This window comes from Rhizobium croatiense (genome assembly GCF_019793465.1).
Classification (GTDB): Bacteria; Pseudomonadota; Alphaproteobacteria; order Rhizobiales; family Rhizobiaceae; genus Rhizobium; species Rhizobium croatiense.
In genome coordinates this window covers 113325-169547 of sequence record NZ_JAILYJ010000005.1, presented here as the reverse complement: position 1 = coordinate 169547, position 56223 = coordinate 113325, and the positions used below count along the sequence as shown (strand labels likewise).

The following is a 56223-nucleotide window of genomic DNA, read 5'->3' as shown; positions in this document are numbered from 1 at the left end:
GTCGCGAAGGTGCCGCTTGCCGGAAACAGCGAGGCAAGGATGACGGTGCAGACAAGCAGGCTGGTGAAGCTATCGGGCAGAAAGCGGCGCATGGCGGTCTCGCGGCAAACAAGATTGGTCGTTGTTCTGTCCTCCATTATGATCCACGATGCAAGAAATAACAGTTATCAAGAAACCGGATGTCATGCTGGACCTTTCGCAATTGCGCAGTTTCGTCGCTGTAGAACAGATGGGCAGTTTCACACTCGCCGCAGAAAGGCTGGGTCTCGGGCAATCGACGGTCAGTCAGCATATTCAGCGGCTGGAGGCGACGCTCGGTCGCAAGCTTCTGGCGCGCGACACGCACAAGGTCATGCTGACCGGCGATGGCGAAGCGCTGCTGACGCATGCGCGCGCCATGCTTTCGATCGAGGGGCAGGTGCAGTCGCTGTTTAAGAGCAACAGTCTGCGCGGCAGCCTGCGGCTCGGCGTCTCGGAGGATTTCGTCACCAGCCAGCTGCCGGCGGCGCTGGAGGATTTCGTTCGGTCGCATCCGTCCGTCGACCTGGAACTGACCGTGGCGCTCTCCGGCGTCCTCTACGAGATGCAGGACAATGGCGACATCGATCTGGTGCTTGGCAAGCGCCGGCTCGGTGACGCACGCGGGAAGCTCGTCTATCGCGAGCCGCTCGTCTGGCTGGCGCGCGATCCTGAGCGGCTGCTGGCCACCGGGCCACTGCCGCTGATTGCTTTCCCGCCACCGAGCGTGACACGGGCGATCGCCCTGGAAGCGCTCGGGCGCAACGGCGTGCCGTGGCGGATCGTCTGCACTTGCGGCAGTCTCAGCGGGCTGACGGCGGCGGCGCGGGCCGGGATGGGCGTGCTGGTGCAGCCGCGCAGCATGGCGCCCTCGGGGCTGAAAGAGATCGCTGCTGGAAGACTGCCGGCTCTGGAGGACGTGGAATTCGTCCTCGTGCCGCGCAAGGGCGCCGATCAGGCGCTGGTCGCCGCACTTTCGGACGATATTCTGCAAAAGGTGAGGGGGCTGAGGTCGGCGTGAGCCATCGTCGGCACCGCGAGCCTGCCCGGCAGATGGGTTCGGCCGATCAAGCGGCCAGGCACTTCAGGAAACCATCCACATCGGCTTGCGTGGTCGCAAAGCTGGTGACGAGGCGGATCAGGGTTTCGCCTTCGGAGACGAGTTCGGGCGTTGCCGCGGGCGCCGGCCACGCGTAAAATTTGGCGCCCTTTTCCTCGGCGGTTTTTGCCGCGCTCTTGCTGATGACGGCAAAGACTTCGTTTGACGCGGTCGGCCAAGCGAGCCGCGCGGCATTGCTGGCGCCGATGCCGGCGCGCAGCCGATCGGCCATGCCGTTGGAATGGCGGGCGAGATCGAGCCAGAGGCCGTTTTCGAAATAGGCATCGAACTGGGCGGCGATGAAACGCGATTTGGAAAAGAGCTGGGCGGCGCGCTTGCGGATGAAGGGCATTTCGCGCGCCCGTTCCGGATCGAAGAAGACGATCGCCTCGGCGCACCAGCAGCCGTTCTTGGTGCCGCCAAAGGAGAGCATGTCGACGCCGCGCTTCCAGGTCATTTCGGCCGGGGTAGCGCCGAGCGCAATCAACGCATTGGCGAAGCGGGCGCCGTCCATGTGGAGCGGCAGGTTGCGCTTTCTTGATAGGGCGGCGATCTCGCCGATCTCCGGCAGGGAATAGACGGTGCCGATCTCGGTCGCCTGGGTGATGGTGACGGCGCTGGCACGGCCGTGACGGAGGGCGTCCTCGGGAAAGTTGGCGATTTTTGCGGAGAGTTTGGCCGGATCGATCTTGCCGGCTTCGCCGTCGACGGCAACGAGGCGGGCGGAGCCGGAGAAGAATTCCGGCGCGCCGCATTCATCCTCGATCACATGCGCCTCTGAATGGCAGAAAGTGATGCCGCCGGGGCGCTGGACGCTTGCCAGCGACAGGGAATTGGCGGCAGTGCCGGTGGCGACGAAGAAGACGGAAACCTCACGTTCGAAGATCTCGCAGAAGCGGGCCTCGACTTGTTTGTCGAGATCGCCGGCGCCATAGGCAGGGGCAAAACCAGCCGATTCCGCCAGCAGGCGTTGGGCAATGGATCTGTGGGCGCCGGCCCAATTGTCGGATGCAAAGAACATAGCGAAGACCGTGGGAGTGAAACGGGTTGGGAGGGTCGCAGCGGACATTACGGCAATCCTTCACGGGATCAAGACCATTGCCGATAATCCATCACGAAAATTGAACGGCGCAATCAATAAATAAAATGTCTCGACTTAACGCAATTTTATTTCGTGATTGCGACCGATCTGGTAATCTTCCGTCGCAAAATGACGATTTTTGACCCGGCGCTCTTGCGAAGCCAAATGCTTTCTGGCATAGAACAGATGAATTAGGACAGTGTTGCTGTCCTATTTTGGCCTTTGCGGCCGAAGAGGCGCCGAAAGCCCTGGAACAGGCGGGCTTTCACGCTATAGTTCTTCCGAGCGCCAAGCCCCAGGACGGGTGGCGCGCGGAGGCGAATGGCAGGCGCGGAACGCGACGGTTTGCTTTCCCTAGAAGCAGATGTCTGCGGCGATCTTCACAATGCAACAGCGCTGTCATGCGCCGAACCTATCTTCGGGTTGCGGTGCGGGACGAAAAGCCGCCCGCGGCCCGCGGGTTTCGACAGGAGGAAAGACGATGACGAAGACGCCATCCATGGAATTTGACCGGTTTGCCGCTGCTGAGATGCGCGCGACGGCCAATATGTCCAAATCCGCCTCCGGCCTGCCGAAGAAACAGGGCCTCTACGATCCCCGCAACGAGCATGATGCCTGCGGCGTCGGCTTTGTCGCGCATATGAAGGGTGAGAAGTCGCACCAGATCGTCAAGGACGGCTTGTTCATTCTTGAGAACCTGACGCACCGCGGCGCCGTCGGCGCCGATCCTCTGATGGGCGACGGCGCCGGCATTCTGGTGCAGATTCCCGACCGCTTCTTCCGTGAGGAGATGGCCGGGCAGGGGATCACCCTGCCGCCGGCCGGCGAATATGGCGTCGGCCATATCTTCATGCCGCGCGATGAAAAGCAGATCGAGCACTTCAAGAAGGTGATCAAGGACGTCATTGAAGAGGAAGGCCAGATCCTGATCGGCTTTCGCGACGTGCCGGTTGATAATTCCTCTCTCTCCAAGGCGCCGGCGATTGCCGCCACTGAGCCGCATCACGTGCAGGTCTTCATTGGCGCCGGCGAGGATGCCAAGAACAATGACGAATTCGAGCGCCGGCTGTTCACGCTGCGCAAGGTGATCTCCAACCGCATCTATGACGAGTTCGACGGCGAGGAGAGCAATTTCTATCCGGTCTCGCTGTCGTCGGCGACCGTGGTCTACAAGGGCATGTTCCTGGCCTATCAGGTCGGCGCCTATTATAAGGACCTGTCGGACCCGCGTTTCGAAAGCGCGGTCGCCCTGGTGCACCAGCGCTTCTCGACCAACACCTTCCCGTCGTGGAAGCTTGCCCACCCCTATCGCATGGTCGCCCATAACGGCGAGATCAACACGCTGCGCGGCAACGTCAACTGGATGGCGGCGCGCCAGGCCTCGGTCTCCTCGCCGCTGTTCGGCGAGGACATCTCCAAGCTCTGGCCGATTTCCTATGAGGGACAGTCGGACACCGCCTGCTTCGACAACGCGCTCGAATTCCTGGTGCGCGGCGGTTATTCGATGGCGCATGCGGTGATGATGCTGATCCCGGAAGCCTGGGCCGGCAACCAGTCGATGGCGGCCGAACGCAAGGCCTTCTACGAATATCATGCGGCGCTGATGGAGCCCTGGGACGGGCCGGCTGCCGTTGCCTTCACCGACGGCAGGCAGATCGGCGCGACGCTAGACCGCAACGGCCTGCGGCCGGCGCGTTACCTCGTCACCGACGACGACCGCGTCATCATGGCGTCCGAAGCCGGCGTGCTGCCGGTGCCGGAGGAGAAGATCATCCAGAAGTGGCGCCTGCAGCCTGGCAAGATGCTGCTGATCGATATGGAAGAAGGCCGGATCATCTCCGACGACGAGGTGAAGTCGCAGCTGGCGACGGCGCATCCCTATCGCAGCTGGCTCAACCGCACTCAGCTCATCCTCGAAGACCTGAAGCCGGTGGAGCCGCGGGCGCTGCGCCGCGACGTGTCGCTGCTCGACCGCCAGCAGGCCTTCGGCTACACGCTCGAGGATACACGCATCCTGATGTCGCCGATGGCGACGACGGGGCAGGAGGCGATCGGCTCGATGGGCACGGATACGCCGATCTCGGCGATGTCGGAAAAGCCGAAGCTGCTCTACACCTATTTCAAGCAGAACTTCGCGCAGGTGACGAACCCGCCGATCGACCCGATCCGCGAAGAGCTCGTCATGAGCCTCGTCTCCTTCATCGGCCCGCGCCCGAACATTCTCGACCACGAAGGCATGGCGAACGCCAAGCGCCTCGAAGTGCGTCAGCCGATCCTGACCAATGGCGATCTCGAAAAGATCCGCTCGATCGGCCATACGGAAGACCGGTTCGACACCAAGACGCTCGATTTCACCTATGACATCGAGCGCGGCGCCGCCGGCATGCCCGACATGCTCGACCGGCTTTGCGAGCGCGCGGAAGCGGCCGTCAAGGGCGGCTACAACATCATTGTGCTCTCCGACCGTCAGATCGGTCCTGATCGAATCGCGATCCCGGCGCTGCTGGCGACGGCCGCCGTGCACCATCACCTGATCCGCAAGGGGCTTCGCACCTCCGTCGGTCTTGTCGTCGAGACCGGGGAGCCGCGCGAAGTGCATCATTTCTGCCTGCTCGCCGGCTACGGCGCCGAGGCGATCAATCCTTATCTCGCTTTCGACACGCTGCTCGACATGCATGCCAAGGGTGAGTTCCCCAAGGAAGTGGATGCCTCGGAAATCGTCTACCGCTACATCAAGGCGGTCGGCAAAGGCATCCTCAAGGTCATGTCGAAGATGGGCATCTCGACCTATCAGTCCTATTGCGGCGCGCAGATCTTCGATGCGATCGGTCTGTCGTCGGAACTGGTCGACAAGTATTTCTTCGGAACCGCAACGATGATCGAAGGCATCGGCCTCGAAGCAATCGCCGAAGAGACCGTCGCCCGCCACAACGCCGCCTTCGGCAAGGATCCGCTGCTTGCGACGACGCTCGATATCGGCGGCGAATATGCCTACCGCATGCGCGGCGAGAGCCATGCCTGGACGCCGGATGCGGTCGCCGCCCTTCAGCATGCCGTGCGCGGCAATGCCGAGGACCGCTACCGCGAATTCTCCGAGATGGTGAACAATTCGGCGCTGCGCATGAACACGATCCGCGGGCTCTTCAACATCAAGAGCGCCGAGGCGCTCGGCCGCAAGCCGGTGTCGATCGACGAGGTCGAGCCGGCGGCCGATATCGTCAAGCGGTTCTCGACAGGAGCGATGTCCTTCGGCTCGATCTCCCGCGAGGCGCATACGACGCTGGCGATCGCCATGAACCGGATCGGCGGCAAGTCGAACACCGGCGAGGGCGGCGAAGAATCCGACCGCTACATGCCGCTCTCCGACGGTTCGATGAACCCTGAACGTTCGGCGATCAAACAGATCGCTTCCGGCCGTTTCGGCGTCACGACCGAATATCTGGTCAATGCCGATGTGCTGCAGATCAAGGTGGCGCAGGGCGCCAAGCCCGGCGAAGGCGGCCAGCTGCCCGGTCACAAGGTCGATGCGACGGTCGCCAAGACCCGTCACTCGACGCCGGGTGTCGGCCTGATCTCGCCCCCGCCGCACCACGACATCTATTCGATCGAGGATCTGGCGCAGCTGATCTACGATCTGAAGAACGTCAACCCGACCTCTGACGTCTCGGTCAAGCTCGTCTCCGAAGTCGGCGTCGGCACGGTTGCCGCCGGCGTCGCCAAGGCGCGCGCCGACCATATCACGGTCGCCGGCTTCGACGGCGGCACGGGTGCGTCGCCGCTGACCTCGCTCAAGCATGCCGGCAGCCCCTGGGAAATCGGCCTTGCCGAAACCCAGCAGACGCTGGTGCTGAACGGGCTGCGTTCGCGTGTTGCGCTGCAGGTGGACGGTGGTCTGAAGACCGGCCGCGACGTCATCATCGGGGCGCTGCTCGGCGCCGACGAATTCGGCTTCGCCACCGCGCCGCTGATCGCGGCCGGCTGCATCATGATGCGCAAGTGCCATCTCAACACCTGTCCGGTCGGCGTGGCGACACAGGATCCGGTGCTGCGCAAGCGATTCAAGGGCACGCCGGAGCACGTCATCAACTACTTCTTCTTCGTCGCCAACGAAGTGCGCGAAATCCTCGCCTCGCTCGGCTTTACCCGGCTCGACGACATCATCGGCGCTTCGGAGCTTCTGGAGAAGGACGAGATGCTGGCGCATTGGAAGGCCAAGGGTCTCGACTTCAGCCGCATCTTCCACAAGGTAGATGCGGCCAAGGAGGAGACCTTCTGGACGAGCCGGCAGCAGCACCCGATCGATGACATTCTCGACCGCGTGCTGATCGAGCAGGCACAGCCGGCGCTGACCGACAAGACGCCCGTCGCCTTCGAGGTCGGCATCAAGAACGTCGACCGTTCGGCCGGCGCGATGCTGTCCGGCGAGGTCGCCAAGCGCTTCCGCCATCGCGGGCTGAAGGAAGACACGATCAACGTGACGCTTCGCGGCACGGCAGGCCAGAGCTTCGGCGCCTTCCTGGCGCGCGGCGTCACGTTCAACCTGATCGGCGACGGCAACGACTATGTCGGCAAGGGGCTTTCGGGCGGCAAGATCATCATCCGGCCGCCGGAGAATTCCAGGATCATCGCCGAAAACTCCATCATCGTCGGCAACACCGTGCTTTACGGCGCGACCGAGGGCGAATGCTATTTCCGCGGGGTGGCCGGCGAACGTTTCGCCGTCCGCAACTCGGGTGCGATCGCCATCGTCGAGGGTGTCGGCGATCATGGCTGCGAATACATGACCGGCGGTGTCGTCGTCGTGCTCGGCGCCACGGGCCGCAATTTCGCGGCCGGCATGTCCGGCGGTGTCGCCTATGTGCTCGACGAAACCGGCGATTTCGCCAGCCGCTGCAACATGGCGATGGTCGAGCTCGAGCCGGTGCCGGAGGAGGACGACATGCTGGAGAAGCTGCATCATCACGGCGGCGATCTCATGCACAAGGGACGCGTCGACGTCTCGGGCGACATGACGCGTCACGACGAGGAGCGCCTCTACCAGCTGATCTCCAACCATCTGCACTATACGGGCTCGGCCCGCGCCAAGCAGATCCTCGACAACTGGGCCGACTACCGTCCAAAGTTCCGCAAGGTCATGCCGGTCGAATACCGCCGTGCGCTCGAGGAAATGGAACGCAGCCGGATGGGCATCGCCGCGGAGTGATTTGCACTGGGATATTCGCCACGTGCTGATTGCGGGTGGCGGATATCGGAAACGTCTCGATGATCCGTGACGATCATGACGGCGAAAGGCCGTCCAGATCGCCCGGATGTTTCAGGGGATATGTTCCAATGACGGTCAAGAGAAGCAACCCGCCCGGAATGCCGGGACTGACGACAGACAATTGGCCGCGGATGAGGCGGTCATGAGGGTAAGGGACGAAGAGATGGGTAAGGTAACAGGGTTTCTGGAAATCGACCGGCAGGTGGCGAAGTACCAGCCGGCGTCGGATCGTATCCGCCATTTCCGCGAATTCACGATCCCGATGTCGGATCCGGAAGTGCAGAAACAGGCCGCGCGCTGCATGGACTGTGGCATCCCCTATTGCCACGGCCCCACCGGCTGCCCGGTGCACAACCAGATTCCTGACTGGAACGACCTCGTCTACAACAACAACTGGGAAGCGGCGATCCAGAACCTGCATTCGACCAACAACTTCCCGGAGTTCACCGGCCGCGTCTGCCCGGCGCCCTGCGAGGAAGCCTGCACTTTGAATCTCGAAGATGCGCCTGTTGCCATCAAGACGGTCGAACAGGCGATCGCCGACAAGGCCTATGAGCTCGGCTTCATCCGGCCGCAGCCGGCGACAGTTCATACCGGAAAGAAGGTCGCCGTTATCGGCTCCGGCCCCGCCGGCATGGCGGCTGCCCAGCAGCTCGGCCGCGCCGGCCACGAGGTGCATGTCTATGAGCGCGAGACCAAGCCGGGCGGCCTGCTGCGTTACGGTATTCCCGATTTCAAGATGGAGAAGAACTTCATCGACCGCCGCGTCGAGCAGATGAAGGGCGAGGGCGTCACCTTCCATTGCGGCGTCAATGTCGGCGTCGACGTCAAGGTCGAGCAACTGCTGGCCGATCATGACGCTGTGCTTTATTGCGGCGGCTCCGAGACCCCGCGCGAGGCGGGCATTCCGGGCATTGACCTTGCTGGCGTCCATGATGCCATGCCCTATCTGGTGCAGCAGAACCGCCGTGTCGGGCGCGAGAACATCGACAGCGTCGGCTGGCCGTCGGATCCGATCCTTGCCGGCGCCAAACATGTCGTCGTCGTCGGTGGTGGCGATACGGCGTCGGACTGTGTCGGCACGGCGTTCCGCCAGGGCGCCGTCAAGGTCACTCAGCTCGACATCCGGCCGCAGCCGCCGGAGAAGGAAGACAAGCTCGCCGTCTGGCCTTTCTGGGCGACGAAGATGCGCACCTCCTCTTCGCAGGCCGAGGGCGCCGTGCGTGAGTTCCAGGTGGCCACGCTCGAATTCATCGGCGAAGATGGTGTGCTGACAGGCGTCAAATGCTGTGAGGTCGATGAGCGCCGGCGGCCGGTTGCGGGCACGGAATTTGTCATCCGAGCCGATCTCGCCTTCATCGCCATCGGTTTCCGCGGCCCGTTCACGACAAGCGTGCTGAAGGAGCTCGAGGGCAAGCTGACGCTCAATACCGATAAGCGCGGTTCGACCAACGTCGTCGCCAACGACCGGGACTACAAAACCTCGATCGACAAGTTCTGGACGGCGGGCGACGTGCGCCGCGGCCAGTCGCTGGTGGTCTGGGCGATCCGCGAAGGCCGCCAGGCTGCCCGCGCCATCGACGAGGCCTTGATGGGCTCGAGCGTGCTGCCGAACTGACTGTCGGCTCACGCGGGCTCAGGACGAGACGAACTCCGCCTGTGAACTGACCCCCGAAGGTTGTTGTCCAACTTTCGGGGGGCAGTTTACAGGTGGATTTTTTTGATGTGGTCCGAAACCGCCGACACGTTTCGGCATCATGCTCGCGCGGCCTTTCTCATTTCACCGAGACTTCGGCCGGCGTCTTGGCCGCCGGCATGCGATAATCGTCGACGCGTCCGATTGGGGCCGGCGTCATCTCGCCCTGCTCGACAAGCAGATCGCGCGGCGATTTCGTCAGCGTCACAGGCGGCGGCCTTGCGCCGAGAAGCTCGGTGCCGCCGTCGAGATTGGGATCGGAGAGACTGATCGGCACGGTGTGTTCAACCGGATTGGTGGGAAGGCCGAGGCCGGGCAGGGCACTTTCGTCCAGCCGCACCAGATCCGGGCTTGCCTGGGTGCCGAGAATGCGGCGGGCCGGTTTTTCCACATAGAAGGCAAGTTTGCGGCGGCCGGCCTGCGTGAGATTGATGCCGTCGGAGGTGCGCAGGCGCACCTGCTGGCCGTTCACATCCGAACCGGTGACGATGAAGTTGCTGTTCTCGTCGACGAAGCCATCCCAGATATCGACGAATTCGCCGCCGATGCTTTCCACCTGGTTGCGATAGAGCTGGTTCATCTGGACGGCGTCAGCCGTCATCTGATCGGATTCGAAGGCGGGAAGTCCGACCCAAAGCAGCGGGATCTTGCGGTCGGTGACTTCTTTACCGAAGGAAAGAACGCGGCGACGGTATTCGGCAAACCAGCCGTCGGTGCGGAATTTTTCCTTGGCGGTGTCGGTCACCATCTGCTGGCGGTCGTTGGCGCCGATCATGACGACGACCATGGCCGGCTTCAACTCGTCGATCATCTTCGGCAGCTGTTCCGGCCAGTCATAATAATCGTCGCGGACAAGGCCTGAGGAGACGTTGCCGCGGGCTTCGACGACGACGCCGGGCGAAGTCTCGAAGGCGGCGGTGAGGCCGTCGCCGAGGCCGCTGGCGAGGAAATCGCCGACGATCAGGACCTTCTTGGCGTCGCCAAGCTTCTGCACGACCGGCTCTTCCGGCACCGGCGGCCGCACCGGCGGCGCGGTGCGGGTATTTATCACCGCCTTCTGCGCCGGTGGGCGCTTGCGCTGCTGGCGTCGCGGCTGCTGGGCATCAGGGGCCTGCGGACCGTCATCGAGATAGCGCCGGCCAAGGAAGAAATCGAGGATCGACCGGCGCTCGTAGCGCTGCTCCTGCGCCTCGGCGACATGCACTGGTGCAAGCGCGCCGACGCATAGCGAAGCCGCTGTCAAGGCGAGCACCAGCCAACGGATTCGGGGTCGATCAAATTTCTTCATCATGGGCAGTTCCGCATCTGCCGGCATCTTGCACGCAGGAAAGGTCAGCGTCCACTCCCGCCATTCATGTAGGTCACGGTTCTGCCGCTTCCAATCAGGGCTTACGTTTCGGCATGGTGCTAGCGGCGAAGTGCGTTCAGAAGCGGCAGCGAGGGCTCGCCGTCCGGCTGCATGCCGATGCGCTCCTGCACCGCCGATATCGCCGCTTTCGAACCGGAGCCGAAGTTGCCATCGACCTCGCCATTGTAATAGCCGAGGGTCTTGAGGCGGGTCTGCAGCTCGAATTTCTCGGTGATATCAAGGGCGCCGTCCGGGCGCGGCCAGCGCTGCTGCATGCCGCCGTATCCGGCAATCTGATCGGCCAGCAGGCCGACGGCAAGCGCGTAGCTGTCCGAGGCGTTGTAGTTCTTGATGGTGAAAAAGTTGGCGGTCATCAGGAAGCCCGGGCCGTTCGGTCCGGCCGGCATCTTCAGCACGGCCTTGGTGCCGCCCTCGCGGAAGGCCTTGCCGCTCGGGCGTTTCAGGCCGAGTTCCGCCCATTGGGCGATCGTATGGGTCTTGCCGGCCTGCTTGGCGGCGGCCGCGGGAACGACGACCTCGTAGCCCCAGGTCTTGCCGGTATCCCAGCCGTTCTTCATCAGGAGATTGGCCGAGGTCGCCAGCGCATCCGGCACCGAATTCCAGATGTCGCGATGGCCGTTGCCGTCGGCGTCGACGGCGTAAAGCAGGTAGCTTGTCGGGATGAACTGCGTGTGGCCCATGGCGCCCGCCCAGGAACCGGTCATCTCGCGTGCCGGCACGTCGCCGTTCTGCAAGATCTTCAGCGCGGCAACCAGCTGCTTCTTGGCGAATTTGGCGCGACTCGGATCGGCATAGGCAAGCGTCGCCAGCGCGCGCGGCACGTAGTGCAGCCGGTCGTCCTTGTCGAGGATCGCTCCGTAATTGGATTCCATCGACCATATGGCGAGCAGAATGGCCTTGTCGACGCCGAAGCGCTGCTCGATCGCGTTGAGCGTGCGGGCATGCTTGGCGGCCATCTCGCGGCCAATCTTGACCGTGTAGGGATTGACGCGCGAATCGATGTAATCCCAGATCTTCGAGGTGAATTCCGGCTGATAGGCGGCTTTTTCGAGCACCGTCGGGTCGGGCTCGCTCACCCCTGAAAAGGCCTTTTGGTAGGTTGCCTTACTGATGCCACTCTGTGCGGCTGTTTGGTAAAAATCCGCGATCCATTTCTGGAACCGGGAATCGGCTTTCGCGCTGTCGGGGACCAGGCCTACCTGGGCGGCGACAACGAGGGCGAGAGCAAGACCACGAAGGGAGTTTTTGTGATTCTGGATCATCGACAGTCGTATCCGTCATCTTCAGTTTTCGGTGCAGCAGAGGCGTCATGTCCGCCCAGACCCGAGACTACAGGAACGGAGTCAACAAATTCTTTACCATGGCGGTGCGCTGCGGTCACCATTGCAAAACAGTAGCAATTCTATACTAGGTAGAGCCAAAAGGCTCTTTTTCCAAAGCGATATGGCGAAGCAGGAGGCCGGGTGTGGCTCAGCATAACAAAGTTCGTAAAGCAGTATTTCCGGTTGCCGGGTTGGGGACGCGATTCCTGCCGGCGACAAAGGCTGTCCCGAAGGAAATGTTGACCGTCGTCGACAAGCCAATCATTCAATATGTCGTCGATGAGGCGATCGAAGCCGGGATCGAACATCTGGTTTTCGTCACCGGGCGTAACAAGCACGTTATCGAAGATTATTTCGACATCCATTTCGAGCTTGAGCAGACGCTCAAGGAGCGCGCCAAGAAGGCGGAAATTACTCTCCTGCAGCAGCAATTGCCGAAGGCCGGCACGGTGAGCTTCACCCGCCAACAGGAGCCGCTCGGCCTCGGTCATGCGGTCTGGTGCGCCCGCGAAATCGTCGGCGACGAACCTTTCGCACTGCTGCTTCCCGACATGATCATGAAGGGCGACAAGGGCTGCATGAAGGGGATGATCGACCTTTACGGCCAGAGCGGCGGCAATATCATCGCCGTCGAGGAATGCGCACCCGACCAGGCACATAAATACGGCATCGTCGGCGTCGGCGAAGCGATCGGCGAGGGCTTCCGAATCACCGGCATGGTGGAAAAGCCCGCCAAGGGAACGGCGCCTTCCAACTTCTTCATCAACGGCCGCTACATCCTGCAGCCGGAGATTTTCCGGATACTCGAAACCCAGGAGCGTGGCGCCGGCAACGAGATCCAGCTGACCGACGGCATGCTGAAGCTGCTGAAGGAACAGGATTTCGCCGGGTACCACTTCCGCGGCACGACCTACGACTGCGGCGCCAAGGATGGCTTCATCCTGGCAAATGTCGCCTACGCCCTCGAACGCGCCGATATCCGCCCGACCGTCGAAGGCGGCTTCAAGGAATTGCTGGCCGGCCTGAGGTAAGGTTCCGCCGAGATCATTCAGTGACAGAGCGCCGCGCATCCGGACCGGATGTGCGGCGCCTAGCGTTTCAGCTTGAGCCCGACGCCGGCTCGCCATTGCTGGGAGTCGTCGCCCTCCTTGCGCGTCGTCAGTTCGTAGCCGAGCGTGCTGGTCAGATCGAGATAGCGGTTGATGTTCCAGGTGAGGCCGGTCGCCGCGGTATAGACGAGCTCGTCGTTGATGGTGCTGTCGGTGGGATAATCGCGCCAAACCACGCCGCCGATCATCGTGCCGACCAGATTGTCGCGCAGCTGATGCGTGACCGTCGTCGTCAGTGCGTGCGAGACGTAACCGCTCTCGCCAGCCGTGGTCGTCGGCTGGATGCTCGTCTGCAGGTCGAGATTGACGTCGGTACCGCGGATCGGCGACCAGAGCAGGCTCGCATCGAGCGTGGCCGTGTCGATCGACGCGAGCCTGCTATCTTCGAAATCCGCCCTCTCGTAACCGACGCCGACCTCGCCCTTCAGCTTTTCGCCGAGATCGACCTCGACGCCGGCTTTGGCGCCGTAGCTATGGCCCGAACGCTCGTAGCCGGCGGAATCGCGCGTCTCGTCATAAAGCGTCCGGTCGATCGTCGCCTCGATGAATGGGATGAGTGCGGGCGACAGCTCGTAGCCGACGCGGCCGCGCAACGTGCCGGTCGTCTGATTGCGGTCGCTGAGCGCGACGGTCGCGCCGCTGGCCAGAGTGGCGTCGGAATAGATCGAGCGGGTGAGCGCCAGCGCCGTCGTGCCGCGCAGGATGCCGAAATCGCGTTGGACGGAGGCCCCGGCCGAAAACTCCTGCACATCGGATTGCTGCGTTGCATTGGCGATCGCGTCGGGATCGTCCGTATCTTCGCGGTAGAAATTATACCCGGCGGTGAGGTGCGCGACCGTGTCCCGGGGAAGATCCAGCCTGAGATCACCGTTGATCTTGAAGGAAGGCTGCTCCTCGCCTTCGCCGCTGATATTCCTCTGCCAGGCGCCTTCCGAGGTGACGCTCAGCTGGTGGCGGCCCCAGTCGGAGGTCAGCGTCGCGGTCGCATCGGTTTCGAGGAAGGCGCGCCGCTGCCTGGTGTTGCCGTCCTTGGTGGTCTCGGTGTTGATGCTCTGGGTGACGCTTGGGCGGAGCACGAAGATGCCGAGCGGAATGCCCGGCGTTTCCGCCGTCGACGCACTTTCGGCAGCCCGGCGGCGCGGCGTTTCGTCGACCGGCGCTTCGCGGGTGTTCAGCCGGCGGATGTCCTCATCGAGGATGGAGCCGGTGATCTCGTCGCCGGATTGCGCATCCGGTATGGCGGGCCTTTGCTGGGCTCCATCCGCGTTCGCGGTCGTGCCGTTCGCCACGGGAATGGCGCCGTCGTCGCTCTCCTCAGCGGCGGATGCGGCGCTGTAGGTGGTGCGATTGTCCTCAGAGGCCGCGGAGCGGCTGCTTGCCGGCTGTTGTGAGGCGGATTGTGCAAAGGCTACCTGGCTAAGCAGCAGACTGCCGAATGCAGCAAAAGAGACGGCACGGCTCATGGCGCGGAGCGGCGTCACACTGCTCGTCTGATCTGGCTGGCCCATGCAATTCGCGCCTGACATGCTTTCGGTTCTTACCCAAAGGTAAAGCCTCGTGGTTAATCATTCGTTGCCGTCGGCGGGCGCCGTTCACAATTCGGAAAGAGGCCGGGGTGGACTTGGAAAGTGAAAAGGTCTAACGCAGGTTCATGAACAGAAGAGCGATAAAACTGGTCGAAAACGGCGTGCTCGAATCAGCAAAACGCACGATTGAAATCGAAAAACGCGGTCTTGAAGCGCTCGAACAGGCCTTGGACAATGGATTGGCCGGCCCGTTCACCCGCGCGATCGAGGTCATTGGCGATATCTCCGGCCGGGTGATCGTCACCGGCGTCGGCAAGAGCGGCCATATCGGCGCCAAGCTGGCGGCGACCTTTGCGTCGACCGGGACGCCTGCCTTCTTCGTACATGCGGCCGAAGCCAATCACGGCGATCTTGGCATGATCGCGCGCGACGACGTCGTGCTGGCGATTTCCAAAGGTGGCGAGAGCGCCGAACTCAAGAGCATTATTTCTTTCACGCGGCGCTTTTCCATTCCGCTGATCGCGCTCACCTGCGGCGAACACTCCTCGCTTGCGACCGCTGCCGATATCGTGCTTCTGGTGCCGAACGAACAGGAAGCCTGCCCCAATGGGCTGGCGCCGACGACCTCGACGCTGATGCAGCTTGCGCTTGGCGATGCCTTAGCAGTGGCGCTCCTGGAGGCGCGCGGCTTTACCGCCACGGATTTCCACGTCTTCCATCCCGGCGGCAAGCTCGGCGCCAGCCTGACACATGTCGCCGACATCATGCATACCGGCGAGCGGTTGCCGCTCGTTGCCAAGGGCACGCCAATGCCGGAAGCGATCACCGTGCTGTCGCGCAAGCATTTCGGCTGCGTCGGCGTGCTCGACGAGGAGGGACGGCTCTGCGGCATCGTCACCGAAGGCGATATGGCGCGCAACCTGACCCGCAATCTCGCCGAGCTTGCCGTCGACGACATCATGACGAAGACGCCGAAGACGGTGAAGCCGACGATTCTGGCGACCGCTGCCCTCGCGCTGCTCAATCAGCACAGCATCGGCGCGCTGATCGTCGTCGACGACGATAGACGACCGCTCGGGCTGGTGCATTTCCATGACCTGCTGCGGATCGGCGTCGCCTGATCATCATTGTTTGATTAGATGGGTTCGACCGTGAGGTCGCGGCCGTTGCTCGCCACGACCTTGACCTGCGTCCCTACGGGCAGATCAGGCCCCATCACCTGCCACAGCGTATCATCGAGACGGATGCGGCCGCGGCCTTCATGGATCGGCTCGTGCAGCGTCGCGGTACGGCCAACGAGGCTCGCGCCGCGCTGATTGAGGAAGGGCTCGTCGGTGGCGGCATTGCGCAGCATCAGCCGACGGCCGGCAAAGGTCGTGGCAACGGCGAGCAGAGCAAAAAGGATCGCCTGCAGCTCCCAGACCCAGAACGCGCTGTCCCAGAAGAGCAGCGACAGTGCGCCGACGATCAAGGCGGCGAGGCCGATCCACACCAGGAAAAAGCCGGGCACGATCATTTCCGCAGCGAGCAGAACCAGGCCAACAACCCACCAGCTCCACGGACCGAGTTCGGCGATGATCTTCGCCAGCATGGCTCAGCGCTCCGAATCGGGGTTGAAGGGGTTGGGGGTCGGCGGATTGATCGGCGGCGTCGAGCGGACCGGCGCGGGGCGCGGACGCGGCGGCGGAGGCGGCGGATTGCCGGCGTCGCCGAAAACCTCGCGGGCAATGGCGCCGATGCCGCCGAGGGAGCTGAGGATAGACGAGGCTTCCATCGGCATCAGCACGATCTTGGAGTTGGGCGCCGAACCGACCGAGGCGAGTGCTTCGGTGTATTTCTGCGCGACGAAATAGTTGATCGCCTGAACGTCGCCGGCGGCAATCGCCTCGGAGACCATCCGCGTCGCCTTGGCTTCGGCCTCGGCCAGGCGCTCGCGGGCTTCGGCGTTGCGGAAGGCGGCTTCGCGCTGGCCCTCGGCCTGCAGGATGGCGGATTGCTTGGCGCCCTCGGCTCTCAGGATCTGCGCGTTGCGCGAGCCTTCGGCTTCCAGCACCTGGGCGCGCTTCTCGCGCTCGGCCTTCATCTGGCGGGCCATGGCGTCGACGAGGTCGCGCGGCGGCTGGATGTCCTTGATTTCGACGCGGGTGACCTTGATGCCCCAGGGCTGCACGGCCTCGTCGACGACGCGCAGCAGCCGGTCGTTGATCGCATCGCGGTTGGAAAGCAGTTCGTCGAGATCCATCGAGCCCATGACCGAGCGGATGTTGGTCATGGTGAGATTGAGGATGGCGTTTTCCAGGTTGGCAACCTGGTAGGCGGACTGAGCGGCGTTCAACACCTGATAAAAGGCGACGGCATCGGCCGAAACCGAGGCGTTATCCTTGGTGATCACCTCCTGGGTCGGCACGTTCAGCACCTGCTCCATCACATTCAACCGGGCGCCGACGCGCTCGATGAAGGGGGTGATGAGGTTGAGGCCCGGCTCCAGCGTGCGGGTATAACGGCCGAAGCGCTCGATCGTATAGCGGTAGCCCTGCGGCACCGTCTTGATCCCGGCGAAGAGGACCAGGATGACGAAGATGACCAGCACGATCACGACGATATCGAAACCGCCCAACAGCATGAAAAAACCCTCCCATTGGCGCATGCGCCCACACACTGATGTGGGGTTAGCATGTTCTTTGCGAGGAAGAAATGCCACACGGATGCCACACTTCCACCTTCAGGTGAAAAGCAGCTTTCCTCTCGCCAGATCCGTGGGCTGCCGCCGGTTATCCTTTTTTCTCAGGCCCAGCCCTGCAATTCGCGGCGGACGACCTTTTCCAGCACCTTCATGCCGTCCTCACTGTCGTTGAGGCAGGGAATATGCGCGAACTTCTCGCCGCCATTCTCGTGGAAGGAATGGGCGGCCTGCTCGGCGATTTCTTCGAGCGTTTCCAGACAGTCGGAAACGAAGCCGGGATTGATGACGGCGATGCGCTTGACGCCGTCGCGGGCGAGTTTCTCCACCGTCTTGTCGGTATAGGGCTGCAGCCATTCCTCCGGCCCGAAGCGGGACTGGAAGGTCACCATGAAGTTCTCCTGGGTGAGGCCTAGGCGCTCGCGCAGCAGCCGTCCGGTCTTCTGGCACTGACAGTAATAGGGATCACCCTGCTTGAAATAGGACATCGGAATGCCGTGGAAGGAGGCGATCAGCATCTCCGGCTTCCAGTCGAGTGTCGAAAGATGCCGTTCGACGGATTGGGCGAGCGCCTCGATATAGGTCTCGTCGTCGTGATAATCGGGCACGGTACGCAGCGCCGGCTGCCAGCGCATCGTGAGCAGTTTCTGGAACGCCTTGTCGTTGACGGTGGCGGTCGTCGCAGCGGCATATTGCGGATAGAGCGGGAAGAGCACGATACGGTCGCAGCCCTCCTGCTTCAGCGCGTCGATGCGCGAGGCGATCGACGGCGTGCCGTAGCGCATCGCCCAGTCGACCTTGACGTTATCGAGATCCTTCAGCCGCCCGGCCATCAGTGCCGACTGATTGCGCGTATAGGTACGGAGAAAACTTTCGTTCCTCTCCTTGTTCCAGATCAGCTCGTAGGCCTTGCCGACCTTCTGCGGGCGCCTGTTGAGCACGATGCCGAACAGGATCGGATACCACTTCCAGCGCGACCATTCGATGACGCGGCGATCGGTCAGGAACTCCCTGAGATAGCGGCGCATCGACGTATAGTCGGTGCCGTCAGGCGTACCGAGATTGACCAGCAGGACCCCGATCTTGCCTGACTTGACCGCCGGATGGTCGGCCGGGCGGAGAGAAATATCTGCTGTCATTCTGGTCCCAACGCTCTTTTGTCCCACCGGCTCATACGCAGCCGCGAGATCATGGTTCCACCCTATAGAAAGAAAAGCCGGCCCGGGAAACCCCGGGCCGGCTGATGGCGTCGAGACAATTCGTCTTACTTGGCGGGAACCTGGATCTCCTTGCCGACCGTCAGGTGGCGCGGGTCCGGCTTGCCGTTGGCTTCCGAAAGCTTCCGCCACAGCGTGCCGTCGCCATAGAAGGTCTCGGCGAGATCCCAGAAGGTGTCGCCCGCGGCGATCACATGGGTCGAGGGCGTCGTTGCCGCAGGCGCGGAGGCTGCCGGCGCCGGCGTCGGTTCCGGGGCGGGCGCGGGTGCGGCCGGTGCGGCCGGAGCAGGCTCGGTGGCTGGAGCGGGTGCTGCCGGCGCGGCAGGAGCAGGGGCGGGCTCGGCGGTTGGTGCCGGCGTTGCCGGAGCCGCAGGGGCGGGGGCTGGTTGGGTCGTTGGTGCCGGCGCCTGCGCCACCGTCGCGCCGATTTCCGTCACGCGGCCATCGGTATAAGGCTTGTAAGGCGAATGCGCAGCCAGATACTCGGCGGTTACGTCGGCGAGATCCGGGCCGTAATCATAGGCATTCTTGCCTTCCTTGAAGATCGAATAGCCGTCGCCGCCGGCCCGCATGAAGTTGTTGGTGGCGAGCTTGTAGGTCTTGGCCTGGTCGATCGGAGCGAAACTGTCGCCGTCCTTCACCTGGACATCGCTGACGCGGCTGCCGACAGGCTTGGACTGGTCGAACGAGAATTTCAGGCCGGCGACCTGCGGAAAGCGGCCGGCGCCCTGATCGATCTGGCTGACGCCGTTTTCGAGCGCCTTGACGACGTCTGCGCCGGTGGCCTCGAAAGTGGCGAGCGTGTTCTGGAAGGGCAGCACGGTGATGACCTCGCCCTGGGTGACATCGCCGCCGTCGATCGACGCACGCAGCCCGCCGCCGTTCTGAACGGCGATGGTGACGCCCTGGTTCTTCGTGCGGTCAAGCATGGCGTCGGCCACCAGATTGCCCATCGAGCATTCCTTGACGCGGCAGACTTTACGATCGCCCTCGATCGGAGCTTCGGAGGCGCCGATCACCTTCTTGCGCAATTCCTCGATCGGCTTTGCGAGTTCGGCGACGCGGGTGACGACGGCCGGGTCGGGCGTGAAGGACGAGTCGATCAAGATCGGGTCGCCCTTGGCATCCTTGACGACGCCGCTGTCGTCGAAATTGACGACGATATCACCGAGATATTTGCTGTAGGAGGCAGCCTGGACGACCGGCACCTTGTAGCCGCCGGGATTGTCGACCATCGTCGGATATGGGCCTTCAGCCTTCGGATCGGTGTTGGACAGCAGGCTGTGGGAATGGCCGCCGACGACGACATCGACATCCGGAATCTTGGCGATGACGGCGAGGTCGCGGGGATACCCGACATGGGTGAGCGCAATGATCTTGTTGACGCCCTGGCCCTTCAGCTCCTGAACCGCTGTAGTAATGGACTGGACGTCATCGGCGATGGTGACATTCGGGCCGGGAGAGGACAATTCGGGCGTATCATTGGTGACGGCGCCGACGATGCCGATCTTCTGGCCGCCGACATCGAGCACCAGCGACGGCTTGATGCGGTCGCCGAGCTTGGAGGCAGCCGTCGCCTTGACGTTCGCCGTCACGACGGGGAATTGCACCTTATCGAGGAAGGTCGCAAGACCATCCTCGCTATCGTCGAATTCATGGTTGCCGACGGTCATGGCGTCGAACTTCATCAGGTTCAGGAATTCGGCTTCGGCCGCGCCCTTGTAGGTGGTGTAGAAGAGCGAGCCCTGGAAATTGTCGCCAGCATTCAGCAGAAGGACATTCTTGCCCGATAGCGCCTGGCGGCGCTGGTCGATCGCGGTCTTCAGGCGGGCAGCACCGCCGAAGCATTCCTTCTTGCCTTCCTCCTCGGCCGAGCAGGTGGAATCGAACTTGTTGATCGATTCGATGCGGGAATGGAAATCGTTGATATGAAGAATATTGAGTTCGTAATCCGCAAAGGCGGCGCCCGCGCTCAGCGCCAGCATGGACGCGGTCAAAAGACCGAAGCTGAAAGACTTCGTCATCCCTGTTCTCCTGATTGAGGCGAAAGATCCCCCTCGCCGATCCCTTCCATAGTCCGCCGTGGCGGTACCCGGCATGCCGATGTTCCATGACACGGCATATGACTGCAAGGGAAAGCTGGGCCAGACGGCACTCTTTCCAAGAGGGGCGGGACAAAAAAGCCGGCTGCTACCCCCGGCATTCGCCGCCGGCGTCGTTTCGGTGGAGTTCGTGCACGGCCTCGGCAATATTCGGAACCGCAGAGAGCGCTATGATCAGGCAGAGAGGGGGAAGGAGGCGATGAAAGCGTCGCCCGGCGCGATAGACAAGGAGCGCGCCGACGCCATAGATCAGCACGACCGGCGGGGCGAAGATCAACACCTGCAGCGGTCCGTCGCATCGGGAGCATCGATGCCCTGGGCACGATAGACGTTGGCCGGCAAAACGACGGCCAACGCGGCAAGCGGCATTGCGAGCAGCAGGATAAGGTAACCGGCGACGGCCCGCATGGTGTGCTTTCGGCCTATCACCTCACTTTCAGCCGCGGCGGGAAAGGGTGAACTGGGACCCTGCTGCGGTCGTGCAATTAAGCTGGCTTGGTCCAATGAGGGCGCAATTGACGAGAGAGCTTGTTTTTTTCACATTCGAGTAAAGGTTAATCTGAATAATTTGATCAGGTCCGACCGTATAAGTTCCCGATGCCATCTGCGTGTTTGTTCCGTCGCTTGTGCGAGTTACAAACTGCCCACCTGTGAAGGTGGAGGTTAAGCCATTGGCATCCGTCCATTCGCCTTCAACAGAATTCGTAACGGGTGGGGCGACTGCCACCGCCCTCTGTCGCGGCTCCGATGAAACGCAGGCGGCAAGAGCGGCCGCGGCACCGACAAGAACGAGACCAGTTCTGATTTTCATAAGGCTTCTCCCGGCGATTCGGCGTGGCGGTCACCCGCCAAGCTCGGGCAAAACATGGCGTGCGCCCGCCATGATGGCAAGGCTTGGCGCGGCGGGGGCGCCATTTATACAGCCAGCGTTACAAAAATGCCCGCCTTGCGGCGGGCATCATCGAGCGTGTGCGAGCACTCTCAGCGAACGAGAATGTTGCGGAACTGCCACGGATCCTTAGTGTCGATATCCTCTGGGAAGAGGCCCGGGCGGCCGTCGAGCGGGGTCCAGTCGGTGTAATGACCTTCGACCGGGCCGAGATAGGGCATCTGCACTTCGAGGCAGCGCTTGTAGTCGATCTCGTCGGCTTCGACGATGCCGGCCGTCGGGTGTTCCAGCGCCCAGACCATGCCGGCGAGAACGGCTGATGTGACCTGCAGGCCGGTGGCGTTCTGGTAGGGCGCGATGCGGCGGGTTTCTTCGAGCGACAGTCGCGAGCCGTACCAGTAGGCGTTCTTCTCATGGCCGTAAAGCAGGACGCCGAGTTCGTCGATGCCGTCCTCCAATTCGTCCTCGTCGAGAACGTGATGGACCGGCTGCGACGTGCCACCATTGCCGAACATCTCGTGCAGGGAGAGCACGGCGTCATTGGCCGGATGGTAGGCGTAGTGGCAGGTCGGGCGGAAGGTCACTTCGCCGTCCTTGTCGCGGACCGTGAAATAATCGGCGATCGAGATCGACTCGTTATGGGTGACGAGGAAGCCATATTGCGGACCGGGTGTCGGGCACCAGGTGCGCACGCGGGTGTTGGCGCCCGGCTGCTCCAGGTAGATCGCCGCCTTGTTGCCCTTCTTGTGCTTCTTGGCGTTCTTCGGCATCCATTCTTCATGCGTGCCCCAGCCGAGTTCGGCCGGCTGCATGCCTTCGGAGATGAAGCCTTCGACGGACCATGTGTTCCAGAAGACGTTGAGCGGCTTCGGATGCTTGGTGCGCTGGGTGTCGCGCTCGGCAATGTGGATGCCCTTGACGCCGAGCTTCTTCATCAGCTTGGCCCAGCCTTCGCGATCGTGCTGGTCCGGCTCCTCGAACTTGACGCCGATGTCATTGGCGAGGTTGACCAGCGCCTGCTTGACGAACCAGGAGACCATGCCCGGATTGGCGCCGCAGGTGGAGACGGCGGTGGCGCCGCCCGGGTTCTTCGCCTTTTCCTTGCGCACGGTTTCGCGCAGCGCATAGTTGGTGCGGTCGGCGTTGCTCATGCTCTTGTCGAAATAGAAGCCGAGCCAGGGCTCGACGACCGTGTCGATATAGAGAACGTCGAGCTTGCGGCAGAGCTTGATGATGTCGAGCGAGGAGGTGTCGACCGAGAGGTTGACGCAGAAGCCCTGGCCTTCACCTTCCGTCAGGAGCGGCTTCAGCAGCTCCTTGTAATTGTCCTTGGTGACATATTCCTTGATGTGGCGGACGCCGTGCTTCTTCAGAATCTCCATGTCGGAGGGTTCTTCACGCGGGTCGATGACGACCATCCGGCTCTTGTCGAATTTGAAGTGGCGCTCGATCAGCGGCAGGGTGCCGCGGCCGATGGAGCCAAAGCCGATCATCACGATCGGACCGGTAATTTCGGCATATACCGGATGATTCTTTTCCGTCATTCTTTTCTCCTGTGGAAGGGGACGAAGGCGATCAGCCTGAAGAATTCTTTTGAAATTGCCGCAGAAATTGCGAGGTGACCGGCTCTAACCACAAAACGGCGTCACAATAAAGAGCGTTGAGGGGGAAAGGTCAAATATCGGGCGGGCGGGCCGGCAAGGGGCGACGGGAACATGCACCCCGCTCTGTAGAAATCAGCGTTTCAGGATTTCCAACCCTTCGGCCGTCGTCGTCACGGCGAGCTCGGTAATGTCGTATGCGGCGACGCCATGGATGGTGAAGGGATCGGCGGCGACATAGGCCTCGATCGCGGCGCGGTCGCCGATGGCGAGGATTACGCCGCCGGTACGCGGTATCTTGCGGCCGGAGGCGAGGAACCAGCCCTTGGCATAACCCTCTTTCACCCAGGCCATGTGCGGCTCCATGTACCTGTCGGCTTCGTCATTGGACTTGCGATAGGTGAGGGAGAGAATGAACATGGTCAGCTCCTGACAAGATTGGCGCGGATCAGGCCGCGCAGCGAGTTGCCGATATAAAGCGTGCCGCCATCGAGATCGGCAAGTGTGAGGCGGCCGACACGCGCCTTGCGCGCGCAAATGAGCTCGGTGCGCAGCACGCCCGCAAGCAGGCCGCAGGAGATCGGCGGAGTGCGCAGCGTGCCGGTCCCGTCATCCAGGAAGACGGAGGTGATGGTGCCCTCGCAGACCTCGCCGCGCTCGTTCAGCAGGATGACATCATCGGCCTCATCGGGCGCATATTCGGCGCGCGCCACCTCGTAGACGGCGCGGCGCGTGGTTTTGTGGCGCAGCAGCCTGTCGGTGGAATCAAGGCGGGTCTCGGCGAGGCGCACCGTCCAGACCGTCTCCGGTGCCAGCGGCACGAAAGCCGCCCTCGTTACCTCGATGCGGCCCTGCGCGTCGAAGGTCAGGCGGATGCGCAGCGGACCGGCACATCCTGCAACGGCGTCCTCGAGCTTGGCGGCCGCCTCGATCGGCTGCGGGAAGCCGAGGCGACGGGCGGAGCGGGAAAGCCGGGCGAGATGTAGCCGCAGGCGGATGAAGCCGTCGCCGGGCTGCCAGCGCAGCGTCTCAATCAGCGAAAAGTCGGTCATCGCGCGATCCATTGGTCGCCGACGGCGAAGCGGGCCTTGAGCAGGCACTCCTCGTATTCGGCCTCGGCGGTCGAATCGAAGACGATGCCGCCGCCGACATTGAAGACGGCCCTGCCGCGCTCAAAAAGCGTGATGGTGCGGATGGCGACGGAGAAACGCATGGCGCCGCTGGGCGAGATCATGCCGATCGCGCCGCAATAGGCATCGCGGGGCGCATCTTCGAGCGCGTGGAGGATTTCCATCGCCCGCATCTTCGGCGCCCCGGTGATCGAGCCGCAGGGAAAGAGGGCGGCAAAGATATCGCGAATCGAAAGGCCGGGGCGCAGCCTCGCCTGCACATGGCTGACCATCTGGTGGACGGTCGGATAGGTCTCGACATCGAAGAGCTTCGGGACATCGAGCGTGCCGACCTCGGTGATGCGGGAGATATCGTTGCGCAGCAGATCGACGATCATGCGGTTTTCGGCCTGCGTCTTGATATCGTTGCGCATGGCGGTGATGATTTCGGCATCCTCGGCGGCGGTGGCGCCGCGTTTGGCAGTGCCTTTCATCGGATGGGTCTCGATCCAGCCTTGCTCATCGGTGCGGAAGAACAGTTCGGGCGAGCGCGACAGGATGACGGGGCCGCCGAGATCGACCAGCGCGCCGTATTTGACCGGCTGGCGTTCGATCAGCGACCAGAAGGCGGCGCGAGGATCGCCGTTCCAGCGGACCTCGATCGGCATGGTGAGGTTCGCCTGGTAGGCGTCGCCGAGCCTGAGATGCTCGTGAAGCCGGTCGAAGCGCTCTTTATATATAGGGAAATCCCAGGCGGCTTTCGGTTCGGTGAGGAATTCCTCGTTTTCGAGACGCTGTTTCGGCTGAGCGAGCGGATGTGTGTCCGGTTGCGGCGCGTCGAAGACGCCGAATAGGAGAAGGGGCGTTTTGCGATTTTCGCCGGCGAAGGAAGCAAGTTTTTCCTCGAAGAGATACCCGGCCTCGTAGGCCATGTAACCGGCAAGCCATTTGCCTTCGGCCCTTGCTTCTTCCATGCGGGCGAGGCCGCTGAAGAATTCGGCGGGCGTTCGCGCGGCGATGATCTCCACAGGTTCGGCGAAAAGCATCACCTGGCCTGATGTGTCGTCGCGGAAGAGAATATAGGGTTGATCTGCCACGCAACGCTTTCGGTTTGTTCTGCTCCCCATTGCTCAGATGCGATCGGGAGCCTCAGATATTTTCTCTCTTCTCCCCTCGGGGAGAAGATGCCCGAGGGGCAGATGAGGTGGAGCGAAGCGACGTCCTCAGCGTATGCGAAGGAGAGGTTCTGCCGTGTCGCCCCCTCATCCACCTGCCGGCACCTTCTCCCCGAGGGGAGAAGGGACTCGCTCTCTTACGCCCTATCCAAAGCCTCCAACTCATCGATCAGCCCTTCGATCATCGACAGGCCCTGGCTCCAGAACGACGGATCGGTGGCGTCGAGGCCGAAAGGCTTCAGCAGTTCGGAATGATGCTTGGTGCCGCCGGCCTTCAGCAGTTCGAAATACTTTTCCTGAAAGCCCTTCTCGGCCTTCCGGTAGACGGCATAGAGCGAATTCACCAGGCAATCGCCGAAAGCATAGGCGTAGACATAAAAGGGCGAGTGGATGAAGTGGGGGATATAGGCCCAATAGGTCTCGTAGCCCTCGGAGATGCTGATCGCCGGCCCGAGGCTCTCGGACTGGACGGAGAGCCAGAGTTCGCCGATGTCGTCGGCGGTGAGTTCACCTGATTTGCGGGCGGTGTGCAGCTGGCGTTCGAACTCGTAGAAGGCGATCTGGCGCACGACCGTGTTGATCATGTCCTCGACCTTCTGGGCGAGCATCGCTTTGCGCTCGCGGTTGTCGGTGGTCTTTTCGAGAAGCGTGCGAAAGGTCAGCATCTCGCCGAAGACGGAGGCAGTTTCGGCAAGCGTCAGCGGCGTCTGGCACATCAGCGCCCCTTGCGCGCCGGCCAGGACCTGGTGCACGCCGTGCCCGAGTTCGTGGGCAAGCGTCATCACGTCGCGCGGCTTGCCCATATAGTTGACGAGCACATAGGGATGGGCGGAGGGAACCGTCGGATGGGCAAAGGCGCCGGGCGCCTTGCCGGGGCGAACCGGGGCATCGATCCATTGTTCATCGAAGAAGCGCCTGGCAATATCGGCCATCTCGGGGGCGAAATTGCCATAGGCCGATAGCACCGTGTCCTTTGCCTCCGACCAGGAGATGACGGCGCTGGAGGTTTCCGGAAGCGGCGCGTTGCGGTCCCAGAAGTTCATCTGCTCCATGCCGAGCCATTTCGCCTTCATCTTATAATAGCGGTGCGAAAGGCGGGGATAGGCTTCCCGGACGGCGGCGGCGAGCGCATCGACGACCTCGCGCTCGACACGGTTTGCGAGGTGCCTGGAGTCGGCAATGTCCTCGAAGCCGCGCCAGCGGTCGGAGATATCCTTGTCCTTGGCAAGCGTGTTGGTGATCAGCGTAAAGATGCGGATATTGGCCTTGAAGGTTTCGGCGAGCGCCATGGCGGCCTTGCGGCGCACGTCCGGATCCTTCTCCTGCAACATGTTCAAGGCCACTTCGAGCGGCACTTTCTCGCCATCGATCTCGTAGCGGAGTTCCGCCATGGTTTCGTCGAACAGGCGATTGAAGGCGGAGGCCGATGTCATCGACTTTTCGAGGAAGAGCTGCTCCAGCCTGTCATCGAGCTGATAGGGCTTGTCTTTCCTGAGGTCGATGAGCCAGGGGCGATAATGGCCGGCATCGGGGTCGTTGGCGATGCAGGCGTCGATGACCGCGTCGTCGATGCGGTTCAGTTCCAGCGCGAAGAACAGGAGATGGCCTGAGAATTCGGTGATCTTGGCCTGCACGTCGCCGTAGAGCTTGCCGTTGGTCGGGTTTGTGGTGTCGGAGAAATAAGTCAGGCCGGCAAAGGAGCCGAGGCGGCCCATGATGTCATCAAGCGCCTCATATTCCTTCAGCGCCGCGCCGATGCCCTCGGTGCCGGTTTTCGTCGCGGCGTCGGCGAGTTTGCCCTTCCACTTTTCCTCGAAGGCGATCGCGGCCTTGCCGGCCTTTTCCATGTCGGCGACGAAGGCCGTTGACGTGGCGGAGGGATAGAGGTCCTGCAGCTTCCAGACCGGCAGCTCGCCGAGCGCCGGATCGGCGGGCCTAGCTGGCGCTGCAGGCGACAAGCGAAGGCTGGCGTGCGGGAGCTTGATTTTCATGGACGCAATTCCTCTCCACTTTAAAACAGGTCTGTTTGAATAAGCGTGAGAACGCCCCGCATCAAGGGCCTTTCGCCTCATCAAAGGCCTCGCTTCGGCACGAAAATCGGCCGTCGCAATCGTTAAAATGCAATTATTTCTCAAAACTGGATGTTCAAGCCTTTCTGCCAGAGTGCCCTCCATGGTTTCGCATGAAGTGAGGCGACAATGACCGGTTACAATGAGCTCAAGGGAGCAGGGCAAATCCTCGTGGTCGAAGACGACCCGGTGCAGCGCCGCCTGCTCAAGAACGCAATCGAGCGTCACGGCCATGTCGTGCACCAGGCGGAAAACGGCCGGATCGGCCTTGAAATGGTCAAGCGCGACAGCGGCCTTTTCAACGTCATCGTGCTCGACCTGATGATGCCCGAGATGACCGGCCTCGAATTCCTCGACGCGCTTCACGAATTCGGCACGCAGATCCCCGTGATCGTGCAGACGGGGCAGGGCGGCATCGAAACGGTGGTGCAGGCGATGCGCGCCGGCGCCTTCGATTTCGTCGTCAAGCCGGTCTCGCCCGAACGCATCGCCACGTCGATCTCGAATGCGATGAAGCTCGACCAGCGCGAGGTGAAGGCGCGGGCCGGACGCAGATCGCGCTCAGGCTCGGTCGGTTTCGACGATATCGTCTCGGCAAGTCCGGCGATGCTCCGTGTCATCGATCTCGCCCAGCGGGCGGCTCAGTCCAACATTCCCGTCGTGCTCGAAGGGGAATCCGGCGTCGGCAAGGAACTGGTGGCGCGCGCCATCCAGTCCGGCGGCGACCGCTCGAACAAGCCGTTCGTCACGGTCAATTGCGGGGCGATCCCGCATAATCTGGTCGAAAGCATTCTCTTCGGTCACGAGAAGGGTGCGTTTACCGGCGCGACCGAACGTCATATCGGCAAGTTCATGGAAGCCGATGGCGGCACCATCTTCCTCGACGAGATCGGCGATCTGCCGCTCGAGGTGCAGGTGAAGCTGCTGCGTGCCGTGCAGCAGGGCGAGATCGAGACGGTCGGTGCGCGCACCGCGCACAAGGTAAATGTCCGACTGATCTCGGCGACCAACAAGGATCTGATCGAGGAGGTCAAGAACGGCCATTTCCGCGAGGATCTCTATTATCGCCTCAACGTCTTCCCGATCACCATTCCGGCGCTGCGCAAGCGCAAGGAAGACATTCCGCATCTAGTGCGCGTCTTTGCCGACCGCTTCTCCAGCGAGCAGAAGAACGGCCGCCGCATGACGGTGAACTCCGGCGCGCTGGCGCTTTTGACCGCCTATGACTGGCCGGGCAATATCCGCCAGCTCGAAAATGCGATCTTCCGCGCGGTCGTTCTGGCCGAGGGGCCGGAGCTGACGGAGGCGGACTTCCCGCAGATCGCCGCCCAGCTTCCGGAATATGAAGTGGTGGATCACCTGGCGCTAGTGGCCGACAATACCGGTCTCGACCCGGACGAGGCATATAGCGAAGACTACCGGCTTCCGACGCACGGGGAGGTTCACCACCACCGCCTGTCCGAAACCTCCGAAAATGCAATCGCCAGCGTCAACCCCTCAGGTGACGTGCGCAAGCTTGCCGATGTCGAGGAGGAACTCATCCGATTCGCGCTTAAATTCTATCGCGGACAGATGAGTCAAGTGGCACGCAAGCTTGGCATCGGGCGGTCCACACTTTATCGCAAGCTCAAAGATTACGGCATAGATCCCGATAATCCCCAGAAAGATGCGGCTTAAGCCCGCATTTGTTAAGACTCGGGCAACCACGATTTGTTACTGTTCATAAACCACTTGTTAGTGGCTCGTTCACTATGTAAAGAAAAGGTTGATCATGTGTGGCATTTTTGCCATCGTGTGACCGCATTTGACAGTCATCTGGGACAGTACGGGACATTGTCTGTCTGACGGGGATCGAGTTGCCGAATCTGAATGGGAATTCCAAGCCTTCGCGCTTGAGCTGGCGTTCTTTGTGCGCCGACATCTGCGGAAAGGCAGTGAGGACGGCGGCTGCCGCCCTTCTTGCGCTTGCGGTTTCCTCGCCGGTATTCGTCAGTACGCCTTCTCAGGCCGCGGGCGACACCCGCAGCCTCAAGCTCTATTTCATCCATACCGGCGAAAAAGCCGTCATCACCTACAAGCGCAACGGCAAGTTCGACCCCAAGGGTCTGGAGCAGCTGAACCGCTTCCTGCGCGACTGGCGCAAGAACCAGCCGACGAAGATGGATCCGCGCCTGTTCGACCTGATCTGGGAAGTCTATCGCCAGAGCGGTTCACGGGACTACATCAACGTCGTCTGCGGTTTCCGCTCGCCCGCCACCAACGAGATGCTGCGCGGCCGCTCGCGCAAATCCGGCGTTGCCGAAAAGAGCCAGCACATGCTCGGCAAGGCGATGGACTTCTTCATTCCCGACGTCAAGCTGGCGACGCTTCGCGCCATCGGCATGAAGATGCAGGTCGGCGGCGTCGGCTTCTATCCGAAGTCCGGTTCGCCCTTCGTGCACATGGACGTCGGCGGTGTTCGCGCCTGGCCGCGCATGAGCCGCGACGAGCTTGTCCGGCTTTTCCCGAACGGCAATACCATCCATATTCCGGCCGACGGCAAGCCGCTGCCGGGCTACCAGCAGGCAATGGCCGACTACAAGCGCCGCGCCAACGGCACGCAGATCGAGATCGCCAGCGCCTCCGAATCGGCACCGAAGCACAAGACGCTGTTTGAGGCGCTCTTCGGCGGCGGCGCCGATGAGCAGGAAGACGATTCCGACGATTCGGCCCCGGTCGCCGTCGCCAAGGCGACGCCGCCGAAGGCCGAGCCTACCCCTGCCGAGCCTCAGCAGACCGAGGTCGCCGATGTCAACGCGCCGGTGCCGCAGGTTCGTCCGGCATTCAGCAACCAGCCGGCCGGCAGCGAAGTGGCAAGCGCGCTGGTCGCGCCGCCTTCGGGTAATGCCGCGCAGCAGGCCCTGGCCGCCGCGCTTCCGGCCGATCAGGCCCAGCCGCAGCAATTCGCCGATCTCAGCGGCTACAGCATCCCGGTTCCCTCGCTTCTTGGCCAGCGCCGCGCGCCCGGCGATGCCGAAGTCGCATCGACCGATCCCGCCATGCTGAGCGGAATGCCGGTTCCGACGCCGGTCGAACGTCCTGCCCTTGCCGAGAAGCTTCTCGCTGCCGCCAATGCAGATCCGGAAGCAGAGGCCGACGAGGCCGATCAGGACGGCGGACTGTCTCCTGCCCTTGCCGATGCGCTCGACCAGCAGAACAAGGGTGACGAAAACCAGGTCGCCGCGCATGCGCCCGAGATGACGGTGGAGCAGGCGATCAATGCGGCGATGCCGCAACAGGCGCCTGCCCAGAAACCGTCGCTTCAGCTCGCAGCCCTGGCGCCAGCAACGAAGTCGGCAAGCTTCGGCGACGCCTTCGACGAACCGGCCGCCGAAAACGCCGTGGTGCCGGCTCTTCCCACCAAGGGTGGCCGCCCGACGCAGAAGCAGGCCGCCGCAGCCGACGCCAGCCGCGCGACGGTGCGGACCGAGCCGAAGCTGACGCAGAAGATGATTTCGCAGTGGGCGCTGACCAATGCCCGTCTCGAAATGGCCTCCAAGCAGGTCAAGGCGCCGCGCTTCGTCAGCCAGACGATGCGCGCCCAGCCGACCGCCGTCTATGCCGAAGGCTTCAACGTCAAGACCGCTTCGGTCGATCCGGCCCGCTTCAGCGGCACGGCCGTCAACTTCATGGAGGTGCGCAAGTTCAATACGAACTGAGCGTGCCGATCATCGGAATATCGAAAAAGCCGCTGGAGCGATCCGGCGGTTTTTCTTTTGGTCGTTTCGATCAGACCGTGAATGTTCGGCCCGGCGTGTTCTCCGCAAAAGAAAAGCCGCCGGATCGCTCCAGCGGCTTGTCGATATCAGCGATGCCAGTCGGATCAGCCTTCCGGCGGGGACTCGATCATGCCGAGCGCGTGCAGATAGGTGTCGAGGATCGCTTCCTCTTCCATGCGCTCCTGCTCATCTTTTTTGCGCAGCGCCACGACCTTCTTCAGGATCTTGGTGTCGAAGCCCATTCCCTTGGCTTCGCCGTAGACGTCCTTGATGTCGTCGGCGATGGTCTTTTTTTCTTCTTCCAGCCGTTCAATGCGCTCGATGAAAGCGCGAAGCTGGTCGCGGGCGACGCCATGAGCATCAGACATCGTGTTCTCCTGATTGGATGATCATTTTGGATGCCCGTGACTGCCGCGAAGCGGCGCGAGGGTCAAGCCTATTCGCTCGGTGATGGGCTATTTGTGCGGGTTGTTCAGTTCAAAAGCGGCCTTTTGCACAGGCGAGGCCTCGTTCTGGTGGAGATTTTTCCAGTCCTCGTAAGGCATGCCGTAGACCATTTCGCGCGATTCGTCCTTGGTTACCGCGACACCCTCGGCCTCGGCCGCTTCGCGGTACCAGTTCGACAGGCAGTTGCGGCAAAAACCGGCCAGGTTCATCAAGTCGATGTTCTGCACGTCGCTGCGCTCACGAAGATGCGCGATGAGGCGGCGGAAGGCGGCGGCTTCGAATTCGGTCTGCTGTTCTTTACTGAGCGCGGTCATCTCGCTTTCCTTCCTTCAATAGGGACCGGTGCGCGACGGATGGACGTCGAAGTCGTGCAAGGCAGGATCGGCGTTCATCGCCGCAAAGATCGGCGCTAAGCGTTCGGCCCATGCAGCAATCCCGGTCTCGTCTGCGATCAGATCCTGGCGCACTTCGAGCAGCGCGTGCGGAATGCCGGTCATCATGCAGTGCCGGTACATGGTATCGCCCTTCAGGGCGCCGTCATAGGGCTCGTTGTCGCCAACGAAGAGATCGGGATCGGCGCGCAGCATGTCGAGCAGCGGACCGACCGCGCGCCGGTCACTGTCCCAGAGGACTGCGGCATGCCAGGGGCGAGGAATTCCTTTCCACGCCGGCGTGAAGGAATGCAGCGACAGGACCAGCGGCGCCCGGCCGGTGGCGTTCGCCACCTTGTCGATCATGTCCGCCACGGCATTGTGATAGGGGCGATGGAAGGTCTCGATACGATACTCCCACTCCTGCGGTGTGATCGGATGGTTGCCCGAGATGACGGCGCCGTCGGAAATCTTCATGATCAGCGTCGGATCATCCTCACCGCGGTTCGGGTCGATCAGCAGGCGCGAGAAGCCGCCGAGCACCGCGGGCACGCCGAGTCTCGCCGAGAGCTGCCGCGTCAGGCCCTCGATGCCGATGTCATAGGCGATATGGCGGGCAAAGGCCGCGTCGGGCAGGCCGAGCCGGCCGTATCGCGCGGGGAGGCGGTTCATCGCGTGATCGGCGAGGATCACCATCCCTTTGTCATGTTTTCCCGGTAGGCTTTCGAAGGATTGGAAGTCGTCCATGAAGGAATTGCCGTTCGTCATTGCGCAGTCGGGCGCAGTGATCGCATGGGGCTGCCGCCGGTTCAAGCGCGACGGGCGGCGGGAAGCGAAGATGAAGCCTGGATGCGCAGTTTGTGAAAGGAAATATAATCGATTAGCATCGCGTTGACTTTCGCATGACGGCGGCGCAAGAAGACACGGATACGAATAACCGTGGAGCTATTTGGGAGCCGTGTTGATTCAAGCCGCGCCAAGTTTCCTCACGCGGTCCGGACCGCTGGTCCGACTCGCTCTGTTCGCTCTTGCAGCTTTTATGCCGTTCTTCATCGCAGATGCCGCACGCGCCGATTTTCGCGTCTGCAACGGAACACAGAATCTCGTCGGCGTCGCGATCGGATACCGGGCCAAGGATGGCTGGGTGACGGAAGGCTGGTGGCAGGTGCCGGCAACCACCTGCGCCACGCTGATCGAGGGAGAACTGCAGTCGCGTTATTATTACCTCTACGCAGAGGACGCCGCCCGGGGAGGACGATGGACGGGTGACGTGCAGATGTGCGTGGCGGAAAACGAGTTCAAGATCTCGGGTGTACAGGATTGTTATGCCCGCGGTTACCAGAAAATGGGTTTCAAGGAATACGACACGGGCCGCCAGGGCAGCTGGATGGTCCAACTCTCCGACACCCCAGGGACGCAAGAAAGCCAGAATTGATGAAGCGTAATCGCAAAATTAAAATCCTCGCCACCCTCGGGCCTGCCTCCTCCGAGGAATCGATGATCGAGAAGCTGCACCAAGCCGGTGCCGATGTCTTCCGCATCAATATGAGCCATGCGAGCCACGACCTGATGCGTACGCTCATCGAGCGTATCCGCTCGGTCGAAGCGCGCTCCGGCCGGCCGATCGGCATTCTCGCCGACCTGCAGGGACCGAAACTGCGCGTCGGCAAGTTCGTCGACAGCAAAGTCGACCTGAAGCCCGGCCAGACATTTACGCTCGACAACAACGAGGCGCTTGGCGACCAGACCCGTGTCTATCTACCGCACCCCGAAATTCTGGAATCGGTGCAGCCCGGCCATCGCCTGCTGATCGACGATGGTAAGCTCGCGCTCCGTGCGGAAAAGTGCGACGGCAAGAGCATCGTCACGACGGTTATATCGGGCACGCGCATCTCCGACCGCAAGGGCGTCAGCCTTCCCGATACGCTGCTCGGCGTCGGCGCACTGACGGATAAGGACCGCGCCGACCTCGACGCCGTGCTCGCCACCGACGATGTCGACTGGGTGGCCCTTTCCTTCGTCCAGCGTCCCGACGACCTTGCCGAAGTGCGCAAGATCGCCCGCGGCCGTGTCGGACTGATGTCGAAGATCGAAAAGCCGCAGGCTCTCGAGCGCATCGAGGAAATCATCGAGCTTTCTGATGCCTTGATGGTCGCCCGCGGCGATCTCGGCGTCGAAATGCCGCTCGAATCGGTTCCCGGGATCCAGAAGCAGCTGATTCGCGCCTGCCGTCGTTCGGGCAAGCCGGTGGTCGTCGCCACGCAGATGCTGGAATCGATGATCTCGGCGCCGGTGCCGACGCGCGCCGAAGTCTCCGACGTCGCGACCGCCGTCTTCGAAGGTGCCGATGCCGTCATGCTCTCGGCCGAATCGGCCTCGGGCGACTATCCGGTCGAAGCCGTCTCGACCATGGCGTCGATTGCCACCGCCATCGAGCGCGAGCCGCATTATCCCGGCATCATCTATGCCCAGCGCGCCCAGCCGGAAGCGACTGGCGCCGATGCGATCTCGCTTGCCGCCCGCCAAATCGCCGAAACGCTGAAACTGTCGGCGATCGTCTGTTACACCTCGTCGGGCACGACAGGCCTTCGCGCCTCGCGCGAGCGCCCACAGGTGCCGATCCTGGCACTGTCGCCGATCATCAAGACGGCGCGGCGGCTTGCCATCGTCTGGGGTCTGCATTGCGTCGTCACCCATGACGCCACCGATCTCGACGATATGGTCAACCGCGCCTGCCGCATCGTCGCGGATGAAAGCTTCGGCAAGCCGGGCGACCGCATCATCATCTCGGCCGGCGTGCCGCTCGGCACGCCCGGCGCCACCAACATGATCCGCATCGCCTATATCGGTTCCGACGGCCAGAGCGGTATCTGATCCGATCGCATCCTTTCGAGAGCCCGCAGCCTCACTGAGGCTGCGGGTTTTTTGTTGACGGTCCAGCATTGCCAGGGCTTGCGGCGCGTGCAAGTTTCGTTCCTCTGACCTGGGAGGGATCTTTATGGACACCGTCACGCTACTGGCCTTTGCAGCCGTTTCGTTCGTCGGCATCGCGACGCCGGGACCGACAGTGCTGCTGGCGCTGACGAATGGTTCGAGGCATGGTCTGCGGCCGGCAATCGCCGGAATGGTCGGCGCCGTGCTTTCCGATTTCGTGCTGATCGGCGCCGTGGCGGTCGGGCTCGGCGCGCTGCTCGCGGCATCGGAATTCTGGTTCTCGATGCTGAAATGGGCAGGTGCTGCCTATCTTGCCTTTCTCGGCATCATGCTGCTGCGCTCGAAAGGCGGGATCGATGCGGCGTTGAAAGCAGGCGCGCCGGCGGGCGCGGCATCGACCTTCTCGATCGGTCTGAAGAGTTTCATGGTCGCGGCGACCAATCCGAAGGGCTACCTGTTCTTCTCGGCCTTTCTGCCGCAGTTCATCGACCCGACGCTGCCGCAGGCAGGGCAATATGCGCTGCTGGCGCTGGTCTTTGCCGTGCTCGATTTCATCATCATGTTCGGCTACGCCTTCTTCGGTTCGCAGGCGGTGCGTTTTCTGAAGACGTCGGGCGCCCTCTGGCTGGAGCGAGCCTGCGGCGGGGCGCTCTTGGCGCTTGCCGGGTCGCTCGCCTTCTACCGCCGGGCAACCGTTTGACGCCAGCGTCAGGGCAGGGACAGGTGACCGACGCGATAGGCCTGCGTCTGCGGGCCGATCTCCGGCATCTCGCGCCACAGCCTGAAGCGCACGCGCGTCCATGTCGTCGGTTCGAAGCCGGAGACGGAGGCGAGGGCGCCGCCTGCCGCAACCTCGGCTTCAGCCTGCGCGCTTTCGGCCCGCCGGATATCAGCGAGCGGCGCGTAGGGCTCGGTCAGCAGGATATCGCGGGTCGCAAACCTGGCATCAGCGATCTCAGCCGAAAGCTCCGCCTGCCAGACAATCCAGGTTCTGGCCGTGGGCCAGCCGAAGGCGCCGGTCAGGGCTTCGAATCCCGGGCCGCAGAGAAAGTCGCTTGCCCCTTCCGGCTTCTGCCAGAGATAGAAGGGCGCATAGAGATTGTCGCGGCTGGCGCATTCGCCTCGGCGGGCGCTGAGATAGGCCTTGAAGCCGAGATTGGGGAAACCGTCGAGCAGCGGCCCCTTGTCGCTGATGCGTCGGTCGACGATCGACATGTCGTAATCGGCGGGCAGGGTGAAGCTGTATTGCATGGCAATCATGAGCGTTCCGCCGCTGCCCGCAGCCGCCAGTCGGGATCCGTCATCTGCGCGACACCGTTGCCGAAGGACCAATCATCAGGGGCGCTGGTGCTGATGACGATCATCACGTCCTCGGGCCGAAGACCCGGCGATTGCGACACGAGATCGACAAGCCGGCGATAGAGCGCCGCCTTCATTTCGGCCGTTCGGGGCCGGCCGATGGTGATCGAGATATAGACGAAATCGCCGGAGCGCGGGCCGGCGAGATAGCTGCTGTCGAAGATCAGCTCGTTCTCGTCATGCTGGTGGATGGCCTGGAAGCGGTCGTTCTCAGGCACGTCGAAGGTCTCGACCAGGGCGCGTTGAGTGGCGTCGGCGAGCGCCTCGAGATAGTCCGGCGACTTGCCTTTGCGAAGGGAAATGCGAACGAAGGGCATCGGGATCTCCATGGTTGGGGCCGTCCGCCGGCCTTGACAACAGCACCATCGCACGGCACGATGATGCTGAAAATTAAAATATTATGGACAAATGGTCCTGAAAATATGGACTGTGTGATGCGACGGACCATCTTCGATCTCGATGTGCTTCGAACCTTTTCGACCGGCATGGAGCTCGGCAATTTCGCCAAGGCGGCCGAAAGGCTCGGGCGTTCGACCTCGGCGGTCAGTGCGCAGCTGAAGAAGCTGGAGGAACAGGCGGGCACGCCGATCTTCCGCAAGGCCGGGCGCGGGCTGGCGCTGACCGATGCCGGCGAGACGATGCTCGGCTATGCCAGGCGGCTTCTGGAACTCAACGACGAGGCGGCCGCCGCCGTGCACAGCATCGAGCTGGAGGGCTGGGTGCGGCTTGGGCTGCAGGAGGATTTCGGAGAGACCTTGCTGCCCGAGGTGCTCGGCCGTTTCGCCCGCGCCCATCCGAAGGTCCGCGTCGAGGCGCGGGTGGCACGCAATACCGAACTGCTCGAGCGTGTCACATCAGGCAAGCTCGATCTGGCGCTTGCCTGGAGCGACGGCGCGCTGACGGCACATTGCGAGCGGATCGGCGAAGTGCCGATGTGCTGGATCGGGCCCGCCGAGGGGCCGATCGGCTGGCATGCGGCCGGCGGCGAGCCGATGCCGCTCGCCTCACTGGAGGCGCCGTGCCTGTTGCGCAGCGCGGCGACAAAGGCGCTTGATGAGGCCGGCATTTCCTGGCGGCTCGCCTTCGTCAGTGCCAGTCTCGGTGGCCTCTGGGCGGCGACGGCAGCCGGCCTCGGTCTCACCATCCGCACGCCGATCGGCCTGCCGGCGAAGCTCCGGCCGCTTATGCCGAAGGCCGTCGGCCTGCCCGACCTGCCGAAGCTTGGCCTGGTTCTGCATCGGGCCGAAGCCGAGCTGCCGCCGGCTGCGGCGCGGCTCGGCCAGCTCGTGCTGCAGTCCGTGGAGGGCGCGCTGCAGCAAAGGCTCTAATAATCTCAGCCGAAGCGCTCCAGCGCCATGGCGAAGAGATCGGCATCGACATTGCCGCCTGAGGTGACGGCGATGACCGCATCGCTTTCCAGCGCCTCGCCGTGGAAGAGGGCGGCGGCGAGCGCCACGGCGCCGCCGGGCTCGACGACGATCTTCAGCCGGGTGAATGCCAGCGCCATGGCGCGCAGCGCCTCCTCGTCGGTGACGACGATGCCGGCGCCGGCAAGGCGCTTGAGGATCGGGAAGGTGATGTTGCCGGGCTGCGGCGTCAGGATCGCATCGCAGATCGAGCCTGATATCGACGCGTTGCGTTCGATCATGCCGGAGGCGAGCGAGCGGGTGGTGTCGTCGAAACCCCTGGGCTCGCAAGGCCGGACGCGGAGGCCGGGGGCACTGGCTTCGAGGGCAAGGGCGATGCCGGAGGTCAATCCGCCACCGCCGCAGGGCACGAGGACCTCGGCTGACGTCACGCCCTCTTCTTCGGCCTGTTCGGAGATCTCGAGGCCGGTCGTGCCCTGGCCGGCGATCACCAGCGGTTCGTCGAAGGGCTTGATCAGCGTCAGGCCGCGCTCGGCCGAAAGCCGGGCGCCGATTTCGTCGCGATCCTCGCTGGCGCGGTCGTAGAGCACCACCTCGGCGCCGAAGGCGCGGGTGTTGGCGATCTTCAGCTTCGGTGCATCGCTCGGCATGATGATGACGGCGGGTGCGCCGTGCAGCTTGGCGGCCAGCGCCACGCCCTGCGCATGATTGCCGGAGGAGAAGGCGATGACGCCGCGGGCGCGCACGGCCCGGTCGAGGCCGGAGACGGCAGACCAGCCGCCGCGAAATTTGAAGGAGCCGGTATGCTGCAGGCATTCCGCCTTCACGAACAGGCGCCGGCCGGCGATGTCGTTGAGGAAGGGGGAGGAGAGAAGCGGCGTGCGCCTGATATGGCCGCGCAAACGGGCGCGGGCGGCGACAATCATTTCAATGCTTGCCATTCGGGAATCGTCCTGCTTGGAGAGTTCGCACATGCATAGGATGCGGCACGCCGTTTGTGAACGTCGACTTTGTCACCGTGACATGAATGGATATCCACCGCCTGAACCGTTTGGCGCCCGTCAATAGCCGCCGGCCGAGCCTTCCGCCGCGCGGGCGTCCATGGCGCCATTGTAGCGGGCACCACCGCCCTTTGCGATGGCGGCAAGGCTTTTGCCGCCGACGAGGATGCCGGCAGCCTGGCCCCAGACCGGTGCATCATTGCCGCCGTCGAAACTGTAACCCATGGCGGCGAGGGCCTTTTCCGTATCCGGAGAAAGCGCATAGGGCTCGAGATAGACCTTGTCGGGCTGCCATTGGTGATGGAAACGCGGGGCGTTGACGGCCTGGCTGATATCCATGCCGAAATCGACGACATTGAGGAACGCCTCCAGCGTAATGGTAATGATACGCGAGCCGCCGGGGCTGCCGATCACCATGAAGGGCTTGCCGTCGCGGGTAATAATCGTCGGGCTCATCGAGGAGAGCGGCGTCTTCTTCGGGGCGATGGCATTCGCCTCGCCCTGCACCAGACCGTAGAGGTTCGGCACGCCCGGCTTGGAGGTGAAATCGTCCATCTCGTTGTTGAGCAGAACGCCGGTGCCGGGTGCTACGACGGCGGCGCCGAAGGAGCCGTTCAGCGTGTAGGTGACGGCGACGGCGTTGCCCTCGTCGTCGATGATCGAATAATGCGTCGTCTCGTTGCTTTCCTTGCCGCCGAGCGGTTTCAAATTCGCCGACGTGCCGGCCTTGTAGGGATCAATCTTTGCTGCGGTCTCCTTGGCGTAACCCTTGTCGAGCAATTTTTCGACCGGGTTTTCGACGAAATCAGGATCGCCGAGCGCCGCGTTACGGTCGACATAGGCGTAGCGCATCGCCTCGACCATCACGTGCACGGTTTCGGCCGAGGCGTAGCCGAGATAGGAGAGCGGATAACCTTCGAGGACGTTGAGGATTTCGCAAATGATGACCCCGCCGGAGGAGGGCGGCGGCGAGGAGATGATGTCGTAGCCGCGGTAATTGCACTCGATCGGCTTCAATTCGCGCACTGCATATTGCTCGAAATCCTGCTTGGCGAGGATGCCGCCCTTGGCCTGGCTTGCCGTGACGATCGCCTCGGCGGGCGCGGCCTTATAGAAGGCGTCGGGGCCTTTTTCGGAGATGGCGGCGAGTACCGCGGCGAGATCCGGCTGCTCAAGTTTTTCGCCGGATGCATAGGGCTTGCCATCCGGTTTCAGAAAGATTTTCGCCGCCGTCTCATCCTTGGCGAGGCGTTTGGCGCTGCCGGCGAGGATGGCCGCGTCGCCCTGCTCCAGAGTGAAGCCTTCCTTGGCGAATCGAAGGGCCGGCGCGATCAGATCCTGGCGTGAGCGGGTGCCGTATTTCTCGCGCGCGGTTTCAAAACCCATGACCGAGCCGGGAACGCCGACGGCGAGATAACCGTCGAGGCTGGCGCGCGGCACGATCTCGCCCTTGGCATCGATGTACATGGTCTTCGTCGCGGCGAGCGGCGCGCGTTCGCGGAAATCGAGGAAGGTCTTGGTGCCGTCTTTCAGGCGGATGGTCATGAAGCCGCCGCCGCCGAGATTGCCGGCCGAGGGATAGACCACCGCTAGCGCATAACCGACGGCGACGGCCGCATCGATGGCGTTGCCGCCGCTCTTCAGCACCTCGACGCCGACATCGGTCGCCAGATGCTGGGCGGTGACGACCATGCCGTGTTCGGCTTCAACCGGTGCGGGCGAGGCCGCGAAAGCCGAGGTCAGGCAGAGCGACAATGCCGATATGACCGAAATCGTCCCGATATGCAGGCGGCCCATGATTTCCCCTCCTATGGACAACAACGGAAAAACATATGGGGCTGCGCCGGCTCGAGGCAATGCAGGCGATCGGCTTTATGCGAGGCGTTCGATCGCGTTTCCTGATGAAGGATCATGCCCGCGCGGGGCACCCGGCTCCAGCGACGGGAGCGATGTCCGATCGCGCGACGCCGCGGCGAGCCGCTCCTCGGCCCGGCGGGCGATTGCCTGCAGGTCGCTCGGCTTGCCGGCGATCTTTTCCATGGCAGCGATGGCGACATCGGTCGCGAGATAATCCGGCTTGTGGCCGACGCCGCGGACGGTGATGAGCTCGGAGCCGGCTATGTCGCGGGCAAGACCGCGTGAATGCAGGTGTTCCCAGACGATCTCGTCGCTGTCGCCTGTTATGATGACGGTCGGCGCGGTGATCTGCGAATAGAGCGGCGACTGCTCCTTCAGATAGGCAAGCAGCCTTTTGAAATCGGCGGCGTTGTTGCGGAAGGTGCGAGGCCGCAGCACCAGCGATGGGCCGGTCTTTTCGATGTAATCGAGCGGGCGCGGATTGGGACGGAAGACATTCAGCGTGCCGCGCTCCAGCCGACTGAGCCCCAGCGGCACGACGATGGCGTGGTTGAACAGCCAGCCGACGACCGGCGCCGTCGCGACGTGATAATACCAGTCGATCCCGCCCGGCCAGGGATGGGTGGCGGGTGCCAGAAAGAGCAGGCCGGATGTCTTTTCGGGATGGCGCAGGCCGAAGGTTGCGGTGATCGCGCCGCCGAAAGAATGACCGACGATGATCGCCCTCTCGATGCCGCGTGCCTCCATCAGCCGGGCGATCGCATCCGCCTGACCGGAAGGGACCGCATTTTCAGGGCCGCCGCGTTCGGAATAGCCGTGGCCGGGACGGTCGACGAAGAGCATTTCCGCCCGGCCCTCGAGTGCAGCGCGGAAGGCGACGACCTGGTCGAGCAGATTGCCGCTGGCGCCGTGAATGAAGACGAGCGCCGGCAGATCGGCATGTTCCGGACGCTTGATATGGACGGCATTCATGCGGTAGCCGCCGACATCCGTCAGCTCACCGATATTTGGATAGGTCTGTTCGAAGCGCCGCGCCTTATAGGAGGAGTAACCGATGGCGGCGGCGAGGGGAGCGAGAAGAGCGGAAACTTCTGCAAGCATGATCTTTACGGGCGATGGTTTGCGGCGGTTCTCGAGAGCGGTGGGCGAAACGCCGCGTGGCTCCCTCGATAATGCTAAAATTGTGCGGTCCGACCGGGCTTCAAGATCGGGCGAGCCGACATCACGTGCGGTTGCCGGCAAGTTTTTCCGACAGCGTATTGACCTGTTCCTGCGCAGTGCGCTCGGCGGGATAGATGTCGAGGAACCGCTCCCAGGCTTTCAACGTCAGCTGATCGTTGCCGGAATTGCTGAGGATCGCGGCCATGCCGGAGAGCGCGCCGAAATGGCGCGGCTCGAGATCCAGCACATGTTCGATGTCGGACATCGACTTGCGGTAATTGCCCATGACGAAATTCAGCGTGGCGCGCCGATTCCAGCTTTCGGCGTAATCGGGCTTCAGCGCTATTGCCTCATCGAGGAAATCGAGCGCGGCGGGATTGCGCTTTTCCTCAATCGCCTTGTCCGCCCATTGCATCAACAGATTGACGGTCGCGCTGCCGGAATCATTCCATTCGAGGCGAATTTCGTTGGCGATGCCGCTGGCCTTGTCGGGATCGCGCTCGCGCTTCAGCTGGCTGAAGAGCTGATCGAGGCGCTGCTTCGGCGAACTGGCGGCATTGCTCTGCTCGACGATGACATCCTTTTCCGCCGCGATGGCCGGAAGCGGAGAGGTGGAGAGAACGAGGAAGAGCGGCAAAGCCGCTGGTATCAAGGCAAAAAAGCGCATGGCGGACATATTAGCCCGCCAACGCCGAAGATCAAACAAATTTGACGTGATCACCGCAGCGACCTACCGGATGACCGACGGCGCAACTGCGCGGCGCGGCGATCCGGATGCGCGCAATCAGCCCTGACGAGCCTTGTAGCGCGGGTTCAGCTTGTTGATGATGTAGATGCGGCCCTTGCGGCGAACCAGACGGTTGTCACGGTGACGAGCCTTGAGCGACTTGAGCGAATTCTTGATCTTCATTTTTCTGATCCGCGATCTCTGTGGGGGAATTCACATTCGCCCGTATCTTTAACAATCAAAAGCGCGCCGTCGGGGCGCGCTCTTTAGGTGGGGGAGCAGATACCCCGTCACCTTTTCCGTGTCAACCACATGACGGTGTTTTTCCGAGGACGAGAGGGTGTTTTCTCACCGGGAAAGCGGGGATTTCGGCGCCAAGGTGGTGACATGGCCCATCTTGCGGCCGGGGCGCCACTCTGTCTTGCCGTAGAGATGGACCAGCGTATCGGGGCGTCGCAGCCAGTCGGGAACGGCAAGGATATCGTCGCCGATCAGGTTCTGCATGACGCAGTCGGAATGGCGCGCGCCATCGCCGAGCGGCAGGCCGGCGACGGCGCGGATATGCTGCTCGAACTGGCTGACGGTACAGGCCGCCTCCGTCCAGTGTCCGGAATTGTGTACGCGCGGGGCCATCTCGTTGGCGATCAGGCTGCCGTCGGCAAGCACGAAGAATTCGATGCCGATGACGCCGACATAGTTCAATGCCGCGAGGATTTTTTCGGCCGACCGACGTGCGGCTTCGCCCGTCGTTGCGGAGATCGCGGCGGGAACCGTCGAAGTATGGAGGATGCCGTTGCGGTGAATATTTTCGGCAGGATCGAAGCAGACGACCGCGCCGTCGGCGGTGCGCGCGGCGATGATCGAAACCTCGCGCTCGAAGGCGACGAAGCTTTCGAGGATCAGCGGCACGGCGCCGAGCGCAGCATAGGCGCCGTCAGCGCTGTCGGCCACCGAACGGAAAAGCTTCTGTCCCTTGCCGTCATAACCGAGACGGCGGGTTTTCAACACGCCCTGACCGCCGAAATCCTTCAGTGCCGCCTCGAGATCGGCCTGGCTGTCGATCGCGTGAAAGCGGGCGGTGGTGATGCCGCAATCGTTGAGGAAGCGCTTTTCGACCAGACGGTCTTGGGCGGCTTCCAGCGCCTTCGGCGGCGGATAGACGGGAATGCTTGCCGGAAGCGTCTCTGCGGCGGCAACGGGCACGTTCTCGAATTCGTAGGTGACGACATCGCAGGCGGCGGCAAGTTCGGCCAGTGCCGCCGGATCATCATAGGCGGCAACGATCTGCCGGTTGGCGAGCTGAGCGGCCGGGCAATCCGCCTGCGGCTCGAGAATGATCGTGCGGAAATTCAGCCTGGCGGCGGCGATGGCCAGCATGCGGCCGAGCTGGCCGCCGCCGACAATGCCGATCGTGCTTACAGTCATTGGTCGTCCATCGGGTATTCGGCGATGCTGGCACTCTGACGTTCGCGCCATTCGTCGAGCCGCTCGGCGATTTCTTCGTCGGAAAGGGCAAGCACGGCGGCGGCGAGAAGGGCGGCGTTGACCGCGCCCGCCTTGCCGATGGCAAGTGTTCCGACAGGAATGCCGGCCGGCATCTGCACGATCGACAGGAGGCTATCCTGGCCGGACATGGTTTTCGACTGGACCGGGACGCCGAAGACCGGCAGCGGCGTCATCGATGCGGTCATGCCCGGCAGATGGGCGGCGCCGCCGGCGCCGGCGATGATCACCTTGAAGCCCTCGGCGCGCGCGCCCTTGGCGAAATTCGCCATGCGGTCGGGCGTGCGGTGCGCCGAGATGATGCGCGCATCATAAGGGATTTCCAGGGCCTCCAGCGTATCGGCCGCGTTTTTCATGGTTTCCCAATCGGATTGGCTGCCCATGATAATGGCGACGGGTGGTCTGTCTGTCATCGTTGCCGCTATTCCTCTCAAGCAATGCGATCGGGCGATGCGATCAGGCGATGATATCAGGGACGATCTGATCTTCCAGCTTGGAAAGCTTGTCCTTGATGACGAGCTTCTTCTTTTTCATGCGCTGGATTCGCAGAGCGTCGCATCCGGTCTCGATCATGGCGTTGATCGCGGCGTCGAAATCCTCGTGCTCCTGACGCAGCCGCGCCACCATGAGCCTGATTTCCGCCTGTTCCTGATCGGCCATATGCATTCCCCGTTGTCGTCTTCGGATCTTGTCCGATCTGCCGATGATTTCCGCAAGCTCCTATCACCAAATACGGGTAACTGCTAGTTAGTCTTGATCATGAATTTGCCATCTCATCTTCATCTTTTCGCCTTCGACAAGCCTTCAAAAATATGTCACAGTCCGCCGCGTTGACACCTTGATCCCCGACGATGATGGCCGGGGAGGGTAAGAGGAAGGAAGGGTCAAATGACAGTTCAAGCTCATCTTGAATCACTCCAGAAAAAGCATGTTGCTCTCGAGGAGGAGCTGCACGCGCTCAGAACAGCTCCCTCTATCTCCGATACGGAAATTGCCGAATGCAAGCGCCGCAAGCTGCGCATCAAGGACGAGATTCAGCGTCTCAAGTCATCCGTCCACTGATCTTCCCAAGGGTCGCCGGCCGATCATCTTGCGTATGAAGAGGTAAATCCATCCATTCCGCCTAAAATTTGCAAGACCCGGTGATTTGACACCAGAATTGCGCCAGCCCGATGCTCGCGGCATCGCTGCTGGCGCCTTTGCATCTCCCGCCGCCGATCGTCTTCATTGGATTAGGTTTGGGGTCTTGTCGGAGGGCGATCAGGCCCAGAACTGATCCAGCCACAGATTGAGCTTGTCGAAGCCGCGGTTATTGACCGCGTAGATGCGTTTCGTGCCTTCCGACGTCACCGAGACGAGGTTGCTGTCGAGCAGCGCCTTCAGGTGTTGCGACACGGCCGGCCGGCTGATCGGCAGGCCCTCGGCGAGCTCGTTGACTGTCCGCGGCGCGCGCCGCAATTCTTCCAGCAGAAACCGCCGGTTCGGATCGGCAATCGCAGAGAAGGGGTCCGTGTTCGACATGGCGGGAACGCTACGGCAAACCGGTCGCGGCGGCAAGAAAATTGTGCGTTGCAGCGTGGAGCAGGGCCGCCCTTACCCGCCAAGGCCCTCGCGCACGATCAGCAAGGCGGCGATGAAGGCCATCGCATACATGAAGGGGTAGAAGATCGCCGGCTGCATGCGGCGCACGCACCAGGCGCCGGCAAGCGTGGCGAGCGGGGCGAAGGGCAACAGCGTCGCCGAGGTCGCAAGGTTCTGCGTGTCGAGCTGGCCGAGCGCGAAATAGGGTATCAGCTTGACGGCATTGAGGATCGCGAAGAAGCGCACGCTGGTGCCGGTATATTCGCGCGGCTGCAGCTTGAGCGGCAGGGCATAGACCTGGAAGGGCGCGCCGCCGGCATGGGCGACGAAGCTGCCATAACCGGAAAACGTCCCCCAAAGGCTGGCAGCAACCGGCCGCTGGCCACGCGGCGGGGTCACCTTGCCGATGCCGGGGCCGAATTTGCTCCAGAAATAACGCAGGCAGAAGAGGATGGTAACCGCCCCGATGACGATGCGCAGCATGTTGCCCGGAACGAGCGCCGACGTCGCCCAGCCGAGGCCGATGCCGAAGATTGCGCCCGGGAGCATGATCTTCAACGTCGTCCAATCACCGTGCTTGCGCCAGATGACGAGCGAAATCATATCCATGAAGATCAGAATCGGCAGCAGGATCGCCGCCGCTTCGACCGGCGAGACGACCAGAGCGAGAAAGGGCAGGCCGATCAGCGACAAAGCGTCGCCCATGCCGCCTTTCGCGACGCCGACCAGGAGGACGGCGGGCACGGCGGCGTAGTAGAATGACAAATCCTGCGGCATGCTTTCGGCGTCCTCCTCTTGCAAGCCTCCTCTAACGGAACTACTCACACAAAACGAGTGCGGATCCGTCCTTTCGAAAGGGGAATTCGCTGGAAACGGAAAGACCTCATGACCGAACCGGAAAACCGCTGCCGCCTTGTGCTCATCGCCCCCGATATCGCCGATGCAGATGAACAGGCAAAGATCGTTGCCGACGCGCTGAAAGGCGGCGATGTCGCCTCGGTGATCGTGCCGCAATACGGGCTCGACGACGGCGCCTTTCAAAAACATGCCGAAAAGCTGGTGCCGCTGATCCAGGATGCCGGGGCGGCGGCGCTGATTGCAGGCGACAGCCGCGTGGCGGGACGGGCAAAGGCCGATGGCCTGCATCTTTCCGGCAATGCCGAGGCGCTGTCGGAGGCGATCGACAAGCACGCGCCGAAGCTGATCGTCGGCGGCGGCAATGCGGCCGACCGGCACACGGCGCTGGAGATCGGCGAAGTGAGGCCGGACTATATCTTCTTCGGCAGGCTCGATGGCGACATCAAGCCGGAGGCCCATCCGAAGAACCTTGCGCTTGGCGAATGGTGGGCTTCGATGATCGAAATCCCCTGCATCGTCATGGGCGGCACCGATCCGGCCTCGGCGCTCGCCGTTGCCGAAACCGGAGCGGAGTTCGTGGCGCTGCGGCTGGCGGTCTTCGGCGAGCCCGCCCGGGCGCCATCCGTCATTGCCGAAATCAACGCGCTGCTTGACGAAAAAGCGCCACGGTTTGAGGATTGAAATCGCGCTCATGCCGATCCCGCCCGCCTGCCACTTGAAATATCTGCTCGCCAGCATCGCCGTTCTCCTTGCAGCCGGGCCGGATGTCGCTCTGGCGCAGGCAGCCGACAGCGTCATCAGCCAGCCGGGCACGGCGCCGGCTTCGACCTTTCGCACCGACCGGCCCGCCGGTCCCGGCGTGCGACCCTCCGATGGCGTCGGGGTCTTCGACCGGATGGGCGCGAAACTGCCGGACCTGCCGCCGGAGAAGGACTACAAGGGACCGATCGACGAGGCTTACGGCGCTTACCAGCGCGGTTATTACCTGACAGCAATGGATAAGGCGCTGCCGCGCGCCCAACTCGGAGATCCGGCAGCGCAGACGCTGATCGGCGAAATCCTCTCACAGGGTCTCGGCGTCAAGAAGGACGTGAAGAACGCGGCCTTCTGGTACGGCAAGGCGGCCGAAGGCGGCGATCCGGCGGCAATGTTCAAATATGCGCTGATGCTGATGGAAGGCGAAGGCGTGCCGCGCGACAAGGTCAAGGCCGACGACTACATGCGCAAAGCGGCCGAGGCGGGCAACCCTTCAGCCGAGTTCAACTGGGCGCAGATCCTCGTGGCCGACAATCCCGGCGAGAAGGGGCTGAAGCTGGCGCTGCCATTCTATGAGAAATCGGCCGAGCAGGGCATTGCCGATTCGCAATATGCGGTGGCGCAGCTTTACGCGACGCTGAAAGACGTGCCGGAGGAAAAGAAGCGACTCGCCCGCGAGTGGATGGCGCGCGCGGCGCGTGCCGGCTTCGACACGGCCCAACTCGATCTCGGCATCTGGCTCGTCAACGGCGTCGGCGGCCCGAAGGATTATGTCAAAGGTTTCGAATGGCTGAAACTTGCCGCCAATGGCGGCAATGTCGCGGCGCAAAACAAGCTCGCCCACCTCTATGTCAATGCCATCGGCACGCCGCCCAATCCGGTCGAGGCGGCGAAGTGGTACGTGCTGTCGCGCCGCGCCGGGCTTGCCGATCCGGCGCTCGAGGATTTTTACCTGGGCATCGAGGACGAGCAGCAGAAGGCGGCGATCGACGCCGCCAACAAGTTCCGCCGACGCTAGATAATAGCGTCTCGCGTCCCAGGGGCGACTTTAAAACAGCGCGTCGGCGAAAAGATCCTCGTCGTTTTCGATTTTGGCAGGCTCGGCGGGAGCAGGGGCAGCAGCGCTTTCCTCGCAGGCCGGGATGATGTCGCGATGGATGTTGCGCTCCTGAACCATCGTATAGTGCTTGAAGATCTTGCGGTCGAGCGGGGCGATCGCCTCAGCGAGATCGGAGATATCGGCGACCGCGGTGCCGGCGGCCTCATCAAGCACATCGGCGCAGCGGGTAAAGACCTCGCCGAGGTCACGCTGGAAATCGAGCTTGCCGGTCAGCAGGCCGATCTTGGTGGCGACCTCGCGACCATTTTCGGCAAGCATTTTCAGCTCGTTTTCCATGACGTCGGCTGCGGCGCGGATGTTGCCGACGGCCGACGTCAGGCCCTCTCCCAGGCCGCCCGCCCCGGCATCCATGGCGGGGGCGATGCGTCCGGCTGCGGCTTCGAGCGCCGGCAGGCCGGTGACGATGGCATCGGCGGATTCGTCGAGCTTGCCGGCGAAGATGCGCAATTCGGCCGTGACGACGTTGATCGACCTGCCTTCCTCGCCGAGACGGCTGCAGCGCAGATTGGTGTTCAAGGCCATATAATGGATGTCGGTCTTGACGGCGCGGATATTGGCGATCGCTTGGGAGAGCTTGGCGGCCGTGTCGATCGTCGACTGGCTCACCTGGTCGGCCTGCCGGCTTGCCGTATCGACCTGCCGGACGATTTCGTGAGCGGCCGAAACGCTCGATTCCAGCGCGCGCATGAAGTTGCCGCCGGATTCGCCGCCCGCGCCGCTCATCTGGTCGCGCAGCTTGAGGATCTCCCGCATGTCGTGGTCAAAACTGGCGATCGTCGTGACGACGTTTTCCGATTCCCGTTGGAAATTTACGCACATGTCGTTCATCTGCGCCGCGGTCAGATGGTGAATGACGTTCTGAAGGCGCTTGCGCGCGCCGGCATCGAGCTTCGCGCCCTCGCCGGCAAAGAACTCCTCAAGCAGCGAAAGGGTTGCCTGTACATGCTCGATGCGCTGGCGGGTGATGTCGCCGATCTGCAGGGCAGAGAGCGTCGAGGCGACCTTGCTCTGAACGCCGCGTGCAATCGCGCCGACCTCGCGGGCGACGACGCCGAGATGCTTGCGGTGTTCGGCGATCTTGGCGGCGTCGCCGCGCAGGGCGGCGGCAACGGCCGGAACGGTATCGGCGTAGCCCTTGGAGACGCTGGCGCCGAAGGAGGCGGCGAGTTTGACCTCCTTGTCGAGGCTGTCGAGATGCGCGGCGAAACGGTTGACTTCATCGGTGCCGGAATAGATTCGCTCCAGGATTTCCTGTGCGAAGCCGGCAAATTCAGCAAGGCCGGCGCCGGTGATCTTCACGGTCACGGCGAAAGTTCTGAGATAACGCATCGTCTCCTGCATGTCGGAGACATATTTGCGCAACTCCCGGCCGGTCTGCGCCAGTGAGACCAGCGCCTGCTGACGATTTTCTTCGGTGACCGGCAGCGCCGTCAGGCTCTCCACAGTGGCACGGAGATCGGCGCCGGTATCGCTCTGCTCCTCATTGTCGAGCGCCGCCGTGACGCTCTCGAGAGAATTCAACAAACGGTTGAGAACATCCATCACCGACAGGAGCACCGTGCCGCCTTCGAGAAAACGTTCCTCGACCCGGCTGCGCGCGGATTCCAGGGTCCGGCCAATGTCCCGCCCGGAGGTGTAGGCTGCAGCGGTCGGCGATACCAGAGCGTGTGCCAACATTTATACCTTTTCTTAAAACACAGGCTTATCTGACACTATTTTTACGCGCAGGATGGAAACGTCCGGTAAACACGCCGGACTCGTCAGCGTTGTGATTAACGAAAGATGGGGATTGGGCACCGTAGCGACATCGTGGTCGGTTAATACGGCTTAACCCATTGCTTTTATTTGTTTGTTACTAAATTTTGAGGAAAATACAACTTTATTCCGGATCAGAATTGGGAGTCTCAAGACTCGTTATATGGTAGTTTCATACAACCGCTGTGTACCCTGCATGGCGAAGACGACCGAGATGGTCGTCTGCGTCGGCGCCTCCACCGGCGGCACGGAGGCGCTGCGTGAATTTCTCGAGGAATTGCCGGCCAATGCGCCTGGCATGGTGATCGTCCAGCATATGCCGGAAAAATTCACCGACGCCTTTGCCAAGCGGCTGAACGGGCTCTGCAAGGTCGAGGTCAAGGAAGCCGTCGATGGCGACCCGGTGCTGCGCGGGCATGTACTGATTGCGCCCGGCGACAGGCACACGCTGCTCGAACGCCAAGGCGCGCGCTATTATGTGAGCGTGAAGACCGGGCCGCTGGTGTCGCGCCACCGGCCTTCCGTCGACGTACTCTTCCGCTCGGCGGCGCGTTCCGCCGGCTCGAATGCCATGGGGACCATCATGACCGGCATGGGCGATGACGGCGCGCGCGGCATGCTGGAAATGCATCAGGCCGGCGCCTATACGGTGGCGCAGGACGAGGCGAGTTCGGTCATTTTCGGAATGCCGAAGGAGGCGATCGCCAAGGGCGGCGTCGACCGCGTCTTGCCGCTCGATCAGATCGCTCGCGAAGTGATGATCACGCACCGGAAATTCTGAGACCGGTTTTGAACCGATCCGTTTCGAATAAAATCGCGGGTTCCCGACGAGGAAGGGCAGCCATGCGCGCCTCCTCTTGAAATTTCCCTGGTTTTGTGGTCTTGAGGCCGCCAATCTTTGCAGCGCTGCCTGTCATGCATGTTCAGGGACATTTCCCGCCCCTGGCAGCGCGCGTCCCGTATCAGTCCCAAGGAAATGCGCCGATGGCCCGTTCAGCTCTTCTCAATGTCATGGTTCAGGCTGCCCTCAAGGCAGGAAAATCGCTGGGGCGTGATTTCGGCGAAGTGCAGAACCTGCAGGTATCGGTGAAGGGACCGGGCGATTTCGTCTCCGCCGCCGACCGCAAGGCCGAAAAGATCGTCCGGGAAGAGCTGCTCAAGGCGCGCCCCACCTACGCTTTCCTCGGCGAGGAGAGCGAGGAGATCAAGGGCACCGACGGCGCGCATCGCTGGATCGTCGATCCGCTCGACGGCACCACGAACTTCCTGCACGGCATCCCGGCCTTCGCCGTCTCGATCGCACTCGAACGCAACGGCGAGATCGTTGCGGCCGTCGTCTTCAATCCGGCGAGCGACGAGCTCTATACTGCCGAGCGCGGCGGCGGCGCCTTCCTCAACGACCGGCGTCTGCGCGTTGCCGCGCGCCGCGTGCTGTCGGATTGCGTCATCGGCTGCGGCGTGCCGGCGCTCGGCAAGCGCAATCACGGCAAATTCCTGGTCGAGCTTCGCCACGTGATGGGCGAGGTGGCGGGCATTCGCCGCCTGGGCTCGCCGACGCTTGATCTCGCCTATGTCGCCGCCGGACGTTTCGATGGTTTCTGGGAGGCGGAGCTTGCACCCTGGGACATGGCGGCCGGGATCCTGCTCATCCGCGAAGCCGGCGGCTTTGCCAGCGATTGGGACGGCGGAGCGGCCATTCTGGAGGGTGGCGCGATCGTCGCCGGCAACGAACACATCCACAAGGCGCTCATCGAGGTCATCAAGCGACCGATTCCCGCCAAGTAGGCGAGAGAAAACGCGGCTGTTGTAAAGTCACGGTTTTCGCCTCCAGATACTTCAATTCGGCACAATGTTGCTCTAGTCTCCGCCAGCAATGAGTTCGGAGGCTGCTGAATCTATGGAAAATGTGAATGTGGCGGAGATCGGCTCCACCGAAAAGACGCCCGGCGGTTATGTCTACAGGCTTTCGAGCCCCATGCCCTTCCTCTGGACGATGCTGCTTTTCCTCGTCATCGTCGGGTTCATTGCCGCCATCCTCTTCCGGCAGACGCAGACTGCCTTCATGCATAATCCGGGCCTCAACGGCCTGATCGTCGGCGTTCTCGCGGTCGGCATCATCCTTGTTTTCAGTCACGTGCTGGCGCTTCGGCCCGAAGTGCGCTGGTTCAACTCCTTCCGCGCCGCCGGCAGCGCCGACAAGGTCAATCGCAATCCGCGGCTTTTGGCGCCGATGAGGGCACTGATCGGCAATCGCAAGACCTCGTTGGCGCTATCGACGACGGCGCTGCGCTCGATCCTTGATTCGATCGCGACGCGCCTCGACGAATCGCGCGACGTCTCGCGCTACCTGATCGGCCTCCTGGTGTTCCTCGGCCTGCTCGGCACGTTCTGGGGCCTCATCGGCACGATCGGTTCGATCAGCGGTGTCATCCAATCGCTCGATGCCAGCTCGAACGGCACCGGGGACGTGCTTTCGGCACTGAAGGACGGCCTGTCCACGCCGCTTTCGGGTATGGGCCAGGCCTTCTCGTCCTCGCTGCTCGGCCTTTCCGGTTCGCTCATTCTCGGCTTCCTCGACCTGCAGGCCGGCCGCGCGCAGAACCGCTTCTACATGGAGCTTGAAAACTGGCTCTCCTCCGTTACCGATGTCGGTTCCGATCTTGCGCCGGCGCTCGACGCCGTGTCCGGTTCGTCCTCTGAGGACATGCGTGCGCTCTCCGAATATCTGCGTAAGGCCTCCGAAGAGGGGGGTGTCGGCAGCCAGCGCTCGGTCGCCGCCATGGCGAGCCTTGCCGAAGGCATCCAGGGGCTCGTCAAGAATATGCGCAACGAGCAGCAGATGCTGCGCGACTGGATCGAGGCACAGCAGGACGAGGCAAAAGCAATGCGCCGCACGCTCGACCGGCTGGCCGAACGCATCGGCCTGCAGGAGCGGGCCGGTGAGAAACCCGAACGTCACCGCGAACGCACAAGCCACACAGAGAAGAGCGAGGGCAAGTAAGCCATGGCTCTTGCCCGCAACCGCCGACGCGAACGCACGGTCGACTATTGGCCGGGTTTCGTCGATGCGCTTTCGACGCTGCTCATCTCGATCATGTTCGTGCTGACGGTCTTCGTCGTCGGGCAGTTCATTCTCAGCCGCGAGATCACAGGACGTGACGAGGTGCTCAATCGCCTCAACAGCCAGATCAACGAGCTGACGCAGCTTCTCGCGCTCGAAAAGGGCAGCAATCAGGATCTCCAGGACTCGGTCGCCAACCTGCAGGCTTCGCTTGCCAACGTCGAAGGCGAGCGCTCGCGGCTGCAGGCGCTGCTGAATGCCGGTTCGGGTGGCCAGGACGCGGCGCAGAAGCGGATCGGCGCGATGACGCAGGAGCTCGACGAGCAGAAGCAGGTGAGCCAACGGGCTCTCAGCCAGGTCGAGCTGCTGAACCAGCAGATCGCCGCGCTTCGCAGCCAGATTGCCGCCGTTGAAGCAGCCCTTCAGGCGTCGGAGGAGAAGGATCGGGTCTCGCAGACCAAGATCGCCGATCTCGGCAGCCGCCTGAACGTGGCGCTTGCCGCTCGCGTGCAGGAGTTGAACCGTTACCGCTCCGACTTCTTCGGCCGCTTGCGCGAGATCCTTTCGGATCGCGAGAATATTCGCATCGTCGGCGACCGGTTCGTTTTCCAGTCGGAGGTGCTGTTTCCCTCGGGCGGCGCCGATCTTAACCCGGAAGGGCAGACGGAGATGGCGAAGCTCGCCGCCGCCCTGCTTGACCTCGCCAAGGAAATTCCACCTGAGATCAACTGGGTGCTGCGTGTCGACGGCCATACGGATAATGTGCAGCTTGCCGGAACAGGCCGCTATCGCGACAATTGGGAGCTTTCCTCGGCGCGCGCGACGTCGGTCGTCAAGTTCCTGATCGGCCAAGGCGTGCCGGCCGACCGGCTCGTCGCCGCCGGCTTCGGCGAGTTCCAGCCGATCGCACCCGGCGATACGCCGGATGCGCGCGCCACCAACCGCCGCATCGAGCTGAAGCTGACCGAGAAATAATCAGCTTGATATTGTCTGCCGCCACTCCTCGAGCCTGTCGGCGAGAAAGGAGCGAACGGCTGGACTGTCGCTGAGGCCGATCGCCGTCACGTAAGCGTCAGCCGCAGCCGTATTGTCGCCGGCCCGTGCCAGAAGAAAGGCACGCACGGCCCAGTAGGGCTGATAGGCCGCGATCGAGCGCGGATCGATCTTGTCGAGCCGGCTGATGCCTTCGGCAGTGCTTGAGGCCCTGCCGATCACCGCCGCCTCGGCGACGCGGGCGCCGAGCGTCGGCTTCATCTCCAGCAGCGCGGCATAGAGCGTCGTCAGCGCCTGCCAGTCGGTCGTCCCGGAAAGCCGGCGAGCCGCATGCACGGATTGAATTGCCGCCTGACACTGAAAGGGGCCGAAACGCTCGAAGCTCCCGGCCTTGCGCAGCAGCGCGTCTGCCTCGGCGATCATGATCGCGTTCCAGACCGCCGTGTCCTGCTCGTCCAGCGGCACATATCGGCCCTCGCCGTCGCGTCGGGCATCACGGCGGGCTTCGCAGTGAAGCATCAGCGACAGGAGGCCGATCGCTTCCGGCTCGTCCGGCAGCACCGTCAGCAACGCCCGGCCGAGCCAGATCGCTTCGGCGGCAAGCGACTGGTGCGCCTCCTCGCCGTCAAGGCCATCCCATCCGAGGCCGTAGGCAACGTAAATCGCCGAAAGCACGGCGGCGAGTCGCCCCGGCAGGATGGGCCGAGGCGGAACGGCGAAGGGAATACCGGCATCACGGATCTTCACCTTGGCCCGCACCAGCCGCTGGCTTATCGCTTGCGGCGAAACGACGAAGGCCCGTGCGATGGTTCTCGCCTCGATGCCGAGAACCGTCTGCAGCATCAGCGCCGTATGCACGGAGCTGTCGATGGCAGGGTGGGTACAGGCAAAGAGCAGCTTCAGCCGCTCATCGGGAAAAACGGAATTGCCGGCCTCGTTCATGCGCTCCTCCGCTTCCTCGAGGGCGAGCGATATCGTCGTTCGTGCGTTGGCCTCGACGGTGCGGTGGCGGGCCGCCTGCATGAGGTTGCGGCGAGCGGCGACCAGCAGCCAAGCTTCCGGATTGCCAGGAATGCCGCGCTCCCGCCAGACACGCAAGGCCGAAGCCAGCGCCTCCGACAATGCGTCTTCCGCCGCCGGCACGTCACGCGAGCGGGCGGCGAGAAAGGCGATCAGCTTGCCATAGGACTGACGCGCCACCTGTTCGGCGGCACGTCCGGCATCGGCGGACATTCCCGCCTCACAGCTGCAGGCGCGGGCGCACTTCGACCGAACCCTTGTCGGAGATCGGAACGCGGGTCGCCCATTCCAGCGCGGTGTCGATATCGGGGACCTCAATCAGATAGAAGCCGCCGAGCTGTTCCTTGCCTTCCGGATAGGGACCGTCCTGGACATCGTGATCCTCGCCTTTCCGGCGCAGGATCGTGCCGGTCTCGGGGGCTGTCAGGCCGGCGCCGCCGGTCATGATTCCTGCCTGCGCGAGCGCCTTGCTGTAGGCGACCCAACCGTCGCGATAGGCAGGATCGCTGCGGCGGGCGAAATCTTCGGGGGCTTCGCGAATGATGAGAGCATATTGCATGGAGAACTCCTGATCTCGTTGTTGGCCTTCCGGGCAGGCCGACGAAAGCCGTTATGCCTGGTGGAGCGGCTGAGCCGTTCCGAGACAATGAGGCGCGAGCGGCGGTCGTTTCGACATGGCTTTGAAAAATACTTGAAAAAGAAAACGGCGCCGGAAATCCGAACGCGGGTGAGCCGGGCTCAAAGGCACCAGCGCCGCTCAAGGGCGCAAAAAAGGCAGGGCGGCGCTCACGCCGCCCGTGCCGTCCTGCTCAGGCTTCGGCCTTCGTCTGATCGACGACGTCGGCGCCGGGCGAGTTCTTCTTGATGGATTCGATGGCACTCATGGCCGAGGCCTTCGCCTTGTAGCCTTCGGATAGGAACATGGTTTCCCCGTTCGATGCCTTGAAGCGGAAGCGGAATTCGCCTGATTTATCCTTGTAAACTTCGAATTTGTACATGGATGTCTCCCGAAACGCTGAATTGTACCATCAGCGTCGAAAGGCTAGATCAAAATGGCGAGCTTTTCCACTACCTTAATGAGAATTGGTGTGCCTGGAGCCTCTCCTGGTTTGATTGAGTCATTCTGTGGACGCGGCTTGCCGCGTCCCATCGTCACCATTTCGTTGGGCGCAAGCGGACGGGATATCCGGTGGGATGCCGGCGCGTCATTCCATCTGGATATTCGCGCCCTTGACGACCGGCCCCCATTTGGCGAGCTCGGCTTTCACA

52 protein-coding genes and 2 pseudogenes (2 of these 54 running past the window's edge) are annotated in these 56223 nt (G+C 62.7%); 18 read left to right on the top strand and 36 right to left on the bottom strand.

All coding sequences use genetic code 11. The features are described from left to right. Positions 1–92, bottom strand: the start of a protein-coding gene (locus K6M89_RS10475) for a bile acid:sodium symporter family protein (protein WP_222139383.1). 910 nt of this gene lie to the left of the window's left edge; only the first 92 of its 1002 coding nucleotides appear in the window; it begins with the start codon at positions 90–92; its stop codon lies off the left edge, out of view. Positions 93–184: 92 nt separating this feature from the next. Here K6M89_RS10475 and K6M89_RS10470 point away from each other — a divergent pair, with 92 nt between their 5' ends. After that, positions 185–1039 carry a LysR family transcriptional regulator gene (locus tag K6M89_RS10470; RefSeq protein ID WP_222139382.1) on the top strand — a complete coding sequence of 285 codons (855 nt, stop codon included), beginning with the start codon at positions 185–187 and terminating at the stop codon, positions 1037–1039. Positions 1040–1085: 46 nt separating this feature from the next. Here the strand turns inward: K6M89_RS10470 and K6M89_RS10465 are convergent, their stop codons facing one another. Next, positions 1086–2138, bottom strand: coding sequence for a threonine aldolase family protein (locus K6M89_RS10465; RefSeq protein WP_222139481.1), 1053 nt, complete (start codon positions 2136–2138; stop codon positions 1086–1088). A 541-nt stretch (positions 2139–2679) separates the two neighbouring features. Between K6M89_RS10465 and gltB the strand changes: the two genes are divergently transcribed. Then, positions 2680–7401 (top strand): glutamate synthase large subunit, encoded by a 4722-nt coding sequence (gltB, locus tag K6M89_RS10460; protein ID WP_222139381.1) that lies wholly within the window; start codon positions 2680–2682, stop codon positions 7399–7401. Between the two features lie 223 nt (positions 7402–7624). Next, positions 7625–9079 carry a glutamate synthase subunit beta gene (locus K6M89_RS10455; protein ID WP_097580374.1) on the top strand — a complete coding sequence of 485 codons (1455 nt, stop codon included), beginning with the start codon at positions 7625–7627 and terminating at the stop codon, positions 9077–9079. A 157-nt stretch (positions 9080–9236) separates the two neighbouring features. Here the strand turns inward: K6M89_RS10455 and K6M89_RS10450 are convergent, their stop codons facing one another. After that, a complete protein-coding gene (locus K6M89_RS10450; RefSeq protein ID WP_097580373.1) occupies positions 9237–10472 on the bottom strand; it encodes an SGNH/GDSL hydrolase family protein in 1236 nt (411 codons plus the stop codon). Positions 10473–10564: 92 nt separating this feature from the next. Then, positions 10565–11788, bottom strand: coding sequence for a lytic murein transglycosylase (locus K6M89_RS10445; protein WP_222139380.1), 1224 nt, complete (start codon positions 11786–11788; stop codon positions 10565–10567). 203 nt (positions 11789–11991) lie between these two features. Between K6M89_RS10445 and galU the strand changes: the two genes are divergently transcribed. After that, positions 11992–12879: a UTP--glucose-1-phosphate uridylyltransferase GalU gene (gene galU / locus K6M89_RS10440; protein WP_097604079.1), complete on the top strand. Its 888-nt coding sequence runs from the start codon at positions 11992–11994 to the stop codon at positions 12877–12879. A gap of 59 nt (positions 12880–12938) precedes the next feature. Here galU and K6M89_RS10435 read toward each other — a convergent pair whose 3' ends face one another. Continuing rightward, positions 12939–14465, bottom strand: coding sequence for an outer membrane beta-barrel protein (locus tag K6M89_RS10435; RefSeq protein ID WP_222139379.1), 1527 nt, complete (start codon positions 14463–14465; stop codon positions 12939–12941). 143 nt (positions 14466–14608) lie between these two features. Here K6M89_RS10435 and K6M89_RS10430 point away from each other — a divergent pair, with 143 nt between their 5' ends. Next, on the top strand, positions 14609–15604 hold the full coding sequence (locus tag K6M89_RS10430) for a KpsF/GutQ family sugar-phosphate isomerase (protein WP_097580369.1): 996 nt from the start codon (positions 14609–14611) through the stop codon (positions 15602–15604). Positions 15605–15618: 14 nt separating this feature from the next. Here the strand turns inward: K6M89_RS10430 and K6M89_RS10425 are convergent, their stop codons facing one another. The 11 genes and pseudogenes from K6M89_RS10425 to K6M89_RS10375 all read right to left on the bottom strand — a co-directional run bounded on the left by K6M89_RS10425 (position 15619) and on the right by K6M89_RS10375 (position 27247). Further along, positions 15619–16074 (bottom strand): NfeD family protein, encoded by a 456-nt coding sequence (locus tag K6M89_RS10425; RefSeq protein ID WP_222139378.1) that lies wholly within the window; start codon positions 16072–16074, stop codon positions 15619–15621. A 3-nt stretch (positions 16075–16077) separates the two neighbouring features. After that, positions 16078–17106 carry an SPFH domain-containing protein gene (locus K6M89_RS10420; RefSeq protein ID WP_222139377.1) on the bottom strand — a complete coding sequence of 343 codons (1029 nt, stop codon included), beginning with the start codon at positions 17104–17106 and terminating at the stop codon, positions 16078–16080. A gap of 161 nt (positions 17107–17267) precedes the next feature. Beyond that, positions 17268–18302, bottom strand: coding sequence for a ferrochelatase (hemH, locus tag K6M89_RS10415; protein ID WP_222139376.1), 1035 nt, complete (start codon positions 18300–18302; stop codon positions 17268–17270). 125 nt (positions 18303–18427) lie between these two features. After that, positions 18428–20404, bottom strand: coding sequence for a bifunctional metallophosphatase/5'-nucleotidase (locus tag K6M89_RS10410; RefSeq protein ID WP_222139375.1), 1977 nt, complete (start codon positions 20402–20404; stop codon positions 18428–18430). Between the two features lie 166 nt (positions 20405–20570). Further along, positions 20571–20890 (bottom strand): annotated as a pseudogene (locus K6M89_RS30995) (hypothetical protein). A 28-nt stretch (positions 20891–20918) separates the two neighbouring features. Continuing rightward, positions 20919–21293: an outer membrane lipoprotein Omp10 gene (gene omp10 / locus K6M89_RS10400; RefSeq protein ID WP_222139373.1), complete on the bottom strand. Its 375-nt coding sequence runs from the start codon at positions 21291–21293 to the stop codon at positions 20919–20921. Positions 21294–21463: 170 nt separating this feature from the next. After that, positions 21464–22915, bottom strand: a complete 1452-nt coding sequence (locus tag K6M89_RS10395; RefSeq protein WP_183841430.1) for a homospermidine synthase — start codon at positions 22913–22915, stop codon at positions 21464–21466. 192 nt (positions 22916–23107) lie between these two features. Then, positions 23108–23392, bottom strand: coding sequence for a YciI family protein (locus tag K6M89_RS10390; protein WP_097580362.1), 285 nt, complete (start codon positions 23390–23392; stop codon positions 23108–23110). Between the two features lie 2 nt (positions 23393–23394). Further along, a complete protein-coding gene (locus K6M89_RS10385; protein WP_222139372.1) occupies positions 23395–24024 on the bottom strand; it encodes an aminotransferase class IV family protein in 630 nt (209 codons plus the stop codon). Further along, a complete protein-coding gene (locus tag K6M89_RS10380; RefSeq protein WP_222139371.1) occupies positions 24021–25208 on the bottom strand; it encodes an aminodeoxychorismate synthase component I in 1188 nt (395 codons plus the stop codon). Before K6M89_RS10380 ends, K6M89_RS10385 begins: the two co-directional genes overlap by 4 nt. A 185-nt stretch (positions 25209–25393) precedes the next feature. Beyond that, positions 25394–27247 carry a M3 family oligoendopeptidase gene (locus tag K6M89_RS10375; protein WP_222139370.1) on the bottom strand — a complete coding sequence of 618 codons (1854 nt, stop codon included), beginning with the start codon at positions 27245–27247 and terminating at the stop codon, positions 25394–25396. Between the two features lie 207 nt (positions 27248–27454). Here K6M89_RS10375 and K6M89_RS10370 point away from each other — a divergent pair, with 207 nt between their 5' ends. Then, a complete protein-coding gene (locus K6M89_RS10370; protein WP_097580359.1) occupies positions 27455–29002 on the top strand; it encodes a sigma-54-dependent transcriptional regulator in 1548 nt (515 codons plus the stop codon). A 179-nt stretch (positions 29003–29181) separates the two neighbouring features. Continuing rightward, the gene (locus tag K6M89_RS10365; protein WP_222139369.1) at positions 29182–31023 is read left to right on the top strand and encodes a peptidoglycan L,D-endopeptidase MepK; all 1842 of its coding nucleotides are present in this window, start codon (positions 29182–29184) and stop codon (positions 31021–31023) included. A gap of 164 nt (positions 31024–31187) precedes the next feature. Here the strand turns inward: K6M89_RS10365 and K6M89_RS10360 are convergent, their stop codons facing one another. From K6M89_RS10360 to K6M89_RS10350, 3 genes are all read right to left on the bottom strand, one after another. After that, entirely contained in the window at positions 31188–31451 is a 264-nt protein-coding gene (locus K6M89_RS10360) for a DUF2312 domain-containing protein (RefSeq protein WP_003585771.1), read from the bottom strand. Positions 31452–31538: 87 nt separating this feature from the next. Next, complete coding sequence (locus tag K6M89_RS10355) at positions 31539–31844, bottom strand: DUF1244 domain-containing protein (protein ID WP_097580357.1); 306 nt, start codon at positions 31842–31844, stop codon at positions 31539–31541. Between the two features lie 15 nt (positions 31845–31859). Next, positions 31860–32648 (bottom strand): N-formylglutamate amidohydrolase, encoded by a 789-nt coding sequence (locus K6M89_RS10350; RefSeq protein ID WP_097580503.1) that lies wholly within the window; start codon positions 32646–32648, stop codon positions 31860–31862. A 202-nt stretch (positions 32649–32850) separates the two neighbouring features. Between K6M89_RS10350 and K6M89_RS10345 the strand changes: the two genes are divergently transcribed. The 3 genes from K6M89_RS10345 (at position 32851) to K6M89_RS10335 (ending at position 35535) form a co-directional block, all read left to right on the top strand. After that, positions 32851–33336, top strand: a complete 486-nt coding sequence (locus K6M89_RS10345) for a DUF1036 domain-containing protein (RefSeq protein WP_012485172.1) — start codon at positions 32851–32853, stop codon at positions 33334–33336. Then, complete coding sequence (gene pyk, locus K6M89_RS10340; protein WP_097580356.1) at positions 33336–34775, top strand: pyruvate kinase; 1440 nt, start codon at positions 33336–33338, stop codon at positions 34773–34775. The genes K6M89_RS10345 and pyk overlap by 1 nt, the downstream gene beginning before the upstream one ends. A 124-nt stretch (positions 34776–34899) precedes the next feature. Beyond that, positions 34900–35535 carry a LysE family translocator gene (locus tag K6M89_RS10335; RefSeq protein WP_222139368.1) on the top strand — a complete coding sequence of 212 codons (636 nt, stop codon included), beginning with the start codon at positions 34900–34902 and terminating at the stop codon, positions 35533–35535. A gap of 8 nt (positions 35536–35543) precedes the next feature. Here the strand turns inward: K6M89_RS10335 and K6M89_RS10330 are convergent, their stop codons facing one another. Both K6M89_RS10330 and K6M89_RS10325 read right to left on the bottom strand, forming a co-directional pair. Continuing rightward, complete coding sequence (locus K6M89_RS10330; protein WP_222139367.1) at positions 35544–36095, bottom strand: DUF4865 family protein; 552 nt, start codon at positions 36093–36095, stop codon at positions 35544–35546. Further along, positions 36092–36511 (bottom strand): tautomerase family protein, encoded by a 420-nt coding sequence (locus tag K6M89_RS10325; protein ID WP_222139366.1) that lies wholly within the window; start codon positions 36509–36511, stop codon positions 36092–36094. Before K6M89_RS10325 ends, K6M89_RS10330 begins: the two co-directional genes overlap by 4 nt. Before the next feature lie 117 nt (positions 36512–36628). Between K6M89_RS10325 and K6M89_RS10320 the strand changes: the two genes are divergently transcribed. Next, positions 36629–37522, top strand: coding sequence for a LysR substrate-binding domain-containing protein (locus K6M89_RS10320; protein WP_222139365.1), 894 nt, complete (start codon positions 36629–36631; stop codon positions 37520–37522). A gap of 5 nt (positions 37523–37527) precedes the next feature. Here K6M89_RS10320 and K6M89_RS10315 read toward each other — a convergent pair whose 3' ends face one another. From K6M89_RS10315 to K6M89_RS10280, 8 genes are all read right to left on the bottom strand, one after another. Next, entirely contained in the window at positions 37528–38502 is a 975-nt protein-coding gene (locus K6M89_RS10315; RefSeq protein ID WP_222139364.1) for a threonine ammonia-lyase, read from the bottom strand. Between the two features lie 120 nt (positions 38503–38622). Next, positions 38623–40359 carry a gamma-glutamyltransferase gene (ggt, locus tag K6M89_RS10310; RefSeq protein ID WP_222139363.1) on the bottom strand — a complete coding sequence of 579 codons (1737 nt, stop codon included), beginning with the start codon at positions 40357–40359 and terminating at the stop codon, positions 38623–38625. A 75-nt stretch (positions 40360–40434) separates the two neighbouring features. Next, positions 40435–41520, bottom strand: coding sequence for an alpha/beta fold hydrolase (locus tag K6M89_RS10305; RefSeq protein ID WP_222139362.1), 1086 nt, complete (start codon positions 41518–41520; stop codon positions 40435–40437). 121 nt (positions 41521–41641) lie between these two features. Further along, entirely contained in the window at positions 41642–42256 is a 615-nt protein-coding gene (locus K6M89_RS10300; protein ID WP_097580348.1) for a tetratricopeptide repeat protein, read from the bottom strand. A gap of 108 nt (positions 42257–42364) precedes the next feature. Then, complete coding sequence (ykgO, locus tag K6M89_RS10295; protein WP_003582204.1) at positions 42365–42490, bottom strand: type B 50S ribosomal protein L36; 126 nt, start codon at positions 42488–42490, stop codon at positions 42365–42367. Positions 42491–42655: 165 nt separating this feature from the next. Next, on the bottom strand, positions 42656–43732 hold the full coding sequence (locus K6M89_RS10290; protein WP_222139361.1) for a 5-(carboxyamino)imidazole ribonucleotide synthase: 1077 nt from the start codon (positions 43730–43732) through the stop codon (positions 42656–42658). Next, entirely contained in the window at positions 43729–44223 is a 495-nt protein-coding gene (gene purE, locus K6M89_RS10285) for a 5-(carboxyamino)imidazole ribonucleotide mutase (protein ID WP_004679370.1), read from the bottom strand. Before purE ends, K6M89_RS10290 begins: the two co-directional genes overlap by 4 nt. Before the next feature lie 43 nt (positions 44224–44266). Then, positions 44267–44470, bottom strand: coding sequence for a YdcH family protein (locus tag K6M89_RS10280; protein ID WP_010028538.1), 204 nt, complete (start codon positions 44468–44470; stop codon positions 44267–44269). Positions 44471–44698: 228 nt separating this feature from the next. On the opposite strand from K6M89_RS10280, the gene K6M89_RS10275 reads away from it, so the two are divergent. After that, positions 44699–44872, top strand: a complete 174-nt coding sequence (locus K6M89_RS10275; RefSeq protein ID WP_009996782.1) for a YdcH family protein — start codon at positions 44699–44701, stop codon at positions 44870–44872. A gap of 198 nt (positions 44873–45070) precedes the next feature. Here the strand turns inward: K6M89_RS10275 and K6M89_RS10270 are convergent, their stop codons facing one another. Together K6M89_RS10270 and K6M89_RS10265 are read right to left on the bottom strand one after the other, a co-directional pair. Continuing rightward, on the bottom strand, positions 45071–45331 hold the full coding sequence (locus tag K6M89_RS10270; protein ID WP_003552646.1) for an ArsR/SmtB family transcription factor: 261 nt from the start codon (positions 45329–45331) through the stop codon (positions 45071–45073). A 72-nt stretch (positions 45332–45403) separates the two neighbouring features. Next, on the bottom strand, positions 45404–46168 hold the full coding sequence (locus tag K6M89_RS10265) for a sulfite exporter TauE/SafE family protein (RefSeq protein WP_222139360.1): 765 nt from the start codon (positions 46166–46168) through the stop codon (positions 45404–45406). Between the two features lie 108 nt (positions 46169–46276). Between K6M89_RS10265 and K6M89_RS10260 the strand changes: the two genes are divergently transcribed. Beyond that, positions 46277–46930, top strand: a complete 654-nt coding sequence (locus K6M89_RS10260; protein ID WP_222139359.1) for a thiamine phosphate synthase — start codon at positions 46277–46279, stop codon at positions 46928–46930. Positions 46931–46940: 10 nt separating this feature from the next. Then, positions 46941–48023 carry a tetratricopeptide repeat protein gene (locus K6M89_RS10255; RefSeq protein WP_097580502.1) on the top strand — a complete coding sequence of 361 codons (1083 nt, stop codon included), beginning with the start codon at positions 46941–46943 and terminating at the stop codon, positions 48021–48023. Positions 48024–48053: 30 nt separating this feature from the next. Here the strand turns inward: K6M89_RS10255 and K6M89_RS10250 are convergent, their stop codons facing one another. After that, positions 48054–49799, bottom strand: coding sequence for a methyl-accepting chemotaxis protein (locus tag K6M89_RS10250; RefSeq protein WP_222139480.1), 1746 nt, complete (start codon positions 49797–49799; stop codon positions 48054–48056). A 277-nt stretch (positions 49800–50076) separates the two neighbouring features. Between K6M89_RS10250 and K6M89_RS10245 the strand changes: the two are divergent. From K6M89_RS10245 to K6M89_RS10230, 4 genes and pseudogenes are all read left to right on the top strand, one after another. Further along, a pseudogene (locus K6M89_RS10245) lies at positions 50077–50661 on the top strand (CheB methylesterase domain-containing protein); the annotation flags it as partial. A 203-nt stretch (positions 50662–50864) separates the two neighbouring features. Beyond that, positions 50865–51665: an inositol monophosphatase family protein gene (locus K6M89_RS10240; protein WP_222139358.1), complete on the top strand. Its 801-nt coding sequence runs from the start codon at positions 50865–50867 to the stop codon at positions 51663–51665. A 112-nt stretch (positions 51666–51777) separates the two neighbouring features. After that, positions 51778–52881, top strand: a complete 1104-nt coding sequence (locus K6M89_RS10235; protein WP_097580343.1) for a MotA/TolQ/ExbB proton channel family protein — start codon at positions 51778–51780, stop codon at positions 52879–52881. A 3-nt stretch (positions 52882–52884) separates the two neighbouring features. After that, positions 52885–53916, top strand: coding sequence for a peptidoglycan -binding protein (locus K6M89_RS10230; RefSeq protein WP_097580342.1), 1032 nt, complete (start codon positions 52885–52887; stop codon positions 53914–53916). On the opposite strand, the gene K6M89_RS10225 is transcribed toward K6M89_RS10230, so the two are convergent. The 4 genes from K6M89_RS10225 to K6M89_RS10210 all read right to left on the bottom strand — a co-directional run. Continuing rightward, positions 53917–55167 (bottom strand): RNA polymerase sigma factor, encoded by a 1251-nt coding sequence (locus tag K6M89_RS10225; RefSeq protein WP_222139357.1) that lies wholly within the window; start codon positions 55165–55167, stop codon positions 53917–53919. 7 nt (positions 55168–55174) lie between these two features. Continuing rightward, positions 55175–55513 carry a YciI family protein gene (locus K6M89_RS10220; protein ID WP_097580340.1) on the bottom strand — a complete coding sequence of 113 codons (339 nt, stop codon included), beginning with the start codon at positions 55511–55513 and terminating at the stop codon, positions 55175–55177. Positions 55514–55763: 250 nt separating this feature from the next. Further along, the gene (locus tag K6M89_RS10215) at positions 55764–55952 is read right to left on the bottom strand and encodes a YegP family protein (protein ID WP_097603990.1); all 189 of its coding nucleotides are present in this window, start codon (positions 55950–55952) and stop codon (positions 55764–55766) included. 207 nt (positions 55953–56159) lie between these two features. Beyond that, positions 56160–56223 carry the final stretch of a Bug family tripartite tricarboxylate transporter substrate binding protein gene (locus tag K6M89_RS10210; protein ID WP_097580338.1) on the bottom strand. 929 nt of this gene lie beyond the right edge of the window, so 64 of the gene's 993 nt are visible here — the last part of the coding sequence; its start codon lies off the right edge, out of view — the gene reads right to left on this strand; its stop codon occupies positions 56160–56162.

What these genes read in the sequence shown, in the direction of transcription:
- K6M89_RS10370 (WP_097580359.1), top strand. Translation starts at nt 27,455, where the DNA reads ATGACCGGTTACAATGAGCTCAAGGGAGCAGGGCAAATCCTCGTGGTC.
- K6M89_RS10280 (WP_010028538.1), bottom strand. Translation starts at nt 44,470, where the DNA reads ATGGCCGATCAGGAACAGGCGGAAATCAGGCTCATGGTGGCGCGGCTG.
- K6M89_RS10420 (WP_222139377.1), bottom strand. Translation starts at nt 17,106, where the DNA reads ATGCTGTTGGGCGGTTTCGATATCGTCGTGATCGTGCTGGTCATCTTC.
- K6M89_RS10215 (WP_097603990.1), bottom strand. Translation starts at nt 55,952, where the DNA reads ATGTACAAATTCGAAGTTTACAAGGATAAATCAGGCGAATTCCGCTTC.
- K6M89_RS10220 (WP_097580340.1), bottom strand. Translation starts at nt 55,513, where the DNA reads ATGCAATATGCTCTCATCATTCGCGAAGCCCCCGAAGATTTCGCCCGC.
- K6M89_RS10435 (WP_222139379.1), bottom strand. Translation starts at nt 14,465, where the DNA reads ATGGGCCAGCCAGATCAGACGAGCAGTGTGACGCCGCTCCGCGCCATG.
- K6M89_RS10275 (WP_009996782.1), top strand. Translation starts at nt 44,699, where the DNA reads ATGACAGTTCAAGCTCATCTTGAATCACTCCAGAAAAAGCATGTTGCT.
- K6M89_RS10450 (WP_097580373.1), bottom strand. Translation starts at nt 10,472, where the DNA reads ATGCCGGCAGATGCGGAACTGCCCATGATGAAGAAATTTGATCGACCC.
- K6M89_RS10270 (WP_003552646.1), bottom strand. Translation starts at nt 45,331, where the DNA reads ATGTCGAACACGGACCCCTTCTCTGCGATTGCCGATCCGAACCGGCGG.
- purE (WP_004679370.1), bottom strand. Translation starts at nt 44,223, where the DNA reads ATGACAGACAGACCACCCGTCGCCATTATCATGGGCAGCCAATCCGAT.
- K6M89_RS10235 (WP_097580343.1), top strand. Translation starts at nt 51,778, where the DNA reads ATGGAAAATGTGAATGTGGCGGAGATCGGCTCCACCGAAAAGACGCCC.
- K6M89_RS10335 (WP_222139368.1), top strand. Translation starts at nt 34,900, where the DNA reads ATGGACACCGTCACGCTACTGGCCTTTGCAGCCGTTTCGTTCGTCGGC.
- K6M89_RS10395 (WP_183841430.1), bottom strand. Translation starts at nt 22,915, where the DNA reads ATGACGGAAAAGAATCATCCGGTATATGCCGAAATTACCGGTCCGATC.
- gltB (WP_222139381.1), top strand. Translation starts at nt 2,680, where the DNA reads ATGACGAAGACGCCATCCATGGAATTTGACCGGTTTGCCGCTGCTGAG.
- K6M89_RS10305 (WP_222139362.1), bottom strand. Translation starts at nt 41,520, where the DNA reads ATGCTTGCAGAAGTTTCCGCTCTTCTCGCTCCCCTCGCCGCCGCCATC.
- K6M89_RS10410 (WP_222139375.1), bottom strand. Translation starts at nt 20,404, where the DNA reads ATGACGAAGTCTTTCAGCTTCGGTCTTTTGACCGCGTCCATGCTGGCG.
- K6M89_RS10425 (WP_222139378.1), bottom strand. Translation starts at nt 16,074, where the DNA reads ATGCTGGCGAAGATCATCGCCGAACTCGGTCCGTGGAGCTGGTGGGTT.
- K6M89_RS10445 (WP_222139380.1), bottom strand. Translation starts at nt 11,788, where the DNA reads ATGATCCAGAATCACAAAAACTCCCTTCGTGGTCTTGCTCTCGCCCTC.
- K6M89_RS10300 (WP_097580348.1), bottom strand. Translation starts at nt 42,256, where the DNA reads ATGTCCGCCATGCGCTTTTTTGCCTTGATACCAGCGGCTTTGCCGCTC.
- omp10 (WP_222139373.1), bottom strand. Translation starts at nt 21,293, where the DNA reads ATGAAAATCAGAACTGGTCTCGTTCTTGTCGGTGCCGCGGCCGCTCTT.
- K6M89_RS10260 (WP_222139359.1), top strand. Translation starts at nt 46,277, where the DNA reads ATGACCGAACCGGAAAACCGCTGCCGCCTTGTGCTCATCGCCCCCGAT.
- K6M89_RS10290 (WP_222139361.1), bottom strand. Translation starts at nt 43,732, where the DNA reads ATGACTGTAAGCACGATCGGCATTGTCGGCGGCGGCCAGCTCGGCCGC.
- K6M89_RS10470 (WP_222139382.1), top strand. Translation starts at nt 185, where the DNA reads ATGCTGGACCTTTCGCAATTGCGCAGTTTCGTCGCTGTAGAACAGATG.
- K6M89_RS10390 (WP_097580362.1), bottom strand. Translation starts at nt 23,392, where the DNA reads ATGTTCATTCTCTCCCTCACCTATCGCAAGTCCAATGACGAAGCCGAC.
- K6M89_RS10320 (WP_222139365.1), top strand. Translation starts at nt 36,629, where the DNA reads ATGCGACGGACCATCTTCGATCTCGATGTGCTTCGAACCTTTTCGACC.
- K6M89_RS10430 (WP_097580369.1), top strand. Translation starts at nt 14,609, where the DNA reads ATGAACAGAAGAGCGATAAAACTGGTCGAAAACGGCGTGCTCGAATCA.
- K6M89_RS10325 (WP_222139366.1), bottom strand. Translation starts at nt 36,511, where the DNA reads ATGCCCTTCGTTCGCATTTCCCTTCGCAAAGGCAAGTCGCCGGACTAT.
- K6M89_RS10315 (WP_222139364.1), bottom strand. Translation starts at nt 38,502, where the DNA reads ATGGCAAGCATTGAAATGATTGTCGCCGCCCGCGCCCGTTTGCGCGGC.
- K6M89_RS10240 (WP_222139358.1), top strand. Translation starts at nt 50,865, where the DNA reads ATGGCCCGTTCAGCTCTTCTCAATGTCATGGTTCAGGCTGCCCTCAAG.
- ykgO (WP_003582204.1), bottom strand. Translation starts at nt 42,490, where the DNA reads ATGAAGATCAAGAATTCGCTCAAGTCGCTCAAGGCTCGTCACCGTGAC.
- hemH (WP_222139376.1), bottom strand. Translation starts at nt 18,302, where the DNA reads ATGACAGCAGATATTTCTCTCCGCCCGGCCGACCATCCGGCGGTCAAG.
- pyk (WP_097580356.1), top strand. Translation starts at nt 33,336, where the DNA reads ATGAAGCGTAATCGCAAAATTAAAATCCTCGCCACCCTCGGGCCTGCC.
- K6M89_RS10385 (WP_222139372.1), bottom strand. Translation starts at nt 24,024, where the DNA reads ATGACCGACTTTTCGCTGATTGAGACGCTGCGCTGGCAGCCCGGCGAC.
- K6M89_RS10355 (WP_097580357.1), bottom strand. Translation starts at nt 31,844, where the DNA reads ATGACCGCGCTCAGTAAAGAACAGCAGACCGAATTCGAAGCCGCCGCC.
- K6M89_RS10225 (WP_222139357.1), bottom strand. Translation starts at nt 55,167, where the DNA reads ATGTCCGCCGATGCCGGACGTGCCGCCGAACAGGTGGCGCGTCAGTCC.
- K6M89_RS10255 (WP_097580502.1), top strand. Translation starts at nt 46,941, where the DNA reads ATGCCGATCCCGCCCGCCTGCCACTTGAAATATCTGCTCGCCAGCATC.
- K6M89_RS10465 (WP_222139481.1), bottom strand. Translation starts at nt 2,138, where the DNA reads ATGTTCTTTGCATCCGACAATTGGGCCGGCGCCCACAGATCCATTGCC.
- K6M89_RS10265 (WP_222139360.1), bottom strand. Translation starts at nt 46,168, where the DNA reads ATGCCGCAGGATTTGTCATTCTACTACGCCGCCGTGCCCGCCGTCCTC.
- K6M89_RS10375 (WP_222139370.1), bottom strand. Translation starts at nt 27,247, where the DNA reads ATGAAAATCAAGCTCCCGCACGCCAGCCTTCGCTTGTCGCCTGCAGCG.
- K6M89_RS10455 (WP_097580374.1), top strand. Translation starts at nt 7,625, where the DNA reads ATGGGTAAGGTAACAGGGTTTCTGGAAATCGACCGGCAGGTGGCGAAG.
- ggt (WP_222139363.1), bottom strand. Translation starts at nt 40,359, where the DNA reads ATGGGCCGCCTGCATATCGGGACGATTTCGGTCATATCGGCATTGTCG.
- K6M89_RS10360 (WP_003585771.1), bottom strand. Translation starts at nt 31,451, where the DNA reads ATGTCTGATGCTCATGGCGTCGCCCGCGACCAGCTTCGCGCTTTCATC.
- K6M89_RS10230 (WP_097580342.1), top strand. Translation starts at nt 52,885, where the DNA reads ATGGCTCTTGCCCGCAACCGCCGACGCGAACGCACGGTCGACTATTGG.
- K6M89_RS10330 (WP_222139367.1), bottom strand. Translation starts at nt 36,095, where the DNA reads ATGATTGCCATGCAATACAGCTTCACCCTGCCCGCCGATTACGACATG.
- K6M89_RS10350 (WP_097580503.1), bottom strand. Translation starts at nt 32,648, where the DNA reads ATGGACGACTTCCAATCCTTCGAAAGCCTACCGGGAAAACATGACAAA.
- K6M89_RS10380 (WP_222139371.1), bottom strand. Translation starts at nt 25,208, where the DNA reads ATGGGGAGCAGAACAAACCGAAAGCGTTGCGTGGCAGATCAACCCTAT.